The 41,867-nt window shown below is 36.2% G+C and carries 37 protein-coding genes and 1 pseudogene; 12 read left to right on the top strand and 26 right to left on the bottom strand.

Annotated features, from left to right (window positions below; all coding sequences use genetic code 11):
* Positions 1 to 113: 113 nt before the first annotated feature.
* Complete coding sequence (locus ACGHIN_RS10520) at positions 114 to 3,254, bottom strand: UvrD-helicase domain-containing protein (RefSeq protein WP_390453192.1); 3,141 nt, start codon at positions 3,252 to 3,254, stop codon at positions 114 to 116.
* Between the two features lie 182 nt (positions 3,255 to 3,436).
* On the opposite strand from ACGHIN_RS10520, the gene ACGHIN_RS10525 reads away from it, so the two are divergent.
* The 3 genes from ACGHIN_RS10525 to ACGHIN_RS10535 all read left to right on the top strand — a co-directional run bounded on the left by ACGHIN_RS10525 (position 3,437) and on the right by ACGHIN_RS10535 (position 5,783).
* Entirely contained in the window at positions 3,437 to 4,180 is a 744-nt protein-coding gene (locus ACGHIN_RS10525; RefSeq protein ID WP_390453193.1) for a hypothetical protein, read from the top strand.
* Between the two features lie 4 nt (positions 4,181 to 4,184).
* Positions 4,185 to 4,958 carry a carboxypeptidase-like regulatory domain-containing protein gene (locus ACGHIN_RS10530; protein WP_390453195.1) on the top strand — a complete coding sequence of 258 codons (774 nt, stop codon included), beginning with the start codon at positions 4,185 to 4,187 and terminating at the stop codon, positions 4,956 to 4,958.
* Positions 4,959 to 5,048: 90 nt separating this feature from the next.
* On the top strand, positions 5,049 to 5,783 hold the full coding sequence (locus ACGHIN_RS10535) for an SIMPL domain-containing protein (RefSeq protein WP_390453197.1): 735 nt from the start codon (positions 5,049 to 5,051) through the stop codon (positions 5,781 to 5,783).
* Between the two features lie 116 nt (positions 5,784 to 5,899).
* Here the strand turns inward: ACGHIN_RS10535 and ACGHIN_RS10540 are convergent, their stop codons facing one another.
* From ACGHIN_RS10540 to ACGHIN_RS10570, 7 genes are all read right to left on the bottom strand, one after another.
* Positions 5,900 to 6,412: a GNAT family N-acetyltransferase gene (locus ACGHIN_RS10540; protein ID WP_390453199.1), complete on the bottom strand. Its 513-nt coding sequence runs from the start codon at positions 6,410 to 6,412 to the stop codon at positions 5,900 to 5,902.
* Positions 6,413 to 6,414: 2 nt separating this feature from the next.
* The gene (locus ACGHIN_RS10545) at positions 6,415 to 6,636 is read right to left on the bottom strand and encodes a PspC family transcriptional regulator (protein ID WP_007839346.1); all 222 of its coding nucleotides are present in this window, start codon (positions 6,634 to 6,636) and stop codon (positions 6,415 to 6,417) included.
* Positions 6,629 to 7,900 (bottom strand): DUF2851 family protein, encoded by a 1,272-nt coding sequence (locus ACGHIN_RS10550; protein ID WP_390453201.1) that lies wholly within the window; start codon positions 7,898 to 7,900, stop codon positions 6,629 to 6,631. Before ACGHIN_RS10550 ends, ACGHIN_RS10545 begins: the two co-directional genes overlap by 8 nt.
* Before the next feature lie 161 nt (positions 7,901 to 8,061).
* On the bottom strand, positions 8,062 to 8,517 hold the full coding sequence (locus ACGHIN_RS10555; protein ID WP_390453203.1) for a DoxX family protein: 456 nt from the start codon (positions 8,515 to 8,517) through the stop codon (positions 8,062 to 8,064).
* 65 nt (positions 8,518 to 8,582) lie between these two features.
* On the bottom strand, positions 8,583 to 9,164 hold the full coding sequence (locus ACGHIN_RS10560; RefSeq protein WP_390453205.1) for a Crp/Fnr family transcriptional regulator: 582 nt from the start codon (positions 9,162 to 9,164) through the stop codon (positions 8,583 to 8,585).
* 41 nt (positions 9,165 to 9,205) lie between these two features.
* Positions 9,206 to 10,354 carry an N-acetyl-alpha-D-glucosaminyl L-malate synthase BshA gene (bshA, locus tag ACGHIN_RS10565; protein ID WP_390453207.1) on the bottom strand — a complete coding sequence of 383 codons (1,149 nt, stop codon included), beginning with the start codon at positions 10,352 to 10,354 and terminating at the stop codon, positions 9,206 to 9,208.
* Positions 10,355 to 10,358: 4 nt separating this feature from the next.
* Positions 10,359 to 12,107, bottom strand: a complete 1,749-nt coding sequence (locus ACGHIN_RS10570) for a glycoside hydrolase family 3 protein (RefSeq protein ID WP_390453208.1) — start codon at positions 12,105 to 12,107, stop codon at positions 10,359 to 10,361.
* A 116-nt stretch (positions 12,108 to 12,223) separates the two neighbouring features.
* Here ACGHIN_RS10570 and ACGHIN_RS10575 point away from each other — a divergent pair, with 116 nt between their 5' ends.
* Entirely contained in the window at positions 12,224 to 12,751 is a 528-nt protein-coding gene (locus ACGHIN_RS10575; protein ID WP_390453209.1) for a hypothetical protein, read from the top strand.
* A 75-nt stretch (positions 12,752 to 12,826) separates the two neighbouring features.
* Here ACGHIN_RS10575 and ribA read toward each other — a convergent pair whose 3' ends face one another.
* The 8 genes from ribA to ACGHIN_RS10615 form a co-directional block, all read right to left on the bottom strand.
* Entirely contained in the window at positions 12,827 to 13,423 is a 597-nt protein-coding gene (gene ribA, locus ACGHIN_RS10580; RefSeq protein ID WP_390453211.1) for a GTP cyclohydrolase II, read from the bottom strand.
* A gap of 16 nt (positions 13,424 to 13,439) precedes the next feature.
* A complete protein-coding gene (locus tag ACGHIN_RS10585; protein WP_390453213.1) occupies positions 13,440 to 13,895 on the bottom strand; it encodes a hypothetical protein in 456 nt (151 codons plus the stop codon).
* Positions 13,892 to 14,506, bottom strand: coding sequence for a DUF4254 domain-containing protein (locus ACGHIN_RS10590; RefSeq protein WP_390453214.1), 615 nt, complete (start codon positions 14,504 to 14,506; stop codon positions 13,892 to 13,894). Before ACGHIN_RS10590 ends, ACGHIN_RS10585 begins: the two co-directional genes overlap by 4 nt.
* An 11-nt stretch (positions 14,507 to 14,517) precedes the next feature.
* Positions 14,518 to 14,730 carry a twin-arginine translocase TatA/TatE family subunit gene (gene tatA, locus ACGHIN_RS10595; RefSeq protein ID WP_390453215.1) on the bottom strand — a complete coding sequence of 71 codons (213 nt, stop codon included), beginning with the start codon at positions 14,728 to 14,730 and terminating at the stop codon, positions 14,518 to 14,520.
* A gap of 29 nt (positions 14,731 to 14,759) precedes the next feature.
* Entirely contained in the window at positions 14,760 to 16,316 is a 1,557-nt protein-coding gene (locus tag ACGHIN_RS10600; RefSeq protein WP_390453216.1) for a peptidoglycan DD-metalloendopeptidase family protein, read from the bottom strand.
* Positions 16,313 to 17,152: a lipoprotein insertase outer membrane protein LolB1 gene (lolB1, locus tag ACGHIN_RS10605; RefSeq protein WP_390453218.1), complete on the bottom strand. Its 840-nt coding sequence runs from the start codon at positions 17,150 to 17,152 to the stop codon at positions 16,313 to 16,315. The genes ACGHIN_RS10600 and lolB1 overlap by 4 nt, the downstream gene beginning before the upstream one ends.
* 109 nt (positions 17,153 to 17,261) lie before the next feature.
* On the bottom strand, positions 17,262 to 18,278 hold the full coding sequence (locus tag ACGHIN_RS10610) for a sugar phosphate nucleotidyltransferase (RefSeq protein ID WP_390453220.1): 1,017 nt from the start codon (positions 18,276 to 18,278) through the stop codon (positions 17,262 to 17,264).
* Between the two features lie 167 nt (positions 18,279 to 18,445).
* The gene (locus ACGHIN_RS10615) at positions 18,446 to 19,897 is read right to left on the bottom strand and encodes a lipopolysaccharide biosynthesis protein (RefSeq protein WP_390453222.1); all 1,452 of its coding nucleotides are present in this window, start codon (positions 19,895 to 19,897) and stop codon (positions 18,446 to 18,448) included.
* 119 nt (positions 19,898 to 20,016) lie between these two features.
* Here ACGHIN_RS10615 and ACGHIN_RS10620 point away from each other — a divergent pair, with 119 nt between their 5' ends.
* Positions 20,017 to 21,354 carry a dihydroorotase gene (locus tag ACGHIN_RS10620; protein WP_390453224.1) on the top strand — a complete coding sequence of 446 codons (1,338 nt, stop codon included), beginning with the start codon at positions 20,017 to 20,019 and terminating at the stop codon, positions 21,352 to 21,354.
* A gap of 203 nt (positions 21,355 to 21,557) precedes the next feature.
* Positions 21,558 to 23,711, top strand: a complete 2,154-nt coding sequence (locus tag ACGHIN_RS10625) for an outer membrane beta-barrel protein (protein ID WP_390453226.1) — start codon at positions 21,558 to 21,560, stop codon at positions 23,709 to 23,711.
* A gap of 57 nt (positions 23,712 to 23,768) precedes the next feature.
* Here ACGHIN_RS10625 and ACGHIN_RS10630 read toward each other — a convergent pair whose 3' ends face one another.
* The 3 genes from ACGHIN_RS10630 to ACGHIN_RS10640 all read right to left on the bottom strand — a co-directional run bounded on the left by ACGHIN_RS10630 (position 23,769) and on the right by ACGHIN_RS10640 (position 28,080).
* Positions 23,769 to 26,066, bottom strand: a complete 2,298-nt coding sequence (locus ACGHIN_RS10630) for a GH92 family glycosyl hydrolase (RefSeq protein ID WP_390453228.1) — start codon at positions 26,064 to 26,066, stop codon at positions 23,769 to 23,771.
* A gap of 73 nt (positions 26,067 to 26,139) precedes the next feature.
* A complete protein-coding gene (locus ACGHIN_RS10635) occupies positions 26,140 to 26,820 on the bottom strand; it encodes a response regulator transcription factor (RefSeq protein WP_390453230.1) in 681 nt (226 codons plus the stop codon).
* Positions 26,821 to 26,829: 9 nt separating this feature from the next.
* Complete coding sequence (locus tag ACGHIN_RS10640) at positions 26,830 to 28,080, bottom strand: sensor histidine kinase (RefSeq protein WP_390453232.1); 1,251 nt, start codon at positions 28,078 to 28,080, stop codon at positions 26,830 to 26,832.
* A 168-nt stretch (positions 28,081 to 28,248) separates the two neighbouring features.
* On the opposite strand from ACGHIN_RS10640, the gene ACGHIN_RS10645 reads away from it, so the two are divergent.
* From ACGHIN_RS10645 to ACGHIN_RS10660, 4 genes are all read left to right on the top strand, one after another.
* On the top strand, positions 28,249 to 28,659 hold the full coding sequence (locus ACGHIN_RS10645) for a DUF1573 domain-containing protein (protein ID WP_390453233.1): 411 nt from the start codon (positions 28,249 to 28,251) through the stop codon (positions 28,657 to 28,659).
* 171 nt (positions 28,660 to 28,830) lie between these two features.
* On the top strand, positions 28,831 to 29,712 hold the full coding sequence (locus ACGHIN_RS10650) for an SDR family oxidoreductase (RefSeq protein WP_390453235.1): 882 nt from the start codon (positions 28,831 to 28,833) through the stop codon (positions 29,710 to 29,712).
* An 84-nt stretch (positions 29,713 to 29,796) separates the two neighbouring features.
* Positions 29,797 to 30,624 carry an endonuclease/exonuclease/phosphatase family protein gene (locus ACGHIN_RS10655; protein ID WP_390453236.1) on the top strand — a complete coding sequence of 276 codons (828 nt, stop codon included), beginning with the start codon at positions 29,797 to 29,799 and terminating at the stop codon, positions 30,622 to 30,624.
* A gap of 94 nt (positions 30,625 to 30,718) precedes the next feature.
* Positions 30,719 to 32,581, top strand: a complete 1,863-nt coding sequence (locus ACGHIN_RS10660; RefSeq protein WP_390453237.1) for a M1 family metallopeptidase — start codon at positions 30,719 to 30,721, stop codon at positions 32,579 to 32,581.
* Between the two features lie 58 nt (positions 32,582 to 32,639).
* Here ACGHIN_RS10660 and ACGHIN_RS10665 read toward each other — a convergent pair whose 3' ends face one another.
* From ACGHIN_RS10665 to clpB, 7 genes are all read right to left on the bottom strand, one after another.
* On the bottom strand, positions 32,640 to 33,644 hold the full coding sequence (locus ACGHIN_RS10665; protein ID WP_390453239.1) for a zinc metalloprotease: 1,005 nt from the start codon (positions 33,642 to 33,644) through the stop codon (positions 32,640 to 32,642).
* A 348-nt stretch (positions 33,645 to 33,992) separates the two neighbouring features.
* Positions 33,993 to 34,634 carry a response regulator transcription factor gene (locus tag ACGHIN_RS10670; protein ID WP_390453241.1) on the bottom strand — a complete coding sequence of 214 codons (642 nt, stop codon included), beginning with the start codon at positions 34,632 to 34,634 and terminating at the stop codon, positions 33,993 to 33,995.
* Complete coding sequence (locus ACGHIN_RS10675) at positions 34,631 to 35,416, bottom strand: sensor histidine kinase (protein WP_390453243.1); 786 nt, start codon at positions 35,414 to 35,416, stop codon at positions 34,631 to 34,633. The genes ACGHIN_RS10670 and ACGHIN_RS10675 overlap by 4 nt, the downstream gene beginning before the upstream one ends.
* Entirely contained in the window at positions 35,395 to 36,075 is a 681-nt protein-coding gene (locus tag ACGHIN_RS10680) for a hypothetical protein (RefSeq protein WP_390453245.1), read from the bottom strand. Before ACGHIN_RS10680 ends, ACGHIN_RS10675 begins: the two co-directional genes overlap by 22 nt.
* A 15-nt stretch (positions 36,076 to 36,090) precedes the next feature.
* Positions 36,091 to 36,654: a hypothetical protein gene (locus tag ACGHIN_RS10685; RefSeq protein WP_390453247.1), complete on the bottom strand. Its 564-nt coding sequence runs from the start codon at positions 36,652 to 36,654 to the stop codon at positions 36,091 to 36,093.
* 160 nt (positions 36,655 to 36,814) lie between these two features.
* Positions 36,815 to 37,816, bottom strand: a complete 1,002-nt coding sequence (locus tag ACGHIN_RS10690; protein ID WP_390453248.1) for a zinc metalloprotease — start codon at positions 37,814 to 37,816, stop codon at positions 36,815 to 36,817.
* Positions 37,817 to 38,048: 232 nt separating this feature from the next.
* The gene (gene clpB / locus ACGHIN_RS10695) at positions 38,049 to 40,643 is read right to left on the bottom strand and encodes an ATP-dependent chaperone ClpB (protein ID WP_390453250.1); all 2,595 of its coding nucleotides are present in this window, start codon (positions 40,641 to 40,643) and stop codon (positions 38,049 to 38,051) included.
* A gap of 334 nt (positions 40,644 to 40,977) precedes the next feature.
* On the opposite strand from clpB, the gene ACGHIN_RS10700 reads away from it, so the two are divergent.
* The gene (locus ACGHIN_RS10700) at positions 40,978 to 41,553 is read left to right on the top strand and encodes a TetR/AcrR family transcriptional regulator (protein ID WP_390453251.1); all 576 of its coding nucleotides are present in this window, start codon (positions 40,978 to 40,980) and stop codon (positions 41,551 to 41,553) included.
* Between the two features lie 129 nt (positions 41,554 to 41,682).
* A pseudogene (locus ACGHIN_RS10705) lies at positions 41,683 to 41,867 on the top strand (phenylacetate--CoA ligase); the annotation flags it as partial.

The raw sequence follows: 41,867 nt of genomic DNA on the forward strand, positions 1-41,867 counted from the left end.
TAATATTTTTTATATCAGGTGCAGGGTAATTGTTTTTTAACACACAGCGCGAAACATAATAATATAACAAAAAAAAAAAATGGGCGGCGCACCCAAGGCCCCCCCCGAAACTTTTATAAATAAATAAGCTGCGTCTTCAGCACATTTCTTCCCAGGCTTTCTAACACCTTTTTATACGTTTCTATCTGCCTGTCGTTTTTCTCTGAAACTTCACCGGTTTTGAAGTCTACAATTATGTATCCTTCATTGTTTTTTAAAATACGATCCGGTCTGTAAATCCTGCTTTCCCCGTTTTCCGAGATCATAATATCTTTTTCATTAATAACCTCCCATTTCTCGTCAAAAAATTCGGCATACATCGTTACAATTTCCAGTAAAGTTTCCTGAATTTCATTTTTCTCTTCCAGGATAATCTGTCCTTCGAGAACATAGCTTTCCAATACTTTGGCAATGTCTTTTTCCGTATTGATCTTTGATAACAATTCATGGACGAAAAGACCAATTCTTACCTTTTCATTCCGGACCTGGTAATTTTTTGATGGGGTGGCAATTTTAATGGAAGTGCTGTTCTCATCAATATTTTTCAGATTGCGGATATCTTTGGTAACAAAAGATGAGCTCTTATCTTTTGAATGCTTTTTCAATATGTCAGGAGAAACCTCATACATATCAAATTCATCTGCATCCTCTGTATTTTTCGATTGCAGGAATTCCAGAAGCTCAAGATTATTGGATGTTTTATTTTGTTTTTGCAGGTAAAAGAATAATTGTTCAACAGGTCTTGTAGTGGCGACATATTGAAGACACAGTCTGTCTACAAGATTTTTATAAGAATTCTCTCTGTTGAATTTTTCAATCTCCTGATCATATGCTTCCAGATTTTTGCTGAACTGGTTGATATTAACCGATTTTAAAGCTTCATCCTTATTCGTTTCAAACCAATTGGTAAATTCATTATCACGGTTTTTATTCATCATCGGAATAAAGACTACAGGGAATTCCAGGCCTTTTGCCTTATGAATGGTCATAATCTGGATGGCATCAATATTTTCCGATGCCTGAATAGTATGGGTAGAAGCTTCTTCGTCCCAGTATTTTAAAAATTCTTTCGTACTGGCTCCTGCATTTTGAGTAAAATTGAAAAGCATCTCCAAAAAGTTCAGGATGAAATCCGTCTCCTTATTTTCAACAGAGAACTCATTGATATAATATTCCACAAAATTGTACAGATTGAATTTTGGGAAATGATCCTGTTTAAGCTTTAAAGAATAGGTGTCACGAATGAACTGTACAATCTCTTTGTGGGATTCAATTTTAAGAATTCTATCCATTTCCAGGGTGAAATCTGACATAATAACTCTTCCCAAATGGTTCAAATGATACATCATCATAATCAGATTAGGCTTATTCTTAGGATTGATCTCCCATTTTAAAAATTCTATGACAGCTTGTAGCGTGTCAGATAATTCCAAAGTAAGGCCTTTTTCCGAAATGGTTTTAATATTGGTTTCCTCACCATGATAGTTCACTTTTAGATTTCCCAGTTTCTGAGAGTAACTAAAAATGTCAAAGTTTCCACGGCAAAGAATGGTAATGTCAGAAAATGAGAACCCATTATGAAGACATTCCTGGATATCCTGCCGCATTTTTTCCGAAGTATCATGGTAAAAATCTTCGTTGGTCAGATTTTCAAAAAGATTCACTTTCACCCGGCCTTCAATATCGGATTTGGGGTTTTGTTCCGCATCCGTACCGAAAATATTTTTGTGCTCTTCCTCTAAAATATCAGCATGAAATCTATACAGTTCATTATTAAACTTCACAATATTTTTAGCGCTTCGCCAATTGTCTTTCAACACAAGAAGTTCTGCTTCTTTGGTAGAAATTTCTTTTTTATTGATGATATCAAGCATGAGTTTACTTTCACCTCCACGGAACCGGTAGATACTCTGCTTTGGATCTCCAACCAAAGTAAACGATGTGTTTTCAGTTGAGACACTGTGATCTCTTAATGGGATGAAATTCTGCCATTGTAACTCAGAAGTGTCCTGAAACTCATCAAAAAAATAATGTTGAAACTGAGAACCTACCTTTTCATAAATGAATGATGAAGGTTCATTCTTAAGATTTTCATTAATAAGAATATTGAATTTTGAAAGCAGGACCAGATCATTTTCTTCTTCAATTTTCCTCAATTCATCCTGAATATCTTTATTAACCTTCAAAGGAAGAAGAGCGGATAAAATCTTTTCCTTTTTCTGGGTTTCAATATACAGAAGAATGAGTTTCATTCTGTTTTCCAATAACTGCTCCAGAATTTCCAGAATTTCAGATTCTTTATGCTTGGATTTTGAAGCAGCGCCTTTTCTGTAATTGTTAACCACAGATTCCTCCTGTGTAGTCGGAAAAGGAAATCCGGTCCGTTTTTGCTCGTAAAAATCTACAACCTTTGTGAAAAAACCACCGATCCCATTTTTTCCCTGGGCAAAATCTTCAATTTCAATATTCCTGGATCTGAATAGTTCAATAGATTGTGCAGCAAGTTCCATGGATTGCTTCTTATTCAATACAATCTCTTTCCGGATAGTATTTTTTATATCTTCATAATTCGTATCATCAAAATCCTTATTGCTTTTAAGGTTTTCATAGTGAATATCCTTTACAAACTCTTTGGCAGAATTATAAAGGTTTTTATTGAGATTGATACGTTCGTTATTTTCCAGGCTGTAATCCACATAATCCATGAACGAATTGGAAATAGCTTCATTTTCCCCGATCTGATCAAGCATTTTATCTACCGCTTCTATCAGGAAGGGCTCCGCTTCAATTTCCAGATTGAAATTTTTAGCCAATCCCAACTCATAAGAAAAGCTTCTTACGAGACGGGAGTTGAAACGGTCAATAGTTCCTATGTTTAAGGTGGAGTAATTATGCAGAATATAATCCAGCAGTTTTTTAGCCCGGATATGCAGCTCATCAATGGTAATACGCAAACCTTCTTCCTCAAAAGCTTTCTGAATATTTTTAAGATCAGCATTATCCGCATAATTTTGTTTGGAAAAATGTCCCAGCCAGGATAAAATTCTTTCCTTCATTTCGTTGGCTGCCTTATTGGTAAAAGTTAAGGCCAGAATGTTTCTGATCGATTGCTGTTGATTAGGATAACGAAGACAGATCATCAAAAGTCTCTGAACCAGGGCATACGTTTTCCCTGAGCCTGCAGAAGCATTGATTACTGTATAAGAATTTTGCATTTCAGAATGAGAATTAATACTGCAAGTTAATTAAATTTTAAGTGAAATTTTAACAATTTCCTGAGGGGCTTTAACAAATTAGGAATGAGAAATTCTAAAAAAAATCCTAAAACCGTTAAGTGTGGTTAAACTTATAGGAGAATTTAAAAATAACTTTAGTTTTGTTGAATAAAAAATAGCCAGTGAAACTCAAACTATTCTCTCTTTTACCCCTTCTTTTTTTTATCAATACCAACGCTCAAACTTATATTTTTGGGAAAGTAACTTCCGAAGAAAATAGGGAGATACCGGATGTAATCGTCATCAATATCCGGACCGACGAAAGCGTTCAAACTAACCGTGACGGTCATTTTATGATCTCAGGAAGGCAAGGTGATGAGCTTCGTTTTGTAAAAGCAGGATATGATCGTATCGTTAAAAAATCAACAGACATTAGTGCTCCCCTAAATATTATCTTGGTCAGAACACCTATTCAGATTGCTGAAGTGGAAATAAAGAAAGGAATTACCGGAGATTTGAAAATAGATTCCAGAAATCTGAATAAGCCTAAAAAAGTGGAGAAACTACTCCTGGATCTGGGACTTTATATGTCTCAGAAGTCCGATCCCAGAGTTTTGGCAGCGAGACCCGGAGAATTTGTGCAGCCTGTCACCAAAGGAACCTTTAGTCTCGGTAAAATAAAAAACAAATGGGACGATGTGGATTTCATGAACTATCTTACCAGTGCCTTAGGTGAACGGTATTTCACCGATCTGAAGATAGAAAGATCGCAGATCCAACATTTTATATACTATGTTTTTGCGGGCGGATTTGAAAGAAAAAATATTTTGAAATACGGATATTGCAGTGATGCGGATCTGATGAGATTCCAGCGTGCCGTATTAACCAGAATTTCTTCTTACAGAGCTCCGCAGACTCAAAAATAAGCGGATGAAAAGGCAGCTTATATTTGGTTTGTTATTTTTATTTCATCTCGTCCTTTCCCAACAGACAGTTACGGGAATTATTACGGATGAAAATGACATCCGACTGAATTCTGTAACCGTAATCAACATGTCTACAGATCAGAAGGTTCTTTGTAATTCTTCCGGAGAATTCAGTATTGAGGCTTCAGGAAACGATGAGTTAAGATTTGTAAAAGCCGGCTATGAAAGAGCTTCAAAAAGAGTTCTTACAGATGGTGTCAATTCTCGGTTAACCATTATTTTAACTCAGCTGCCTCAGGAAATTGAAGAAGTTCAGGTTGTTAAATTAAGTGGAGATTTGTCAAAAGATTCCAGAAAAGTTGCCAAAGTTGATCTGGGAGCTCAGGTTGAGGGCGCGGTCGGTCTTCCGCAACCCGTTGGAAAAATGAGGGAAACACCGGCGGAAGTAAAGAAAGTTTTGCTTCCCATGCTTTTAGGAAGCCTGAATATACAGGGTTTGTATGATCTCGTAAGCGGAAAAGCCAGAAAACAGAAAAGGCAGTATCAGTATGAAGACTTACAGGAACATATTGCTTGGATAAAAGAAAGGGTAGACGATGATTATTTTGTGAAGGCCGGTATTCCTGTGGAAAGAATATCAGAGTTTATAGAATTTTCATTTTTGGTGAAACCACATATCCGTACCTATGTTAAAGCTAAAAATTTATCAGCAGTACTGCTGAGAATAGAAGAAGTCATACCATTATATACCGATAGATTGAAAGAATCCAGGGAATAATTAAAATGTTAATAAAATCTTAAAATTTGGAATAGGAATTGATGTTGTATTTCTGTTATTAATTGAAAAAATAACCAATTTACAAATTTTATGAATAAAAATATTATAGGTATTGCTATTGCAGCACTCGGATTCATTATCGGACTCGGTCTTTTGGGAAATGCAGTTAAAAACAGGAATAAGTCTGAAAATACCATTTCCGTTACAGGACTAGGAACCAAACAATTTACTTCCGACCTTATCACCTGGTCCGGAAGCTTTTCCAAAAATAATTTCGACCTGAAATCAGCGTATGATGAACTGGCTGTAGACCGGAAAATCATTAATGATTACCTTATTTCGAAAGGCATCAAACAAGGTGAAATCGTGTTTTCTTCTGTGGATATCCAGAAGCAGTTCAGAAGTTATAATGATTCCAATGGAAACTATGTTCAAGGTGAGTTTTCCGGGTATAATCTGACCCAAAAAGTTTCTATTGAAAGTAAGGAAGTAGCTAAAATCGAAAATCTTTCCAGAAATATTACAGAAATCATTAATCGAGGCGTAGAGTTTACTTCCTCTTCCCCGAATTATTTTTATACAAAGCTAGCCAGCGTAAAGCAGGAAATGATTGCGGCTGCTACCAAAGATGCTAAAGAGCGGGCTGAGAAAATTGCAGAAAACTCAGGAAGTAGCTTAGGGAATCTTAAAAAAGCGACAATGGGTGTCATTCAGATCACTGCCCCCAATTCTAATGAAGATTATTCTTACGGGGGAACTTTTAACACGTCTTCCAAGGAAAAAGAAGCAAGTATTACCATCAAGCTGGAATATCAGGTGAATTAATATTTCTCGCAGATCGAGCAGATAACGCAGATGTTTGCGTCATATTTTATTTGTGAAAATCTGTGTAAGGAAATTTTAGAAATAATAAAAAAGCCGGACGATCTCCGGCTTTATGATCAATGATATACAATATCGTAAATTTCTTCTTTAATTTCCTTTAAATTCTCAGGGGAATAGTTGGCCAGTAGCCAAAGGTCAAGAGCTTTTTTGCCTTCTCCATAGCTTGGCTGCACATACATTTCATCAATTAGTCTGAAACCGTTTTTCTGATAAAAAGAATATCTTCTCTGCGCATCTTCACCGGCATGTTCAGGTTCAATTTCTAAAATAATCCGTGGAAAATTATTAAATAGATAACCTGTAATATGAGAGCCTAATTTTTGGTTTCTGAATTCGGCAAAAACCTCAAAATGTTCTACAAAAACATGGTTGCTAAGTTCCCAGATAATCAGATATCCAATATTCCGGGTTTCGTGCAGCACAGAAATTATTTTGGTATTCGGATGAGAAAACAATCTTACGAACTGATACCAGTCCCTTCTTTCATTTTCAGGAAAAGTGGTACAGTAAGAATTGAAAATTTCCTGAACCCGGTAATCATCAGGTGATGTAATCTGTAAAAACTCCATAGCTATAAATCAAAAACACTTGGTCTTCTGGTAATGAAAATATCTTTAATCCAGAGCGTGAATGCCAATCCGAGATAAATAAGGAAAAAGAAACCTGCGGTTGCAAAAGTAGAATAGATGAAGAAAACCCTCAGTTTAGAAACCGGAATTCCCAGTTTAGCCCCCATTCTTGTAAGAACACCAAACCATTCTCTTTCCATTTTATGACGAATATTATCAAGCATCTGAAGATTCTTTTAAAAGTTTAAATCCAATACTGCAATTTAAGCAATTTTTTTCTTTGCAACCATTGGAATACTGATAAATCAGGCTCTGGCTTTCCAAAGCAGTGGTAATCTCCAGTCCTAATTTTTTCCAGCTATCGATAATTGAATTTTTTTCAGCCGGAATATTCCTGTAGAAATGCATGATCTCGTCTGTGATTTCTTCCCGATGATATTTATGGTAGGTATATTTTATAGGGAGAATGGCATTAAGAATGATGAGGTCTATAAAATCTTTACTCAAAAATTTCACCTGGCTGATTTTGGCTGGTTTTCCAAAATTGAAATGGTCATTCCAGTATTCCGAAGCTTTTACCGCTGTAAACAGGCTTACCAATTCATCCATATTATTAGCGGCAATAATTTTTGAGAATAAATGTGGTTGCCCGTAGAGATCTGCTAATTGAGACAAACGGATCGTTGGAAAGTTATGTGGTCTTAACCGTAAAAATTTAGGATGAAACCTTAGATCGGAAATTTTAAATTTTGTGGTCAGAAAATCAAACTCTCTTTTCCATATTTTCAAAGATTCGTCTTCCGGGGCATCGAGCCAGCCGGAAATTCCAAATAATAAGGCTTCCAACTGTGTTTTATTTTGCCTGATTTTATTGATGATGCTAAAATCAATGCTTTCCGCAATCTGTTTAAAAGTAAACGCATTCACTTTTAACCCAAAAGAATAAGCAAAACTGTGAAATAAAACTGCTTCGAAATTGTTTTTATATTTCTCTAAGCTTTTTTCGAGCTCAGCCGATTTTTCATCTAACCTTTTAATGATATTTTCTTCATGAAAATTGACAGGGATCTTCTTTTGATCAAAAATCCGCTCACATGGAATAAAATGATCTCCGTTGACCAGTTTTTCATATTGTAACAGTAAATGTTGATTAACATAATTCTTTAGTTCTAGAGTCGGAATATTATTGTTATTTAATTCTGCAATTTCTATATCCTGATGAAACACAACGTGGAGAATAATATTTTCATAATTAGGATCGTTGGAATGATTATGAAAAATCCAGTCGGAAGATTTAATATGTAACTCTATATTTCCGGCTAAAATTACGTTATTGATCTTAACCTTGGCGAATAAAAAATCCGGACCCGCATTGGTATTCCATTGGCCGAAATCCATAATTTCAACAGGATTTCCTTCAATATCCTTGAAGTCAAAATTGTTGAAAACCTTATGGTTCCAAAGATATTGAAGTAATTTTTCCGTCATGAGTGTATCACGAATATAGCAGAAATATTAAACTCGTGATATCCTTGTTTTAAAATTTTCTAAGGCCATTCTACATATTTCTTAATCAGTATAATGAATGTTTTTTTATATCAAATTTTATAATAAAACCTTTTGTATTTTCTTCATTTTGATGAAAAGATCTATTTCTTAGTCATATATTTTGAAATGAGTTGATCCACTGAATACTTTCCGCTTCCGTTCAGTACTAATGCCATACATAAACCGATGACCAGTAAATGATATTCATAGCCTTCTCCTTTCTGGTTCCCAAACCAATTCATAAAGAAACCGTGCTCTACATGTGCTGTAAAGATGATGCCCAGAAATAAAATTATGAAAGTGACGGCCCATAATCTGGAAGCCCACCCGATAAGTAAAGAAATGGCTCCAAAAAATTCTATCACAATAACCAGAATTGAAATAACCCAGGGCAAATGCATGGGTCCGGTTAAATGCTCCATTTCTCTGCTAAATCCGGGCCCGTGAAACCAGCCTAACATTTTCTGTGCACCATGAGGAAACATGATTAATCCAAGAGTAAGCCTGATCACCAATCCTGTCCAATCTTTATTGGTGTTAAAAATTTTGTTTTTCATATGATCGTTTTAAAAAACAAAATTGGAAATAACGGATTACAAAAAAATTAAAGTAGTTGAATAAATTATTTTTGGCTCAACTTTTTTCTAAGCATGCTTAAAAACACCGGTGTGATACCAAGATAGGAGGCTATATGCTTTTGTGGAATTCTTTGCTGTAAAGCAGGGTACTTTTCAATAAAAGCCAAATACCGTTGTTCAGCTGTCTGCGAGAGATTCTGATTGATCCTTTGTTGCTGTGTCACGTATGCATTTTGAATCAGGAGCCTGAAGTATCGCTCCAACTTTGGGACTTTAAGATATAACGTATCTAAATTTGTTTTGGAAATTTGCAGGATTTCAGTGTTTTCCAAAGCCACTATATGGTAACACGTGGAAGTTTCCGTGAAGAAGCTCAATAAATCACCAGTCCACCAATCTTCTATGGCAAATGTCAAAGTATGTTCAAACCCGTTCTCATCAATTGAGTAAGTTCGCAGGCATCCACAAATAATAAAGCTTTCTGTCCGACAGACTTCACCGCTTCGCAGAAGGAATTCTTTCCTTTTTAAGCTTTTATATGAGAATAAAGAATTGATCAATCCAATCTCATAAGCATTGAGTTCTATATACTTTGAGAAATGATTGATCAATTGAGTTGAATCCATATTTGTTTAGAGGATTATTTTGGAGGTTATCCCGAAATGATTTATACTTTCAGCAACTCTTTCTTAAAATTTTCTATGGTTGTTCTGTACATGTCTTCATAGATAGGAAGAATGTTTTTTAAATCGAATTTTACGGCCTGCTCTTTGGCGTTTTTCTTCATTCTGGTTAAAAGCTCTTCATTACTCAAAAGCTTAATGGTATAATTGCTCATGGCTTCAACATTCCCGATTTCGGCTAAATATCCCGTTTCTCCCTGAATGTTAACTTCAGGGATTCCACCTGCGTTCGAACTGATGACCGGTGTATAAGCGGCCATCGCTTCCAATGCAGCCAGACCAAAGCTTTCCTGCTCGGAAGGAAGTAAAAATACATCTGAAAGCTGTAGGATCCTGTATAAATCATTAACTTTTCCAAGAAGACGGATCTTAGAGATCAGTTCAGGATTTTCTTCCAGGAACTGATTGATCTTTTCCATATCCGGACCTTCACCAATAATAATCAGCTTAGATTTTACCTTTTTCTCTACATTTTTGAAGATCTGCAATACTTCATCGACACGTTTTACAGGTCTTAAGTTAGATACGTGAATTAATATCTTCTCATCAGGATTGGCAAACTGTGTTCTCTGGCATTCGTTGCAATCATCAAACTCAGAATTATCAATAAAATTGGTAATCACCTGGATTTCTTTTTTTATATTGAAAAATTGAAGGGTATCTTTTTTCAGACTTTCCGATACGGAAGTAATGGCATCCGACTTATTAATGGAAAACTCTACAGCATGTTTATAACTTGGATGCTGCCCTACCAGGGTAATATCGGTTCCGTGAAGGGTAGTCACCAACGGGATATCGTTATTGTCTTCCTGAAGCATCTGTTTGGCCGTAAAAGCGGCATAAGCATAAGGAATGGCATAATGAGCGTGAAGTAAATCCAGCTTGTAAAGATTAACAACACGGTAAATCATAGAGCTCAAAGCAATATCATAAGGTTGATACTGGAAAAGAGGGTAGGTCTGAACATTCACCCTGTGGAAAAAAATGTTGGGGTTCGTGATGTCTAATCTTGCCGGAAGAGCAGAGCTGATGAAGTGTACTTCATAGCCTTTATTGGCAAGAGACATTCCCAGTTCCGTTGCTACAATTCCGCTTCCACCGTATGTTGGGTAGCAAAGTATGCCTATTTTCATTATTTTATGGTTGTTTTGATGTTGTCAATGTAGTTGAGTTCGATTGGGAAATATTCGAAACAGAAGCGTTCATATCCATTCCCATTCCTGCTTTTAAATTATCGTTGACCAAAACAGGAAGCCTTCCCCAGATTTTTGTTTTTCCGTTTAAGGCATCTGCTGTTGCCGTCATGGAATCCTCATTGTTCTCGTAAGACACCAGAACAGTAGAAATTTTGGACAGATCAATGTCTTTTAATGCATATGCACTTCCAAAGACATTTAAGATAACATTTTGGTTCTTTGTAAGGTCTGCTAAAACTTTCTTTGATTCCGCAGAAATCTTATAAGGTTTATAAGCTGTGGAATTATCTTTATGCAACCCTACAATTACTGTAGAATTAGCAGGAATCGTATTAATTTCGCTGGCTTTTTTCACAATAACCGTTGTCCCCAGGGTCAACTGGTTTGCAAAAGTCTGATAAGGAGCTTCTTCTAACGGAACATAATAATAGGTTCCCTTGCAGTTAAGAGGAAGTAATTTTTTCTCGTCCTTTAATAAGGTTAATGCATTCGCATATAGATTTTGAACCAGTTTTTTATGAGAAACATTATTAAGATCGTAGTTAACATTTTCCGGATTTTTCGGAGTGTATTGAGACAATCCTAAAAAATATTTCGTCAAGAGAATTTTCTTTACACTTTCCTCTACTCTGGACTGAGGAATTTCACCATTATCAATAGCTTTCTGAATCAATTTTTTTCCTTCGGCAACACCTTGGGAAAATAGCATAATATCATTTCCTGCTTTAAATGCTAATGCATCCAGTTCTCCCGGCTTGTATTTATTGGCTACAGCTCCCATGTTAAGAGCATCGGTAATGATCAATCCTTTGTAGCCCAGTTTTTCCTTTAATAATCCTGTAATAATATTTTTGGAAACCGAAGCAGGAATTCCTTTTCCGGATTCTAAAGAAGGTACATATAGATGGGCTACCATTACACCGCCTATTCCTTTATTCATTAAGGCTTTGAATGGTGCCAATTCCACTGAATTTAACCTGTCTATATTGTGAGAAACAACCGGAAGATCGAGGTGAGAGTCGGTACTGGTATCCCCATGTCCCGGAAAATGCTTTATGGCAGCCAGAATATTATTGTCTTGTAATCCGTTTGAATAGGATAGGGCGGAATTGATGACATTATTCACTTCGGAGCCAAAGCTTCTGTTCCCGATGATCGGGTTATTCGGATTGGTATTTACGTCAACAACCGGTGCAAAATCCCAGTTGATTCCCATTCTCTTACCGTCTTCGGCAATTTTAGCAGCCATCTGATAAATTAAATTTTTATCCTGAATAGCCCCCAATGTCATTGCCCACGGAAATTTATGAGCCGCCGCAATTCTCTGATACAAGCCCCATTCTGCATCCATTCCTATCATTAAAGGAACTTTGGATTTCTGCTGGAACTCATTCACCAGGTTGATTTCTCTTGCTGCGTCATCCTGCATCAGGATCAAACCTCCTATTTTGTCGTTTACAACAATATTCCTTACCTGGGTGATGTGATTTTCATCTTTATTGGTATAAAGAGCCACAATAAAAAGCTGTCCCAATTTTTCGTCCTGCGAAAGAGAACTGTAGGTTTTGTCCACCCACTGCTGAGCCCTGTTCAAATCTGCCGGAGAAAGGTTTTTAGGCTGATACTGCGCTGTTATTTTAGAACTGATGAAAAAGAATACAAGTAACGCTGTGTAAACTATTTTGCTCATAATTTTTGAATAAGAACAAAAATACAATTAAAAAAAACAGGATAAGGAATGTTTTTGAGTTTTTTGGTATATGTTTTGAATGTGCATAATCAATAATAAACTAAACTCTTATTACAATGAAAAAATTTCTTCCATTTTTATTTCTAGCTTTTGTGAGCTTATTCATCTTTAGCTGTGATGATAGCAATGATGATGTAGTTTACGAAGACCATGATACTTATTCAGTGGCGTATGATATTACTCCTACCTTTAGTAAAGTAAGCACTAATTTATATGAATTTAATGATGCATTTAATACTCCTTTGGTAGAATCAGATGTAGTGCTTATTTATTTACAGACAGGAGTTACCAATAATAATGCTCCAATCTGGAAATTACTTCCTTATACTTTCTATGTAGGAAATGCAACTAATGATGAGGTAGATTATACATTTGATTTCAGCAAGTATGATATCGGAATTTATGTAAACTCAACTTCTACATTGAATCTGGATAATAACTCTACTTATTATACCAATAAGAGATTCAGAGTGGTAGTTGTTCCGGCAAGCACTGGGAAAAATGCCAGCGTAGATTATAATGACTATAATGCTGTAATTAAGTATTACAATATTGACGAGTCTAAAATCAAGACGAAGCTTTAACAGAAAATATCTTTTCAGTTTTTTATAATTACAAAAAAAAGCTCCGGGAGAAATTCCGGAGCTTTTGATTTTTTATCAGTTATCATTATCATCCAGAAGATGACCAAAGTAATCTTTCTTTGTTTTCAGGTATCCTCTGCTTATATCATTGGCGGGTATTTGCAAAGGAACCCTGGAATTAAGATGAATATTGCTTTCTGTTACGTATTTTACCTTTTCAGGGTTATTGGTTAAAAGGTTTACGTCTTTTACATCCAGTAGATTTAAGATCTCAATAGCTACTCCGAAGTTCCGGTCATCTGCGGGAAGTCCCAATTTTAAATTGGCTTCTACAGTATCTAATCCTTTTTCCTGTAATGAGTATGCTTTTAATTTATTGATAATCCCGATGTTTCTGCCTTCCTGACGAAGGTAAATAATGATTCCTCCATTTTCATGGATATATTTCATTGCCGCATCCAGTTGCTGGCCACATTCACATTTTTTTGAATGGAAAACTTCTCCGGTAATACACTCTGAATGGAAACGGACATTCACAGGCTTGGAAAAATCTGTATTTTCCGCAATAATAGCCATATGAGGCATCCAATCGTTTTCGTTTTCGGAGAAAGCAATCATCCGGAAAGTACCGTGTTCTGTAGGAACATTGGCTTCCGCCTGAATCTTAATCATTAATGTTTAATAGTTTTTAATTTCCTTTTAAAGAGTCTTCGATAACAGTGATGTTGGTTTTTAATCTGACCAGATACCTGTTGAGAACTTCATCATCATCTTTACTAAGATTCTGTCTCAGCTTCTGAACTTTTTTATAGGCCTTTTCAAAGCTTTTAATGGCTCTGTTTTTTCCGGATAGATTATTGGCATCTATTGCATATAAATAGTTCTGAAGACTGTATTTCAAAGAAGTGATTTCTTCATTTAAAGCTGCATTTTTAAATTGCGGGAATGTTGAAATCAGGTTGGAGATTTCTGAGGCATTTACATTTTCTTTAATGTTAATATCAATGCCTTTTTTTGCTCCTCTGTCAGAATCAGAACCTTTTGAATCACTGTAAAAATTATTAGACAACGGAGAAAAATTCAATTTTTCCGTTGCACAGGAAGTTATGATTAGTAGTACTCCAAAAAAAATTAGTCGTTTCATTTCTGTTGCCCCTTTTGATAAAGGATTGGATTAAGACTTTCATCATTATACATTTTCATTTGTTTGTATACTTTCATCTTAACATTACCGTTCTCAATATCAGCAAGCAACTGATTAATGGAAGTTGAGAGATCTTCTTTCTGTATCAGAAGCACATCCAGCTTGGCTTGGCAATTGGAACGGTGCTCTTCAGAAGCGGAATCTCTATGAGCTTCTAGTGACATATGATAAACCTTCAGTGCAAGTATTGATAATCTGTCTACAGCCCAAGCGGGTGTTTCCGTATTGATTTTTGCATCAGGTTTAGGAGTTATATTTTCAAACTTTTTAAGAAACCAACTGTCTATAAATTCCACTAAATCAGTTCTTTGCTGATTAGAGGCATCTATTCTTCTTTTGAGTTGAAGAGCTTCAGTTGGATCAATATTTTCATCTCTAATTATATCTTCCAAATGCCATTGAACGGTATCAATCCAGTTCTTTGCATACAAAATCCGTTCCAAACTATCTTTATCGAACGGATTATTAATTAGAGCGTTAACGTCATCAAGCACGTGATAATCTTCAATAGACTGGTTGAAGATTGTCCATGCAGTTTCAGTAAAGTTCATTAATAAGAATTTTAGTTACTGGAAGAGCTATTGTTAGCTGAAGAATTTTTGTTCTCTGAACCTGGTTTATCCTCTTCTTTTACAGCATCTTTAAATTCTTTGATACCTGAACCCACACCTCTCATCAGTTCCGGAATTTTTTTACCTCCGAAAAGCAGTACAAGAAGTATTGCCACGATAAGAATATGTTGCCATGATAAGGCTAATATTGTTAATGTTTCCATTTCTAATTTTTTTGCAAAGTTAATCTTTTTTAATAAGATACCCAACCTAATGGATCAACTGGTGTGCTGCCGCTCCATACTTGGAAATCAAGAGTATAAGACCCATCAAAATCCTGCCCTACAGTACCTACGGGAGTCCCTGCAGAAACCTGCTGCCCTTTGGAAACATTCACAGTTCCCAGGTTAGAATAGATGGTAAAATAGGTTCCGTGCTTTACGATCACGGTTTTAGTTCCGTCGCTACTCGCTAAAATTGAAGATACTGATCCTGGGAATACGGCCTTTGCACGGGTACCTGAAGGAACGGAAATTTTTATTCCATTATTTTCTTCAACGATATTTTTCAGAACCGGGTGTTGTTGTCTACCGAAACGGTGGGTGATCTGGCCCTTGTCTACAGGGAAGCCTAATCTTCCTTTGTTTTCTGCAAAATTATTTCCGGCAGCTTTTGAAACCCCAAAGTTGGTCATTGCTTTAGATTCAGCTGCTTTTTTCTCATCTTCTTTTTTCTTGGCTAATGCTGCTTCCGCGGCCTTTGCAGCTGCCAGCTTATTGGCTGCCTCTCTTGCTTTGGCATTGGCTTCTTCAGAAGCTTTAGTAGCGGCTACTTTTCTTGCCGCATCTTTTGCGCTTGCCTCGGCTCTTGCAGCTTCTTCAGTACGTTTTCTTTCTTCTTCCGCTCTTTTAGCGGCTAGATCAGCTGCTTTTTTTGCTTCAGCCTCCGCCAGTTTTCTTTCTCTTTCAAGAGCTTCGGCCTTGGCTTTATTTTCAGCTTCTATTCTTGCTTTTTCTCTTTCAGCTGCTAGTTTTGCCAAACGTATTTTTTCTGCTTCGGCCTTTTTTCTGGCTTCTTCTTCTGCTTTGGCTATTCTGATCTCTTCTGCAATAATAGCACGGATCTGGGATTCAACAGCTTTGTTTTGGGTTTGTTTTTGTTTGAGTTCTGCAGTCAGTCTGGCTTCATTTTTCTTAAAATCTGCAACCAGTTGTTCTTTTTGAGCTCTTTCCGCATTAATAGTGGTTAAATCTTTTTGCTGATTAACCAAAAGTGTTTCCTTGTCCTTTACTGATTTCTGTCGCTGGGCAATTGATTTTTTGATCTGCGTGGCAGCATCCGTAATTTCTGCTGCTTTTTTATCCTGATAATCAGAGTACTGTTTTAAATATTGTACTCTTCTTATTGCTTCCCCTAAGTTTTTGGAAGAAAGGATAAAGGTTACTTTATTCTGTACTCCTTTATTTTTATAAGCATTCACCAGAACCTTGGCATAATTTTCCCTAAGGACTTTGAGCTCTCTGTTCTGACGGTTGATTTCCAACTGACGAAGATAAATTTCGTCCTCAATAAATCTTTTTTCTTTCTGGGTATTATTGTAAACCTTTTCTCTTAAAGCCAGCTTTTTATTAACGTTGGTTAGATAAGCTATAGAAAGTTTGGATTCATTTCTTGTTTTGGCTAAATCAGAATTTATTTGTGCAATTTGTTTTTTAAGTTCGGCATTTTGTTTCTGCAATTGTTCTTTTTTTTGCCCATAATGCAAACCGAACAGCAAAATACCTATTAAAAAGCTAAATTTCTTAATCATTTAATCTCAATTTTCTTATAATTGGCTGGAACTGAATAGGGAGTTTCCATCTTCGAAAAATCAAATTTCGTATTTTCCATTAAAATCTGACTGTTTTTTGAACCTTTTATAATTATTTTAACATTTTTTGGTAAGCGGATTCCATTATATTCATCCCAGTTGTTATAGGAGATTTCCAGTTCGTCAGGAGATAAAACATCTTTTAGTTGAACGCTTAACAAATCATAATTTTCGTCATACTGCAATGTTATTTTGTATTCTCTTGCTTTTTCATCTGTTTCGATTCTTTGGTTAGAGTTTGAAACCATTTTAAAACCCTGCGCATTTTTGGTAAGGGTGAATTGAGAATCGCTGATTTTCACGAATGTTCTTCCCATGAGTATCTTCTCCAAAGACTTGTAGTCTATGAAATTGACATTCAGTAGGTTATTTAAATATTCGAAATCAGAATCGATATAGGATTTATTGGTCTTGTCATATCCTTTTACACCTTCTGGAGTTGCCTTTCCTCTTGCTACATTGATAAATAATGCGGATAAATTCATCCATACTTTTTGGTTGTTTTCAATATAAATAGTGGCATCCAGTGTAGGAACGAAGCTTCCGGTTTCCACATTGACCTTACTGTTGATTTTGATCTGATCAAATTTAGGAGGAATAAGTACATGCTCATAAAAGGTAAGTTTATCTCTTACAGGTTCATTCGCATCTTTCGGATCATTATTATTTTCTGCATGAATGCTATCTTGTATGCTGCTATTATTCTTGGCCGCATTTCGTGTTTTACAAGATGATACAAGCAAAAGTAATATGATTAATGGGATCCAGTTTTTCATGTATTTATTTTTCTTTCAATTTCAAGGGAAACGTTGCAATATTAACGCCAAACCACACAAAATCTTTTGTGTGGCCTGATTATATTGCATTTACTGTAAAAATAATTTTCTATTTAGATAAGAAATCCAGCACGGAATAATCTCCCAGAGAAATTTCCCTTGCTACTCCAAAATACTGTGCCGAGTTACCGATCATAGAATTGGATAAGTTTCCGTGATTGATTCTGGTATTTTCCTGGATCAATGAGTTTTCAATATTGGAATTGACGATCACTGTATTATTCCCCAAAGAAACTCCGGGACCAACTTTGGAATTGGAAATCTTTACGTTTTCACCAATAAAGCAAGGTGGGATGATAAGGGAGTTTTCAATTTGAGCCGTTGCCGGATAATGAGACATTTCTTCTTTTTCGTAAGCAAGAATTTTGCTGTTGGTTTCTACAGTAGCATTTTTATTTCCACAATCCATCCAGTCGTTTACTTTACCCAGCGTAAATTTGGCGCCTTTTGCTCTCAGGTTTTCTAATGCTGTTGTCAATTGATATTCGCCACCATTTTTGATGTCATTATCCATGATGTAATTGATCTCATCCATCAGTTTTTCAGCACTGTTGAAATAATAAATACCGATAATGGCAAGGTCTGAAACAAAGGTCTGTGGCTTTTCAACGAAATCTGTAATGAATCCGTAGTTATCCAATTTTACCACTCCGAATGCAGAGGGATCTTCTACACTTTTTACCCAGATAACGCCGTCTGAGTTTTTATCCAGTTGGAAATCTGCACGGAAAAGAGTATCCGCAAACGCAATAACTACATTTCCCTGCATGGAATCTTCGGCACATTTTATGGCATGAGCTGTTCCCAGCGGATCATTCTGATAATAAATGCTTCCTTTAGCTCCTAATTTTTCAGCGATCTGAATTAAGGATTTTTCAATTTCAGGACCGAAATCTCCGATGATGAATGCTACTTCTTCTATTTTTTCACCGGCTACTTTGGCAATATCTTCTACCAGTCTTTGTACGATGGGTTTTCCGGCAATAGGAATAAGAGGTTTTGGAACAGTTAACGTATGTGGACGCAATCTGGAGCCACGTCCAGCCATAGGTACAATAATTTTCATATTTTAGTTATACTATTTGTATTTTTCTGTTATTTAAAAATCAAAAAAATCATATTGATTTGTGGCAAATGTAATTAAAATTCACAGATACTGGATGTAGATTCGGTGAAAGATTACAATTTGTAAGGTGGTAAATGTTATAAGTAATTGATACTATTAATGATAATCTATCTTTTCAGGATCTTCTTTATTATGTTTTTTTCATTAAAAGCAATTAATGCAAAGAATGCCAATAAGAATAAATTCCCCACCAAATAATTGGTTCTGAAACAATAAAACGAAATCAGAGAGAGTGAGACCGTAACCGTAAGATATACTATTATTTTACCAGTATTATAGTGAATAGGATACCAAAGCTGTCCCCAAACATAGGAAATGATCATCATAGAGGTAAAAGTTACTAATGCAGCTATTGCACTTGCCCAATATCCGTATGTCGGGATGAATAAAAAGTTGATCAGAATGGTGATAACGGCTCCTATGATGGATATGTATAACCCTACTTTTGTCTGATCGGACAATTTATACCAAATAGACAGGTTAAGATATATTCCCAAGAATAGAGCACCTAACATTACAAACGGAATGATTTCAATTCCTTCATAATAAAGGGGATTTCTGAGATATTCTTCGGAGATCCATTGCAGATTGACCATCAATCCCATATAAATAATGCAGCTGCAAATGACAAAGACATCCATTAATACAGCATAGGTTTTATGGGAATCCTTATTCTTAAAACTTGAGAAAAAATAAGGCTCAATGCCTAGTTGATAGGCTTGTCTGAATACCGTAATGAAAGTGGCTATTTTATATACCGCACCATACACTCCAATCTGATGACGCGCTTCTTCATCGGGAAGAAGGTATTTCAGGAATTGTCTGTCCAGTGTCTGATTCACAATACCGGCAAGTCCGGCGATCATTACCGGCCAGGAATAATTCATGATTCTTTTCCATAATTTGAAATCAAATTTGGAAAGGCTGAAGTTCACAAACTCTTTCCCTACAATAGCCAGTGTAATGATACTTTGCACCAGATTGGCAACGAAAACATAACCCACTCCAAATTCAGGGTTGTATTTTATTCCCAGAATTCCATCCGGATGTTTCGGGAGCCATTTGATAAAAAACACCACTAAAAAAAAGTAGACCAATGAACCTGCCACTTTGGAAAACATGTATTGAAAAGCTTTTCCCTCAAGTCTTAAAATGGCAGATGGTATGGTAGAAAAGGCATCTAATGAAAGAATGAACAGGAATATAACAAGAAAATTGACCTGATCCGGAGTTTCAAAAGCATTGGCCAAATCCTGCCTGAAAACATATCCCAGAATGAGATAAATAAGGCCTATTCCTATAATGCTCATGGAACAGGTAGAAATTAAAGTCTTCCTGTCGATGCTCTCTTCCTGTGCAAAACGAAAAAAAGACGTTTCCATCCCATGCGTCAGCAAAACGGTGATCACCCCGGCGATGGAATACCAATCCACAAAAGGAGATGAGGCAGCCGGCCCGAAGGCCTTCGTGACTATGGGTGCAATAATGAACGGGAAAATTCTGACCAATACAGAACTGAGACCATATACAGCTGTTTGTCCAAATAATTTCTTGTACAATTCCGAAAATTTTCTGCAAATGTAAATATTAGATTTTAGAATTTTCAGACTTATGTTTAAAAATCGTTTTCGAAAGCTTAATTTTGCGGAAATGAATCTTTTATATCTAAAAAAGTAAAATGAAGACCTTAATTAAGAACGTAAAAATCGTTAACGAGGGACAGATCTTTGAAAGCGATATTTTAATTGAAAATGATGTAATTTCTGCAATAAATTCTCATATTTCTGAAGAGGCGGATCAGATTATTGATGGTTCCGGAAAATATCTTTTACCCGGAGTGATTGATGATCAGGTACATTTCCGTGAACCGGGACTGACGCATAAAGGAGATATTGAAAGTGAATCAAGGTCTGCCATTGCGGGGGGTGTAACAAGCTTTATCGATCAGCCGAATACGGTTCCCAATGCCGTTACTCAGGAATTATTAGCGGATAAATATCAAATTGCTTCTCAAAAAGCGTATGCCAACTACGGTTTTATGATGGGGGGAACCAATGATAACTTGGAAGAAGTTTTAAAAACAAATCCCAGAAATGTTCCCGGAATCAAGCTTTTCTTAGGTTCTTCTACAGGAAATATGCTGGTTGATAATCCGGAAACGCTGGAAAATATTTTCAGCAATACCAAAATGCTCATCGCAGTTCATTGTGAAGATGAAGCAACCATCAAAGCCAATACTCAGAAATATATAGATGAGTATGGGGAAGATATTCCTGTGAAATTCCATCACCTGATCAGAAGTGAGGAAGCATGCTATAAATCTTCTTCAAAAGCTATTGAATTGGCACAAAAAACCGGAGCGAGACTTCATGTTTTCCATCTTTCGACAGCAAAAGAAACGGCATTGTTCAGAAATGATATTCCTTTAAAAGATAAAAAAATTACGGCTGAAGTTTGTGTTCATCATTTAACCTTCACTAATGAGGATTATGAAACAAAAGGCGGCTTGATCAAATGGAATCCTGCTGTAAAAACCCAACACGACAAAGACGGACTTTGGAAAGCGCTTTTGGATGACAGAATTGATGTGATTGCTACTGACCACGCGCCTCATACTGCGGAAGAAAAACAGAATGTGTATACAAAATGTCCTTCCGGAGCACCTTTGGTGCAACATTCATTAGTGGTAATGCTTGAAAATTATAAGAACCGAAAAATTTCTTTGGAAAAAATCGTTGAAAAGATGTGCCATAATCCGGCTATCCTTTTCAGAGTGGAAAAAAGAGGTTTTATAAGGGAAGGGTATAAAGCAGATCTGGTTTTGGTAGATCTGAATGAAAACTGGACGGTTTCCAAAGACAATATTCTTTACAAATGTGGTTGGAGCCCGCTGGAAGGAATGAACTTCCATTCTAAAGTGACCCATACCTTCGTTAATGGACATCTGGTTTATGATAACGGAAAAATCAATGAGGGAAAATTCGGGGAGCGATTGCTTTTTGAGGTCCAGGAATAGATTTCTAATTTGTTTTTAATAAATATTACCTCATGGGCTTTTAAACCTGTGAGGTTTTTTATTTTCATTTATAATACCTCACTGTTTTTAGAAATAATTTAAAATAAAGTAGGTTGACTATCAACTAGTTTGATTATTATTATTTAAGAGGTGTAACAAAGTTCCAGGATTGATTGTCTTATTCAGTAAAGAATTAATACTTCATGAAGCTATTTTTAACATTGGGGGGATTTCTGCTGAGTACCTTCATTGCCGCACAGGCTCAAAAAGATACTCTTAATAAACAGAAAGAAATAGAAGGCGTTACTCTTGTTGCTAAAAAACCGACAGTGGAAAGCAAAGCAGACAGAACAGTTTTTAATGTAGCTAACAGCTCTATTCTGGCAGGAAATACAACCTGGGATATCGTAAAGATGTCACCTTTGGTAAGTGTAGATAATAATGATGTGATCAAAGCGGAGGGAGAATCTGTAACAGTATACATCAACGACAGAAAATCTGTTTTTACAGGGAAAGAGCTGAAAGAATATCTCAAAACCATTCCGGCAGACAACCTACTGAAAATAGAAGTGATTACAAGTCCTTCCTCCAGATATGAAGCCACAGGCGCAGTCATTAATATTGTGTTAAAAAAGCGTGATGATGAAGGAATAAAGGGCAGTATTTCACTCACCAATACCCAGAATACGAAAAATAACCAATATGGAAATTTCAATCTCAATTACCATAAGAAAAGCTTCACCCAGACTTTCACAGGAAGCTATAGCGATAATACTTATATAACACGAAATTCTGCCAAAAACACTTATTATAAAGATAATTTCGTAACCTTAATTGATACGGAAAACACATATAAAAACAGAAATCCTTCAGTTTCATCAACTTCGGAATTTGAGCTGGATGAAAAAAATAACGTTGGTCTTGTCATGGAATATTATCAGGGTAACGGAAATTCTTTTTCTAATGCTGCAGGAACCAATTATCTCAATGATGTTTTTCAGAATTCTTATATTCAGGATCGAAACTCATCTTCGCTTACGCGAAATTTGGGGACCAATATCTTTTATAAATATTACGACAAAGAAAAAAATAAAATCCTGGATATCAATTTGGGGACCAACTATAATTCGAATAACGGGACAACCGACTTTATTAAAACATTCAGTACCTCGATGATTCCTGAAGGATCACGCATCGATAATTATAATCAGAACCGGAATTATTATCTGAAAGTGGATTATACAACCCCGTTAGGAAAAAATGGTGGAAATTTTGAAGTAGGCGGGAAAGCAAATTTCAATAATAATGTAATTCCCAATACCTATTATAACCTTTCCAATGGTGATTGGATTTTTGATGATACCAGAAGCAATAATTTTCATTATTCGGATAATATCAATTCACTATATGCGAACTACAGCAAGACATTTTTTAAAAAGCTGGAAACCAGAATCGGACTTCGTTATGAATATATCCGTTTCAAAATCCGGCAGGATGTAGGGAATATTGAACGAACCGATTCCTACGGAACACTTTTACCCAATCTTTTGCTGAAATATTCTTTTTCGAATAATTATGATTTGAGCTTAACGTATAATCACAGCCTTTGGCGTCCCTGGTATGCGGAATTTAATCCTTTTCTTATGCCTAATAATGACGGATTGTATTCCCGGGGAAATATGGACCTTCTTCCTAACCCGAATGACAGGGTTGCATTGAAGCTGGGATTATTTAAAAAATATTTTATTTCTGCAAGATATATGTTTACCGATCAGGATTACTGGAATACCTTTGTGGAAGAAGATGGAAAAACGATCTCTATGCCGGCTAATTTCAAAGGTAAAATTGAGAGATTCTATCTTTTTGCGAACACGAATCAGAATTTGCTGAAAAACAAACTGAATGTCAATTTCGGGATTGGCTGGTATTATATAGACAACAGTGATTTTAATACAAGGAATAATTTGTCATCTCAAAATTATATCAGTTATTTTTCAGGATCTACCAATTTCTCTTATACGAATCTTTTCAATAAGAATATTAATTTGGGCGCCTGGTTTAGTGTCGATAATCAGAATAGCGGTAATTCCGTTGCCAACAAAGCCAATTTCTTTCACAATATTTCCGTGACAAAAATATTTCCGGGATCTCAGATAGAAACCAGCCTTCAGCTGATGAATATTTTTAAGAGACCCAATATGAATACCACCACCTACAGCCAGATCGGTACTTTCCAAAATTCTAACCGATGGGATTGGTACGGGTTTTCTCTCACATTTGTCAAACGTTTCGGAAACCAGAAAGTAAAAGAAAATACAAAGACAGACACCGAAAAAAATGAAGGTGGAGGTAAATAAAAAGAAAGGCAAAACTGCGGATCACAGTTTTGCCTTTTTACTTTTAAATTTTATGAATTATTTCTTTGGTTTGCTGCTCATATAAAAAGTAAGCTTTCCTCCCTTTACTAATTCAGAATGCTTCAGCGTAAAGTTTTTAATTTCTTTTCTATTCAAAAGAATTTTTTCAACATACACATTCTTCGGACTTTGATTGATCGCTTCAATTTCAAAAGTCTTTCCGTTTTCTAAATGCAGAGAGGCATGATCTACGGCCGGACTTCCGATCGCATAGTCTTCGGAACCGGGAGCTACAGGATAAAATCCTAATGAACTTAAAATATACCATGCGCTCATTTGTCCTGCATCATCATTTCCTCCCAATCCGTCCGGAGTTGCTTTGTACTGCATGTCCAGGATATGTCTGATCTGAGCTTGTGTTTTCCAGGGCTGTCCTGCCCAGTTATAAAGATAAGCAACATGATGAGCCGGCTCATTCCCATGAACATACCCACCGATAATACCTTCCCTCGTAATATCTTCCGTATCGGCGAAAAATTCATCTGGTAAATGCATGGTGAACAATTCATCCAGTTTTGCCGCAAACTTTTTCTTTCCGCCCATCATTTGGATAAGCTCATCCGGATGGTGAGGAACAAAGAAGCTGTAATTCCATGAATTGCCTTCAATGAAGCCTTGTCCGTGTGTACTTAACAGATCGAACTCTTTTTTAAAGCTCCCGTCTGCCAAACGAGGTCGCATAAAGCCAATGCTTTTGTCGAAGTTATTTTTCCAGTTTCCGGAGCGTTTGATGAACTGATTATAGATTTCAGTTTCTCCCAGGTGCTTTGCTAACTGAGCGATTGCCCAGTCGTCGTATGCATATTCCAGTGTATTGGAAACTGAGGTTCCGTTTTTCTCCGAAGGAATATATCCGGAATCAATATAATATCCAATTCCTTCATAATCTCTTTTATTCGCTGTTTCTACGCAGGCTTTCAACGCTTCTTTAGGATCGCCGTCGTAATTTCCTTTAATAATGGCATCTGCAACAACACTTACGCTATGATAGCCGCTCATGCACCAGTTGTCATTGGCATAATGAGACCAGATGGGCAACATTTTCATGGAAAACTGATTGTAATGAGCCATCATGGATTTTACCATATCATTGTTTCGCTTGGGTTGGATAATATTGAAAAACGGGTGCAAGGCACGATACGTATCCCAAATCGAAAACGTAGTATAATTAGTAAAATTGTTTGCTTTGTGAGTATTTTGATCCAAACCTTTATATTCACCATTCACGTCCATATAGACTGTTGGATTGATGAAGGTGTGATACATCGCTGTATAAAAGTTGGTTTTCTCCGTTTCAGAACCCTGAATGACAATTCTATTAAGCTCCTTGTTCCAGTCTTCCTGTGCCTTTGCTTTTACCTGATCGAAAGATAAGTTTCCGGCCTCTTTTTCAAGATTATCTAAAGCGTTAGCCTGACTTACCGGAGAGATAGCTAATTTGAGTTCAATAGCCTCATTTTCATTCGTGTCAAAATCGAAATACATTTTTAGATTTTTTCCTGCGATTTCCGGGAAATTTTTAGTCTGATCGAATTTTCTCCAGAATCCTTTGTATACCTGTTTTTCATCATAGTTTTTCTGTCCATATGATTTGAAAGGCTTTGAAAATTTCATGGCAAAATAGACTGTTCTCGTTCTCGCCCAACCGTTGGTTTGTCGATAACCCGTGATCGTGTTATCATTTTCAACACGAACATAGGTCCAGGTATTTTTACCGTCATAATTATAAATTCCGGCCATCAGATCTAAAATAATATGGGCCTGATCTGATTTTGGAAAAGTATAACGATGTACGCCGACTCTGGTGGTAGCCGTAAGTTCTGCAAGAATATTGTTCTCATCCAGCTTTACTTTGTAATAGCCTGCTTCCGCTTTTTCATTTTGATGTGAAAATGTACTTCTATAACCTTTCTCGGGGTTTGAAGCGGTTCCTGGATTAAGCTGTAATGGCCCAACAGTTGGCATTACCAAAAAATCTCCCAGATCCGAATGTCCCGTTCCGCTAAAATGAGTAGAGCTGAATCCTACGATTGTTTTGTCTTCATACCGGTACCCAGCACAATATTTATACACCTCTCCATTGTATTTTCCATTAAGTTCATAAGAAATGGAATCTGTTTCCGGGCTTAGCTGCACAGCTCCGAAAGGAACGGTTGCTCCGGGATAGGTATGTCCCATTTTTTCTGTTCCAATTAAAGGATTTACATATTGATAAAGCTTTTGAAATGATTGAGCTTTAAAGTTTACACTAAAAAATAGAAGAAATAGAAAAAGAGTAGTTCCTGACCTTTTCATGAATGGATATTTTTTCGAAGAGTAAATGTAAAGAAAATCAAAGAATAACTGTCTATTGTTTCAATTTCATGAGCTATTTCTCAGAAAACCGGAAGCCTATTCCGTGAAGATTTTCAATGCATATGTTTTTCTCGTCTGCAAAAACCTTTCGCAATCTTGAAATGAATACATCCAGGCTTCTTCCCATAAAATAATCATCATCGCCCCAAATGGCCTTCAAAATATCCTGTCTTTTCAGAACAGTATTTTTATTGCGGATAAAATATAAAAGCAAGTCAGATTCCCTTTGGGTGAGAGTAACGGTATTTTGTGCATCCCGTAAAGTGTAATTATCGGGATCAAAGTCATATTTCCCCACTTTGTATTTTGAGGGATAAGTATTTGTTTTCTTCGAACGCTTCAGGAAAACTTCAATTTTCAGAATAAGTTCCTCAATACTGAACGGTTTTACCAGATAATCATCCGCACCAATTTTCAATCCCTTGATCCTGTCTTCTTTTAGTGCTTTTGCGGAGATGAAAATGATAGGGATTTCAGAATTTTTTTCACGGATATACTGTGCCAGTTCAAAACCGTTGATTTCAGGCATCATGATATCTAAAAGACAAATGTCGAAATTCCCACTATTAAAAGCTTCAAGTGCAGATTTTCCATCAGGATAGCATGAGATCTCATAATAACTTTCCAGACTGTCCTGAATCAGGAAAGCTATTGTGCTGTCATCTTCTGCATATAGAATTTTAGACTTTTCCATGGCTGAGTATCAATTAAAAGGTAAAAACAGAGTAATGGTAATTCCTTTATCCGTATTATTTTCCACCGAAATTTTCCAGTTATGCTGCTGAACAATCTTTTTTACATAAAATAAACCTAATCCAAACCCGTTTACCTCATCGCTTTTTTTAGTGTTGACTCTGTAAAATTTATCAAAAATATGAGGAATATTTTTAGCAGGAATTCCCATTCCGTTATCTTTAAATTTTAAATATAAGCCTTTTGAATCTTTCCGTGAAGAAATAGTGATCTCCGGTTTTGTTTCACAATACTTGATGGAATTGTCCAGAATATTGTAAATGATGTTGGTGAAATGAAATTCATCAGCCATTATCGAAGTGTTATCATCAATTTCTATGCATATGGAAAGATTTTCATTTTTTTGTCTGATGGTATCCACAATTTCCTGAATGAAGGGCAGTAAAACTATTTTCTGCGGCTTTAATGATAATCCGGAAGCATCGTTGCGGGCAATATTCAATATTTTTTCAATATGATGATTGAGCTTATAACTTTGATCTGTAATAATGGAAGTATAGGTTTGCAGTTTAGGGCTTCCCTGGATGAGCTCCTGCTTCCTGAGTGCTTCAGATGCCAAAAGAATGGAAGAAAGAGGGGTTTTAAACTCATGCGTCATATTATTAATGAAATCCCTTTGCAGCTCCGAGAATTTTTTCTGCTGAATGATTGTATAGATGGAATAAACATATACCAAAAGAATAATGATAAGGGCAAAGGTGAGCAGATACCAAAACCTCAGCGAACTGATGAGATACGCGGTCTTGTCCGGAAAACGGATAGAAAAGTAATAAACCAGGTTTTTATGTTTCGGAAATTGTATGACTTTGTCATTGGGATCTTCCTGGTGGCTCGAAATATATTTTCCATAGATCATTTGATCGCTGTGACAGTTATACAATGCATAAACATAATTGGTATTGATCTGAAACCTCGTAAATTCTGTTTTCAGGTAATGCTCCAACACTGCAGGATGGAATTCATTATTGATATTAACCACATAATAATCGTTGGAAATGTTCTGTACCGGGCTTTCGGTAAAAGAAGCTTTACCAACAGATAACTTTTCCACCACTTCAAGCAAAGCGACGTTTACCGTTTGATTAAATTTTTTGTCCTCAAGATTATACGCCTGTCGGGTCCATAAAAGCTGCGCAATCAAAATGCCGATGATCGCTACAAATCCGAGAGTGATGATGATATTGAGTTTCTTGATTTCCATTTACACAAGCAATATTATCCAAAAATATCTATTTATCTTTTATCATTAACAACTCGTTAACAAATGTTTGAGAGCGGTTAACATGTTCCATTGATAATCACCGTTACATTTGCTATATCAAAACATCAGCAAAGAAGTTTCTTTTTATCAATTAATAAAATTTGTATCATGAAAAATTTAAAAATTACAGCTCTTTTAGCCGTGTTGGCGTTCTCTCCATTTTATGCAAATGTATTTCCTGTAGACCATGCTCCTGTTGTAAAAATACTTCCGGAAGCGATCAAATGGAAATCAGAATCTATTGACGTAGGAAATATTCCTCAGGGGAAACCGAAATTGATCAGATTTGAATTTACCAATACAGGTTCGAAGCCGATCATCATAGAAAATGTAGCACCCTCATGCGGATGCACAACGGCAGATTATACAAAAACACCCATCCTTCCCGGGAAAAAAGGATTTGTAGAGGCAAGCTATAATGCTGCGAATCCGGGTGCATTTATGAAAACGGTTAACGTAACAACAAGTGACAGTAAAACTCCAAAAACACTTTCTTTCAAAGGAACGGTAGTTTCATAATTAATTTTTAAAGCCTGTCAGAAGCGGCCCGATCGGAACGATCGGGCCGCTTTATTATTAAGGGTTATGCTGTGTTGTCATGATAAAAAATAATTATTTATAACATTATTTATCAGTGTATTTTAAAACTTTGCATTTTAATATTTATTATTTTTAGGAAAAATTAAAAATATGAATCTATATACACAGCCGATGTTGCGTGAAGATGCCCTGAAAGATAAAGTAGCTATTGTAACCGGAGGCGGAAGCGGTCTTGGAAAAGCCATGACCAGATATTTTCTTCAGCTGGGTGCCAAAGTGGTGATCACTTCCAGGAATCTTGAAAAACTACAGGTTACAGCAAAGGAGTTAGAAGAGGAAACGGGCGGAAAAGTTCTTTGCGTTACTTGTGACGTAAGGAACTGGGATGAGGTGGAGGCGATGAAAGAAGCTACTTTAAAAGAATTCGGAAAAATTGATATTCTCCTGAATAATGCTGCCGGAAACTTTATTTCTCCTACCGAAAGATTGACGCATTCCGCTTTTGATTCTATTTTAGATATTGTTTTGAAGGGAACGAAGAACTGTACACTTTCCGTAGGAAAACACTGGATCGCCTCTAAAACTCCGGGAACGGTTTTAAATATCGTGACTACCTATTCCTGGACAGGTTCTGCTTATGTGGTTCCGTCCGCATGTGCAAAAGCCGGTGTTTTGGCAATGACCAGATCTTTAGCTGTTGAATGGGCGAAGTATGGAATCCGTTTCAATGCGATTGCACCGGGACCTTTCCCAACCAAAGGAGCCTGGGACAGACTTCTTCCGGGAGATTTGCAGGAAAAATTCGATATGAGAAAAAAAGTTCCGTTGAGGAGAGTAGGGGAACACCAGGAATTGGCCAATTTAGCAGCTTACCTGGTATCGGATTATTCAGCATACATGAATGGGGAAGTGGTTACTATTGATGGCGGTGAATGGCTTCAGGGAGCAGGAGAATTCAATATGCTGGAAGATATTCCCCAGGAAATGTGGGATGCGCTGGAAGCGATGATCAAAGCTAAAAAATCAAATTAAAGGAATTTAACATAACAAATGCAATATAAGGCTTCTCTCTACGGGAGAAGTTTTTATTTTTGTCTTATAATTAAAATATAGAGTATGAATTTCAGATGTTCATTGATGTTCTTAATGCTTTTTGCATTAGGCTTTTCGCAGGATCTTAAAGTAATGAGTTTCAATATCAGGTTACAGGTAGAATCTGATAAAGAAAATGCGTGGACGGAGAGGAAGCCGGAAGTTTTAGACCTGTTAAGCTATTATCATCCGGATTATTTCGGAGTTCAGGAAGCGCTTCCTGAGCAGATGAAAGATATAAAAACAGGATTGAAAAACTATGATTATGTAGGCGTTGGAAGAGATGACGGCAAGGAAAAAGGAGAATTCTCGGCAATATTTTATGATACAGAAAGACTTCAGGTATTGAAATCAGGAACTTTCTGGCTTTCCGAAACTCCTGAGAAACCTTCCAAAGGTTGGGATGCGGCTTTAAACAGAATTTGTACTTATGCTGTTTTTAAAGATAAAAAATCCAAAAAAGAATTTATGGCGTTGAACCTTCATTTTGATCATATCGGGAATATAGCCAGAGCAAAATCTTCAGAACTGATCCTGAAAAAAATTAAAGAACTCAATCCTAAAAATCTTCCGGTAACTTTAAGCGGAGATTTTAATCTTACTGAAGATACGCTTCCTATTAAAACGATCTCTCAAAATATGGAAGACAGCTTTTATCATTCGGAAACCAGGCACTACGGCCCTATAGGAACTTTTACCGCTTTTAATGTGAATGAAGTTCCGAAAGACAGAATTGACTATATTTTTGTGAAGGGCTTTAAAATCAAATCTCACAGGCATATTAATGACCGAAGAGAGAATCTGCTATATCCTTCGGATCACTTCCCGGTATTGGTAGATTTACAATTTTAGAAAAATAAAAGGATTATTATAAAAAGGCAATAATTTTATTGCCTTTTTTTGTTGCTTTTTTACTAGATTCGTTATCATTTTAAAAACTGTTATCATGAGAAGGTTGGTTTTTAGTTTATTGTTTTTGGCATCATGGCCATTCTCTGCACAGGAATTATATATGCCAAGAAATATTAAAAAAGCATATGAAAACGGAACCCGGGACATTTCGGGAGCGCCGGGAAAGAATTACTGGCAGAATAAGGGAATATATAACGTTGATGTGAAAGTGGATGCCCATACTAAGATTGTTTCCGGAAAAGAAACGATTGTATACAGCAATAACAGTCCCAATGATTTAAATGAACTTGCCATAAGATTTGTCAACAACCTGCATAAACCGCAATCGCCGAGATCGGGTTTTGTGTCTAAAGATTTTCTTTCATCCGGCTTGCATATCAAATCATTTATTGTGGATGGTCAAAAGTATGAGGTCAATAGCGAGGATTGGGGAACGGTTGAAAAAGTAAAGCTCAATAAGGCTGTAAAGTCGAAATCAAAGACCGAAATTAAAATAGAATGGGAATACCCTTTATCCGTTCAAAGTGGGAGAGAAGGACAAATTGATCCGGAAACATTTTACGTTGCTTATTCTTTTCCGAGAGTTTCCGTATATGATGATTACAACGGGTGGGATACGCTTCCGCATTCTGACAGGCAGGAATTTTACAATGATTTTAACGATTATTCTTTTGCAATTACCGCTCCTAAAAACTATGTGGTTTGGGCTACCGGCGATTTTCTGAATCCTGATGCCGTACTTCAGCCGGAATATTTAAAACGGTATAAAGCTTCCTTGAAGGGTGATGAGGTTATTCACATTGCCAATGAACAGGAAATGAAATCCGGAAAAGTAACCAAACAAAATAAGTGGATTGTCTGGAAATTTAAAGCCAGCCATATTACTGATTTTTGTTTTGCATTAAGCAATCATTACGTTTGGGATGCTGCAAGTGTGCAGCTTAAAACAAAAAGAGTTAGTGCTCAGGCAGGATATAAAGCAGGTGCCAAAGATTTTGAACATTATGTTGACTGGATGCGTTATAATCTGGACTGGTTCTCTAAAAACTGGCCCGGTGTGGAATATCCTTATAATGTAATGACCGCCATTCAGGGATATGCGGATATGGAATATCCTATGATGATTAACGATACCAGTATTCCTGATGATTTTCAGGACGCGAGATTAACGGCAGATCATGAAATTGCCCATACTTATTTTCCTTTCTACATGGGAATCAATGAAACCCGCTATGCTTTTATGGACGAAGGATGGGCTACCACACTGGAATATTTAATTGGGATTGATGAAAACGGTGAAGAGGCGGCTAAACGTTTTTATCAGAATTTCAGGGTAAAAAGATGGATTAATGATCCTTCAGCTGAACAAGATCAGCCTATTATTACGATGAGTACACAGGTGAGTGGTGCGGGGTATGGAAATAACTCCTATGTGAAATCTTCTCTGTCTTATCTGGCGTTGAAAGATTATTTAGGTGATGATTTATTTAAAAAAGCATTACATCGTTATATGGATAACTGGAATGGGAAACATCCGATTCCGTGGGATTATTTTTATTCCATGAATGCAGGTTCCGGGAAAAATCTGAACTGGTTCTGGAACAATTGGTTTTATACCAATAATTATATAGATTTGAAAATCACGGCAATTTCTCAGGAAAATAATATCCTTACTGTAAATATTGATAATGTGGGTGGTTTTGCCATTCCTTTTGATGCATATATCACTTATATAGATGGCGCGGTGGAAAAACTGCATTTTTCACCGGACTTATGGGAGAAAGATCAGAAACAGTCGAATTTAACCGTTCCTATTAAGAAAAAAGTAAAATCTGTAGGATTGGAAGGCGGAATTTTTATGGATTATACTCCGGAAGATAATCTGAAAACATTTTAATAAATACAAAAAAGCCTGGATATGTCCAGGCTTTTTATTTTGTATATTAAATGGAATATTAAAGGACTCTTAATCCTGCTCTTGCTCCTGAAGAAGCTACTACAGACTGCATTCTTGTTTTTTGCCCTCCTGAGAACATAAACATGGCAGCATCATCCACATAATCCATATAGTTCATGAACATTACAGATCTCTGAACGCCGCTACAAGTATTATACAACGGGTAAGTTGGCTTTCCGTAATTTGCTGTAGTTTGTGTAGGGGTATCCGTAACCTGGTCGTTTCCACAAGTAGCATCCCCCCAGATATGTCTAAGATTTAAATAGTGTCCTACTTCATGGGTAGCTGTTCTTCCTAAGTTGAAAGGAGAAGAAGCTCCTGTTTTTCCAAAGAATGGTGCTGCAATTACTACACCGTCATTCCATAATCCTGCTGATTCAGGGAATGTAGCATATCCAAGAATAGTTCTTCCCTGGCTTGTCATTTTGCCGACTACCCATAAGTTAAGATAATTGGTAGGATTAGTTGCATCAATTCCACCTTTGGTAGCCTTTTTCATGTCATCATTGGTAGACCAGCTATTTTTTGTAGTAGATTTTCTTACTGTGTTTACTAATCTGAATTTAATTTTTGTATCTCCGGCGGCTACTGTCTGGAATTCCGACGGAATTTTATTGATATCACTGTTGGTTGCAGTAAAGTCAGCATTTAATACATCAATTTGTTCAGCGATTCTTGCATCAGAAACATTTTCAGTGGAGGTTCTGTATAATACGTTTACTACAACAGGAATTTCAACAGTTCCGTCCGCCAGAACTTTTCCAAGCTTAATCTCATTAGCAAATTTTTCCGTGTTGGCTTCAAGGTTAGCGAATTTTTGTCTCAATTCAGGACTGTTCTTTAAAGCTTCTTGACGAATATCTTCAGAAGCACAGCCTCTTGCTGCAATATCTCCCGAAGTTGCTTCCTGGTTGGCTGGGTTTTCAGTTGGGTTAGTAACATTGTCGCTGTTACAAGCGGTTACGAAGCCTAGCATCAGGGCCCCAAATAATAATTTTTTCATAGACTGTTATTTTGTAAAATTTTCAGACTGTGAATTTATATTATTTGGAATTACTGTGCAATATGTTTTATAACTTTTTTTATTAATTTATCATCTATCTTTTAAAAACATTGTGCATTGTTTAATTTATTTTATAAATGTTTGTATTTTGTGTAATAATATTCTATGTAATGGAATTGTTTTATTATTTTATATATTTTGAGGTTATTAGCTTATTTGTTGATTTTTCCAAATTTAAATTTATTTTTATTTGAATTATTTGTAATGTTGTTTTCGGCTTCTAGTCTAGAATATAAAAAAGCCCAGATTATCTGGACTTTTATGTTGATTATTTGAAGTTGTGAAAAATTAGCCTGCAAATCCATTTTTAATGGCAAAAACGGCAAGGCCAACGCGGGTTTTTAAATCCAGTTTTTCGCAAAGCTGATCTCTGTAGCTTTCAACGGTTCTTGGGCTGCAGCACATTTTATCTGCAATTTCCTTGTAGCTGAGTTCGGTCACGGTGTATTTTAAAAATTCTTTTTCCCGGTCGGAAATTCTTACTGCATTTTCAGTTCCGTTATCATTATTCAGATTGGAAAATATGATTTTCGATGCCCAGTCAGGGTAAAAGAAACCATCCGAATTGAGTTTTGTAAGTGCGTTCTCTAATTCTTTAGGATGGGTATTTTTCAGTAAATAGCCTTTTGCTCCGTTTTTGATCATCTTGATGACACTTTTGTCGTCTCCCTGCATGCTCAGGGCCATTACTTTAATATTGGGATGATGTTCCTTAAGCCAGAGAACGGTTTCAAAGCCATCCATTATTGGCATGCTGATATCTAAAAGAATGATATCCGGAATTTTACTGTTGTTTTCAAATTTCTGAATCAGGTCTTTCCCATTCTCGCAGACATAAATGACTTCAAAATCTTTGAAATTATCGATAATCCCTTCCAGTGCTTTGGCGATAAGTACGTGGTCGTCAACAATGACTATGGTTTTTTTCATGGCTGTCTTTTTAAAATGATATTGAGTGTGGTTCCCATATTTTTCTGGCTGTCCAGGCTGAAATTGGCTCCTATGATTTCGGCTCTGTTTTTCATATTGGTAAGGCCGATGCCGTTGGATGTGATCCTGGATCTGTCAAATCCTACGCCGTCATCCTGAATTTTTAATTCCCAGAGAATTTCCTCAGAAGTATTCAGGTGGATGTAAATATTCTTGCAGCGGGCATGTTTCATACTGTTTTGGATAAATTCCTGCGTAATCCTGAGCAATACATTTTTATGGACAAACCCTAAATCGAGCTGCTGGAAGTTGTGTTCGAAGTTTACTTTACATCTTTTAAATGCATTGGTTTTGTCTACTTCTTCCTGAATTAAAGTTACGATTTCCTTTTGATTTATATTATCATCCGTTAAAGTTTTTGAAAGGCTTCTCAAATCGTGAAGTGACTGATTGATGATCTGAGAAACCTGTTCAATGGTTTCGCTTACCTGCGGAACTTTGTTCTCATGCAGTAATTGCTGAGTATACAGGCTCACGAGAGTTAATTTTTGACCAATATTGTCGTGGAGCTCACGTCCGATCTGTTGCATCGTGGCTTGCTGGATTTCCAACTGGGTGGCGAGAAGCTCTCTTTGGTGGGCTTCGTTTTTCAGTTGAATTTCATTCAGATATTCTCTTTTCCGCTGTTTATACTTTCTGATATAAACAATAACGGCAGCTACAAACAACACAAAAAATATGTTGAACAGGATCACTGTTATTAAGAGTTCTGTTTTCCCCATATAAATGAAATTGAGAAAAGTAAATACATTAGAAGAAGAGAGATCTGATAGTAGCTGTAATAGATACTCCAGATTTCCGGACTCTCTTTATATAAAAGCTCATAAAATGTAAAGAAAGGAAGTGTGCCAATATAAAAAAGAGTAACTCCTAAATTAATATAAAACATCCTGTTCTTATGAAAACTGATAATATCTTCGGAATTAATCTGCTTATAATATTCCAGGATCACCATGATCATTAAAAGAAGACAACCAAAAGTGTAATTAAATGAAGATACGATCTTGCTTTCTTTAAAATAAAGTTCACTGGGAATAAATGAAAGTACATATAATAATGAAAAGATCCAGAATATTCGGTTGTTCTTCAATGATTTTGCTCCATATAACCAATAAAAAAATATAAACTGAAGTGGGATTACAAAATAGTTATAATAGATCGCTTTTTTTATTTTTTCAATACCCGGTTCTGAAAATGTAATCCAATTTACGCCCCATTTTCCTAAAATTTCACATAAAAATATAATAACTAAATAATATGCAAAATACTTCCAGTATTGCCTGTTAACACTTTTGTAGTATAATAGGGCTATTATTGCAGCAACGCCTTCAAAAAAAAGACCGCTTTGGCTTAAGAAGAGTTGAAAATTATTTAGTTCCATTAATTTTTATATAGATTAATACATTTGTACAACTGTTGATGAAGGAGGAATAAGCTGTCCGTGATTTTGCGCTAAAGCGTTATCATCGGACAATGGTGTGTCATCATCTACATCTGATGTAAATCCTAAAGGAGTAATGTTTTTTTTGTAGCTCTCCGAATACAAAGGATTAAAATCATAATCTAATAACTCTCCTTCTTCATTCGCTTTTTTCATGGTAGGAACTAAAACTAAAGTGTGTTTTCCTGCATACTCCTGTCCGATAGGCTGATTTTCCATCAGGTTCCAGTTTTCTGTTGAAGGATAGGCTGCATAATAAAAACGGATTCCGAGATCGTTTTCTGAAACATCTGGATTTATCTTCTGGGTTTCAGACTCAATATCAGCAATAAATTTCTTTAGTGTGGCAAGATTAAACCATATGGAATGGGCATCATTCATATTAAGGTTGGTATTGATTGCGGCAAGCTGAGAATTGCGATAATTGTTAACCAGGGTTTGAATAAGGGTTGCTGGTATGGTACTAAGGCTAATGATTGGATCCAATGTTCCACTTTCTAAGGTTGATTTTGTTTTCATAATGTTAGCTTTATAATAATGTTTCTTAACGCAAAGTTCGTGAAAATTTTACGTAATACGACACGTGTTTTTCCTGTTTATTATCCGTGATTTTACGGATTGATAGAAATAAAAAAGTCCCCGTTACCGGGGACAATGTAATTTATTTTAAATAGGACTGTTATAAAACCCTTAAACCTGCTCTTGGTCCTGTAGCGGCAACAGTAGCCTGTATTCTGTCGTTTTGTTTTTGTGTAAACATAAACAGGGTAGTTTCATCAGAATAATCCATGTAATTCATGAACATTACAGAACGGGATACACCGCCACAAGTCTCATATTTAGGATAAGTAGGAACGCCTCTGTGGTTGGTAATCTGTTGTGGAGTATCATCTACAAGGTCATTTCCGCAATTCGCATCACCCCAGATATGTCTCAGGTTCAGATAGTGTCCTACTTCGTGTACGGTCACTCTTCCTTTGTTGTGAGTAGCAACAGGGCCGCCTTCTCCTACATACTCATCCATCATTACTACACCATCATTCCAAAGACCTGCAGATTCAGGGAATGTAGCATATCCTAACACATATCCGGATTGGTATGGCATATAGTCAACCACCCAGATATTTAAGTACTTAGTAGGATCAGTAGCATCAACACCACCGGAAGAAGCCTTTTTCATTTTGTCATCCGGAGACCATCTCGATTTTGTTGTTGATTTTCTGTTAACCTGTACCAACCTGAATTTTATCTTTGTATCTCCTGCATTTACAGACTGAAACTCTGTCGGGATGTTGGCAACATCAGCGTGAGTAGATGCGAATGCCTTATTAAGGACATCGATCTGAGAGTTGATTCTCGCATCTGAAACATTGTTGGTGGAATTGGTGTAAAGAACATTGAAAATAACAGGAATTTCAACACTTCCGTCAGCTAAGACTCTGCCTAGTTTTTTCTGTTCAATAAAATCAGCGGTTTTGCTTTCCAACTGAAGCATACGCTGCATTGCTGCAGGGTCTTCAGATAAAAGTTTTTGTCTCACGATGTCCGAACCGCAAAAAGCACCTTTGTTTGCAGTGGCATCAGATTGTTCAGCACTGGAATTTAGAGGAGAATTTGTTTCGTTTTCACTGTTACATGAAATAACAAGAGCCATTAAAGCTCCAAAGAACAATTTTTTCATAAAACATTATTTTTGGTTTGAGGTGCTAATATATAAAAATATTGTTTTATTGTATATTTTTTAACATTTTACCTTTTTTATTATGTTAAATTCATTAATTTATGTGTTTTTATGCTTTTATTTCAAATTTTAATTTTATAGAAATAAATTAACTATTTTAAAAAAATAAGTGTCTCAGATTTTGTCTGGGACACTTACTTACAAAAATAATATATATGAAAAAAAAACTACTTTATTTTTCTGTTGGTCTGAAAACCAATCCTGTTTCTTCAAAATAATCTAACGTGATTCTGTCTCCATCATTAATATTTCCTGCCAGAATCTCTCGGGATAATTTATTTAAAACTTCCTGCTGGATCACTCTTTTTAAAGGTCTTGCTCCAAAAACAGGATCATATCCCTTGTTCATTAAATAATCTACAGCATCCTGAGTGGCTGTCATAATGATGTTTTTCTTGGATAATAAATCGTTGAATCCTCTTAATTGATATTGAACAATTTTTCCGATTTCTTTTTTTCTTAAAGGCTGGAACAATACGATTTCGTCAATTCTGTTTAAAAACTCCGGACGTAAAGTCTGTTTCAGTAAGTCAAAAACATCTTCTTTGGTTTTTTCAACAATCTCGTCCTGATTATCTTCCGTAATGTTTTCGAAATTTTCCTGGATCAGGTGTGAACCTAAATTCGATGTCATGATGATAATAGAATTTTTGAAATTCACCACACGTCCTTTATTATCGGTCAGACGGCCATCGTCCAGTACCTGTAATAATGTATTGAAAACATCAGGGTGAGCTTTTTCAATCTCATCTAATAATACTACGGAATAGGGTCTCCTTCTTACAGCTTCCGTCAGTTGTCCGCCTTCATCATAGCCTACGTATCCCGGAGGCGCTCCCACCAATCTTGAAACACTGTGGCGCTCCTGATATTCACTCATATCAATTCTCGTCATATTATTCTCATCATCAAATAAAAACTCCGCTAAAGCTTTGGCTAATTCTGTTTTACCAACGCCAGTTGTTCCTAAGAATAAGAAGGACCCTATCGGTTTTTTTTCATCGCTTAATCCGGCTCTATTCCTTCTGATTGCATCTGCTACAGCCTGAATTGCTTCGTCCTGTCCTACGACTCTGTGATGAAGTTCGTTTTCCAGGTGCAATAATTTCTCTCTTTCGGATTGTAAAAGCTTGGTCACCGGAATTCCGGTCCATTTAGCAATCACTTCCGAAATATTTTCAGCAGTAACTTCTTCTTTGATCAGCTCATTCTGATGGTTCTGCATTTCAAGCTCTACTTTTTTCAGCTCTTCTTCTTTTTCACGAAGCTTTCCGTATTGGATTTCCGCTACTTTTGCATAATCTCCTGCTCTTGAAGCTCTTTCTGCTTCTAACTTCAGAGATTCAATATCTTTTTTAATCTGAGTTAAATCCTCGGATTTTTGTTTTTCTTTTAACCATTTGGCATTGATCTCATTCCTCTGTTCGGAAATTTTGGCAATATCTTCTTTCAAATGATCAATCTTGGTTTGATTTCCTTCTCTTGAAATGGCTGCCAATTCAATTTCCAGCTGCATAAGCTTTCTGTCTAAAACATCAAGCTCTTCAGGCTTGGAATTGATCTCCATTCTCAATTTAGCAGAAGCTTCATCAATAAGGTCAATCGCCTTATCCGGTAAAAACCGGTCTGAAATATATCTTTGCGACATTTCCACTGCGGCAATAATTGCTTCATCCTTAATTCTTACTTTATGGTGCGCTTCATATTTATCTTTGATTCCACGAAGAATGGAAATCGCAGATTCAGTATCCGGTTCTTCCACCATTACCTTCTGGAAACGTCTTTCTAAAGCTTTATCCTTCTCAAAGTACTTTTGGTACTCATTTAGAGTAGTTGCTCCGATAGCTCTTAATTCTCCTCTTGCCAAAGCCGGTTTCAGGATATTGGCTGCATCCATGGCGCCTTCACCACCTCCGGCTCCCACTAAGGTGTGGATCTCATCAATGAAAAGAATGATCTGTCCGTCAGATTTTATCACTTCATTCACAACAGATTTCAGACGCTCTTCAAATTCACCCTTATATTTGGCTCCGGCGATCAAAGCTCCCATATCTAATGAATACAAGGTCTTGTCCATTAGATTTTCAGGAACGTCGCCACTGATAATTCTGTGGGCAATACCTTCGGCGATAGCTGTTTTACCCACACCTGGTTCCCCGATTAAAATAGGATTGTTCTTTGTTCTTCTTGAAAGAATTTGTAAAACCCTTCGGATTTCTTCATCCCTTCCGATCACCGGGTCCAGCTTTCCGTCCGCAGCTAATTCATTAAAATTCTTAGCATATTTATTTAAGGATTGGTAAGTCTCTTCCGAACTTGCAGAAGTAGCCTTGCTTCCTTTTCTTAGTTCTTTAATTCCCCCTTCCAGAAGATTTTTGGTTACGCCCATGTCTTTCAGCATCTTGGAAACTTCTGAGTTTGTGTCCAGAAGAGACAGCCATAAATGCTCAATAGTTACGTATTCATCACCCATTTTTTTAGCGATGTTGGGAGCATCCAGTAAAACTTTATTAGCCGATTGTGAAAGATAAATGTTTCCTCCCTGTACTTTTGGAAGCTTTTCTAAACTCTCACGGTTGCGCTCTCTTACCAATTGGGCATCTGCTTCAGATTTTTTTAATAAGAAAGGCGAAATATTTTCATCTACCTGAAAGATCCCTTCAAGTATATGTTGAGGTTCAATACTTTGATTGCCAAATTCCATAGCAACCTGTTGTGCTGCCTGGATGGCTTCCTGTGATTTTACGGTATATTGATTTAAGTTCATATTTATAATAATGTAATGATTAGTTTATTTTTTTCAAAAAACATTAAGAAACCAAATTTTCAGGCTTAGTTTCTTAACGCCATCAAGTATTTATCATTTAATTCGAGTAGCGTATCGCAAAAACTGTTCAATTATTAAATTTACAAAAATATAGGACAAAATTTCCGAATTTTATATTTTTAACGTAAAATTAACTTGACAAAATTTCCGATTTGTGAAAATTTTCTATAAAATAGGGTGGCCTTATGTACTCTAATTATTTTCCCTTTCTTGAAGAGCGGTAAATCTTTGATTTGACGGGGTGGTTAAAAATAATTACTTTTGCAATTATCACATGGAGCTGAAAGACAAACAAAAGAAAATACTCGAAGTAGCCATTGAACTTTTCAAGGAGAAAGGTTATGTAGGAAGTTCCGTAAGAGACCTTGCTACCAGGCTGAACATTAAAGCTGCATCTCTATATGCACATATCCGTTCTAAAGAAGAAATTCTGGAATGGATTTGTTTCGGTATTGCTCAGGATTTCTTTGTTGAGCTTCAAACAGTAAAAGATACAAATGTTGATCCGAAAGAAAAACTGAATTTGTTGATTGATAAACATCTATTGGTGGTTCTTAAAAACCCGGATGTTACTCATATCTATTCCAATGAATGGAAGCACCTAGAAGAAAGACTTTCGGAATTTGTTGAGCTACGGAAAAAATATCAGCTGGAAGTAGAGGAGTTGATTTCAGAGATTTACCACGCTCAAAATTGGGAATTGAAATCACCTGTTTTCACCACAAGATTTATTCTTCATACCCTTAATAATTCCTATTTCTGGTTCAAGAGAAACAGTGAATCTGCTTTTGAAATCACAGATGAAATCAGGGATAAGATTCTTTACGGACTTTTAGGAAATCAGAAATAATCTAATCTTTTACTCTTTTATATTATTCTGCAGAAGGAAAAATTTTCAAGAATGTGATGGAAATCATAAAAATTTGGTGGGCAAGGAATTTCTTTTTAAATTTACGCCTAACAAATGTTAGTTAGTTTTATGGATTTTTCAGTTGAATATTTAAAGCTCGACCAGTTGAGACAGCTTCAGTCTGAGAGATTGGCAAATTTGGTCGGATATCTTGAGGCGAGATCGGAGTTTTACAGAGGAAAGTTGAATGAATTAGGAATATCATCTCAAGATATAAGGACAATTGAAGATATCACAAAACTTCCTATCACCTA

The organism is Chryseobacterium barbadense (assembly GCF_042849955.1).
GTDB lineage: Bacteria > Bacteroidota > Bacteroidia > Flavobacteriales > Weeksellaceae > Chryseobacterium.

Coding starts and splice junctions, on each gene's coding strand:
- ACGHIN_RS10520 (WP_390453192.1), bottom strand. CDS start 3,254: ATGCAAAATTCTTATACAGTAATCAATGCTTCTGCAGGCTCAGGGAAA.
- ACGHIN_RS10530 (WP_390453195.1), top strand. CDS start 4,185: ATGAAAAGGCAGCTTATATTTGGTTTGTTATTTTTATTTCATCTCGTC.
- ACGHIN_RS10535 (WP_390453197.1), top strand. CDS start 5,049: ATGAATAAAAATATTATAGGTATTGCTATTGCAGCACTCGGATTCATT.
- ACGHIN_RS10540 (WP_390453199.1), bottom strand. CDS start 6,412: ATGGAGTTTTTACAGATTACATCACCTGATGATTACCGGGTTCAGGAA.
- ACGHIN_RS10545 (WP_007839346.1), bottom strand. CDS start 6,636: ATGCTTGATAATATTCGTCATAAAATGGAAAGAGAATGGTTTGGTGTT.
- ACGHIN_RS10550 (WP_390453201.1), bottom strand. CDS start 7,900: ATGACGGAAAAATTACTTCAATATCTTTGGAACCATAAGGTTTTCAAC.
- ACGHIN_RS10555 (WP_390453203.1), bottom strand. CDS start 8,517: ATGAAAAACAAAATTTTTAACACCAATAAAGATTGGACAGGATTGGTG.
- ACGHIN_RS10560 (WP_390453205.1), bottom strand. CDS start 9,164: ATGGATTCAACTCAATTGATCAATCATTTCTCAAAGTATATAGAACTC.
- bshA (WP_390453207.1), bottom strand. CDS start 10,354: ATGAAAATAGGCATACTTTGCTACCCAACATACGGTGGAAGCGGAATT.
- ACGHIN_RS10570 (WP_390453208.1), bottom strand. CDS start 12,107: ATGAGCAAAATAGTTTACACAGCGTTACTTGTATTCTTTTTCATCAGT.
- ACGHIN_RS10575 (WP_390453209.1), top strand. CDS start 12,224: ATGAAAAAATTTCTTCCATTTTTATTTCTAGCTTTTGTGAGCTTATTC.
- ribA (WP_390453211.1), bottom strand. CDS start 13,423: ATGATTAAGATTCAGGCGGAAGCCAATGTTCCTACAGAACACGGTACT.
- ACGHIN_RS10585 (WP_390453213.1), bottom strand. CDS start 13,895: ATGAAACGACTAATTTTTTTTGGAGTACTACTAATCATAACTTCCTGT.
- ACGHIN_RS10590 (WP_390453214.1), bottom strand. CDS start 14,506: ATGAACTTTACTGAAACTGCATGGACAATCTTCAACCAGTCTATTGAA.
- tatA (WP_390453215.1), bottom strand. CDS start 14,730: ATGGAAACATTAACAATATTAGCCTTATCATGGCAACATATTCTTATC.
- ACGHIN_RS10600 (WP_390453216.1), bottom strand. CDS start 16,316: ATGATTAAGAAATTTAGCTTTTTAATAGGTATTTTGCTGTTCGGTTTG.
- lolB1 (WP_390453218.1), bottom strand. CDS start 17,152: ATGAAAAACTGGATCCCATTAATCATATTACTTTTGCTTGTATCATCT.
- ACGHIN_RS10610 (WP_390453220.1), bottom strand. CDS start 18,278: ATGAAAATTATTGTACCTATGGCTGGACGTGGCTCCAGATTGCGTCCA.
- ACGHIN_RS10620 (WP_390453224.1), top strand. CDS start 20,017: ATGAAGACCTTAATTAAGAACGTAAAAATCGTTAACGAGGGACAGATC.
- ACGHIN_RS10625 (WP_390453226.1), top strand. CDS start 21,558: ATGAAGCTATTTTTAACATTGGGGGGATTTCTGCTGAGTACCTTCATT.
- ACGHIN_RS10630 (WP_390453228.1), bottom strand. CDS start 26,066: ATGAAAAGGTCAGGAACTACTCTTTTTCTATTTCTTCTATTTTTTAGT.
- ACGHIN_RS10635 (WP_390453230.1), bottom strand. CDS start 26,820: ATGGAAAAGTCTAAAATTCTATATGCAGAAGATGACAGCACAATAGCT.
- ACGHIN_RS10640 (WP_390453232.1), bottom strand. CDS start 28,080: ATGGAAATCAAGAAACTCAATATCATCATCACTCTCGGATTTGTAGCG.
- ACGHIN_RS10645 (WP_390453233.1), top strand. CDS start 28,249: ATGAAAAATTTAAAAATTACAGCTCTTTTAGCCGTGTTGGCGTTCTCT.
- ACGHIN_RS10650 (WP_390453235.1), top strand. CDS start 28,831: ATGAATCTATATACACAGCCGATGTTGCGTGAAGATGCCCTGAAAGAT.
- ACGHIN_RS10655 (WP_390453236.1), top strand. CDS start 29,797: ATGAATTTCAGATGTTCATTGATGTTCTTAATGCTTTTTGCATTAGGC.
- ACGHIN_RS10660 (WP_390453237.1), top strand. CDS start 30,719: ATGAGAAGGTTGGTTTTTAGTTTATTGTTTTTGGCATCATGGCCATTC.
- ACGHIN_RS10665 (WP_390453239.1), bottom strand. CDS start 33,644: ATGAAAAAATTATTATTTGGGGCCCTGATGCTAGGCTTCGTAACCGCT.
- ACGHIN_RS10670 (WP_390453241.1), bottom strand. CDS start 34,634: ATGAAAAAAACCATAGTCATTGTTGACGACCACGTACTTATCGCCAAA.
- ACGHIN_RS10675 (WP_390453243.1), bottom strand. CDS start 35,416: ATGGGGAAAACAGAACTCTTAATAACAGTGATCCTGTTCAACATATTT.
- ACGHIN_RS10680 (WP_390453245.1), bottom strand. CDS start 36,075: ATGGAACTAAATAATTTTCAACTCTTCTTAAGCCAAAGCGGTCTTTTT.
- ACGHIN_RS10685 (WP_390453247.1), bottom strand. CDS start 36,654: ATGAAAACAAAATCAACCTTAGAAAGTGGAACATTGGATCCAATCATT.
- ACGHIN_RS10690 (WP_390453248.1), bottom strand. CDS start 37,816: ATGAAAAAATTGTTCTTTGGAGCTTTAATGGCTCTTGTTATTTCATGT.
- clpB (WP_390453250.1), bottom strand. CDS start 40,643: ATGAACTTAAATCAATATACCGTAAAATCACAGGAAGCCATCCAGGCA.
- ACGHIN_RS10700 (WP_390453251.1), top strand. CDS start 40,978: ATGGAGCTGAAAGACAAACAAAAGAAAATACTCGAAGTAGCCATTGAA.